Here is a 57,671-nt window from a genome sequence, read left to right on the forward strand (position 1 = left end):
AATCCCCAGTCCCCAGTCCCCAACCCCCATGCAACTCAACCTCACCGACATTCCCCTCATCGATCAACACGCGCACAATATACTGCGGCCGGAAGTAGCAGCGCGTTATCCGTTTGCGGCTGCTTTTACCGAAGGATATGACGAGGAAATAGTGAATCATCATGCGCGCCACACGTTCTTTTATCGGCGCAGTCTGAGAGAAATCGCGGCTTTATTGGAATGTGAAGCAGAAGAAAGTGCGATCGCAGCGCGGCGGGAAAGTTTAGGATTAGAAAGTCTGACGCGGCTTTATTTCCAAGCTGCGAACCTAGAAGCGATTTATTTGGATGATGGATTAGAAACTGAAAGTATCTTACCGCTGTCATGGCACGAACAATTAATTACCGTCCGCAGAATTCTGCGGTTGGAAGTGATAGCAGAACAGCTAATTCCCCAAGTTGCCAATTTCGAGGATTTTCTCGCCAGATTCCACAGCGAAATCGATCCACCGCCACCTGGAGTTATTGGTTTTAAGAGTATTGTTTGTTATCGCAGTGGCTTAGATGTCCAGCCTGTAACTTATGAAGTGGCTGCGTCTCGCTTTGATGAAATTAGACAAACACTCAATAATCAACCAGTGCGTCTGGTTGATAAAGCTTTGATTGATTTTTTACTGCAAGAAGCCTTGTTAATTGCGGCGAAATATCAGCTACCTGTGCAGTTACATACTGGTTTTGGTGACCCCGATTTAGATTTACGATTAGCTAATCCGCTAAATTTGCGATCGCTTTTAGAATTACCCCAATATCGTCAAGCGCCTTTGGTATTGTTACACGCTGCTTATCCTTTCATGCGAGAAGCGGGGTATTTAGCTGCTGTGTATCCCCAAGTCTATTTAGATTATGGTTTAGCCATCCCATCTTTAAGTGTATCGGGAATGCGTGAAGCCATCAGACAATTGTTAGAGTTAGCGCCTACTAGTAAACTCATGTATTCCTCTGATGCTCACTCAATCCCCGAATTGTATTATTTAGGGGCAAAATGGGGTCGCCAGCTATTACAAGAAGTACTTAACCAGGCTATTCAAGATACCGATATTACTCTGAAAGAAGCAGAAGCGATCGCTCTAGCAATTTTACGCGAAAATTCCTTATCTCTGTATCAGTAAGCCAGGGGGCAAGGGTCAGAGAAAAGGAATAGTAGTGATGAGTCTACAAATTAAATAATTTATGTTTACGATTTCCCCTTAAGGAAGACTTACTATCTTCCAGCCCCCAAATTTAACATCTTACTCCTAGCCTAATTACAAGTTATATCCCAAGGTGAAATACCACAACCAAGAAATGAAGAGCTATCTTTGCAGTCAACTGTCAACGGTATTTTCAAGTCATACCAAATTGGAATGCTAGGAGTTAAATTGAATTTAAGGTGTAGTATTGCCGACTAAATTACCTTTATCTTTAGATGTATGCAACTCGCTAGTGGTAACCACGATATTGTTAACAGCATTAGGATTGTTAACAGTTTTGATTTCTACAAAAGCTTCGCGATTTGTAATCAATCGAGAGCGACGGTTACGAGTGATATAGTTCCACGCCCATTGGAAGACTACTAGTAATTTAGTGTCAAATTCAATTAAGAAGTAGATGTGAACTACTAACCAAAATACCCAAGCTAAGAAACCTGTGAGTTTGAGGAAGCCTAAATCAACAATGGCTAAATTCTGCCCAATCATCGCCAAACTACCGACGTGATTGTAATGGAATGGTGGCAAATTATAACCTTGGAGTCGTAGTTGAATGAGTGTGGCTACATACTCACCTTGTTGTTTAGCTACAGGTGCAACACCAGGTAAGGGTTTACCATCTTGATGGGAGAAGTTGCCTAAATCTCCAATTACGAAAATGTTGTCATAACCCTTAATAGTCAAGTCTGGTTCAACAATCACACGTCCAGCTTTATCGCACTCTACACCTGTACGTTTGGCTAAAACTCTGCCCATTGGCGAACCTTGCACACCAGCAGCCCACAAAATTGTTTTTGAGGGAATAGCGGTGATTTCGTCGCCTTGCTTGTAAGTAACGATGTCATTTTCAATATTTGTAACTCTGGTGTTGGTTTGAATATCCACACCCAATTTGCGTAGAGATTTTGCTGCTACTACTGATAAATCTTGTGAAATGTGTGGCAGGATGTAATCGCCACCTTGTAATAAGACAATTTTCGCTTCTGAGGTGTTAATGTTGCGGAAATCTTCTTTGAGGGTTTTGTATGCCAATTCTGCGATCGCACCTGCTAATTCTACCCCTGTAGGGCCACCACCCACAATCACAAAGGTTAACAAAGCACGGCGTTTTTCTGGATCAATTTCTTTTTCTGCAGCTTCAAAGGCTGAAAATATCCGGCGACGCATTTCGATCGCATCTTCAACAGTTTTCAAGCCAGGGGCAAATTTTTGCCAGTCATCTTTACCAAAATAGGAGTGGTTAGCACCTGTCGCCACAATTAATGTATCGTAAGGTACTACTCGCTCACCCATGATTACTTGTTGTGCTTTGGGATCGATATCGCTTACTTCTCCCAGCAACACTTGTGTATTCTTACTTTTGCTGAATACAGATCGCAATGGTGAGGAAATATCAGCAGGTGAGAGAGCACCTGTGGCAACTTGATATAAAAGCGGCTGAAATAGGTGAAAGTTACGTTTATCGATGAGAGTAACGTTTACATTTGCGTTAGCAAGATGCTTTGCTGTATATAGTCCACCAAAACCGCCGCCAATGATAACCACTTGATGTGGTACTTTCTTCTCAAGTTTGCTTGTCATAAGACATATTTCCTTCTGTTAAGAAGCCGTAACTATTCTTAACAAATATGTAACAGGATTTTGATAGAAGTTGCGGTTTCTTTAAAAACAATTAAGAAAATAAGAAAAGTAGCTAAAGCTACTAAATTGTAAAATTCTGCGATCGCTTGCAGCCAGTGACCTTTATTAGCTGATTTTTGCCACAAAAACCGTAGTTTTTATGACATACATCAGCAATACCAATATCAGACTCATATTTAATTTTGAAATTAAGTAGGATGCGTTAGCGACAGCGTAACGCATCCCTAGAAATGTTAATAGTTGATTTTAAAATCCACATAGCGATCGCTAAATTTTTTATAGTACTCAAATATGGCAGACTTTATTCAAATAATTGGTATTACACCCTGCTTTAAATAACTCTAAACTTACTGGTTGACTAACTGTCTTTCACCAAACATTAAACTTTTAGCTCTGCACAATCAATAACTCTCATTGTGCCTGTACAGCTTCTTTAATACCAAAGTTAACTTCTTGCAGATGTTCCTTGATGTATGAAAGCAAAGCATATACAAAAACAACAATGCCGAACATCTCACAGAACTCTTCAACAGCTGTAATCATTGCATAAGTTAGATCTAAATGATATATCTCTTCATGTCGCCCAGCAAACATTTCTGCACCTATGGCACCGCTAACAAAGATAGCACCAGCAACAACAAATAAAAGCCTTGTCTTTTTGGGAAGATGAATCAAAAATTTGAGATAAGACAACACAAAAATAATTGTTAGGGGAATACCAACAGCAACCCAGCCGAAGTGAAGAAACCCAGTTCGGCTAATGTGTGACCCTAAAATTAAATCTGCATTCTCATGAATCATCGCTACTTCATCTATAGACATATACAAAAAAATAGCCGCTAAAACTTTCCAATGGAGGATGTAGCGAGTACGGGCCGTCTTTTGAGATTTAGCAATTAATGCTAAGAGCAGCGAACAAAATAATAGCATTATAGATGAATACCATGTGGGAATATTAGAATCCTGACCCACATCGAACAACCTGACTAATCCAAAAACTCTACCATGACCAATAACATAGGTAGAAACCTGTCCAGCAAAGCTGATAATGCTTAGAGCTATGACTACTATGGTCAGAAGTATGCCAACTCTTCGCGGAGAAATAAATAACGCTAGTCTCACTAAGTGTAATTTCCTAAAAGCGAAACATCAATATGAGTATTTTAAATTTAATTAATCAGTATTTAACTTGGATTTAACATTTAGTTGTTTGAAATTTAAATTTAAAAAAATACCATCAGAGCATAATCTTCTTAGTAAGTAAAATCAAGAAAATAATTGATAAAATTACCAATTTTATAGATATTAAGAGTTTTTATCGACTATATAACCCAAAAGTCCCGTTTTTCACTTTAAAAAGCTCAATTATTCCTAATAAATTCTGATTCATGTGAGGCGGAGAAATAATTTTTATTTCTATCCTGAGAGAGATGACTAACTATTTATATTAAGATGCAACTTTTCCGTGCAAACAATTTATCTTGCCCATTGTTGCAAGATATAAGCATAAAAAGCTTCTTTATCTACTTGATCCATTGCATAAATCTTGCGACCACCAGATACTACTTTAGTTCGTCCTTGGCTAGACCCAGTAGTAATAATTTCCGTTTCCCATTCTCGCAGTTGATAAAATTCTGGATGTCCTAGATAAGCCGTCGCCAACACATCCCAAAAATAATAATCTTGCGGAATAACTAAGGCATAACATTGCCCTGCCAAGTCAGAAATAGGATAGTGGCGTTGCTTTCCCATTTTTTGCACTAAATCTGATGTTACAGGTACATTATTAGTTAAATCCAAAGGACACATAATAATTTCAATTTGGCTTTCCCATACCCGCGCTGCAGAAACTGCGTCCCAATAAACATTCCATTCCGCAGAACCATCTTGTCCTGGTTCCCAATTTTTTTCTACATTTCCAGGGACATTTAAAGCACCCCCCATCCAAACAATCTTGTGAATTTTCTCCTCAATATCTGGTGCTTGATCTAAAGCCGTTGCTACTGTAGTCAATGGCCCTGTTACCATCAGTGTTACTGGTGCAGTTGCCTCACGCAACACCTTCACCATAAAATCTTGCCCTGTCTCCGCAACCAAGCGCGTTTTAATAGTTTCGTTTTGATTGAGAATTGGGAGATGGTCAACTACAAAAGAATCACGACGATAGAGATAAGGAAAAGCATTAATACCCCGCACCGTGCTTTCCGCCACCGGGATATGCGAAAATCCCATCAAGTCTAAAATTTTACGCGTAGCACTAACAGCAGGTTGCACATAGCAATCAGCCGGAGTCACAACCACACCCAGTAATTCCACATGATCCATCGTCAACAACAACATAGTTGCTAGATAATCATCTACACCGCCATCGTGATCCATTAATACAAGTTGTTTAGACATATAAGGAGCATTAAATATGGATGAATTTATGCAAGCTGCTATTCAAGAAGCAAAACAAGGTAGACAAGAAGGGGGAATTCCCATTGGTTCAGTTCTTGTCAAAGATGGCAAAATTCTCGGCAGAGGACACAACAAGCGCGTACAAGATGGTGATCCTGTAACCCACGCCGAAATTGATTGTCTCCGCAACGCCGGAAGAGTTGGTAACTACAGAGGTACAACACTCTATTCAACCTTAATGCCATGCTACTTATGCGCTGGCGCAGTCGTGCAATTTGGCATTAAAAAAGTCATCGCCGGAGAATCGAGAACCTTTCCAGGTGCTAAAGAATTTATGATATCTCACGGCGTAGAAGTAATTGATCTGAGTCTAAATGAATGCGAACAAATGATGAGCGAATTTATCGAAACTAATCCCGAATTGTGGAATGAGGATATTGGGAAGTAGTTATTTGTCATTTGGGTAATTGGTAATGGGTAATGGGTAATGGGTAATGGGTAATGGGTGTTTGGGGTTTGTTATTAATTATTTCTCCCCTGCTCCCTGCTCCCTGCCCCCTTGCTTGGAAATATCAGCGTGCTATATTAATGCATCGGGATGCAATGCCATTGTATCGACTGACATTGTTTATGCATCGGGATGCAATGCCATTGTATTGGCTGACATTGTTTATGCATTGGGATGCAATGCCATTGTATTGGCTGACATTGTTTATGCATCGGGATGCAATGCCATTGTATCGGTTGACATTGTTTATGTATCCGGATGCAATGTAATTTTAGGAGCCAATAGCCCATCTTTTACTCCCTCATCCCCAAACTAAACCCCCCTCTCCTTCAGAAACGCATCAAACGTCAACCTATCAGGTAAGGAAGTTTGCGCCCCTGATTTTGTCGCAGCTAAAGCACCTGCAGCCGCACCCCAAACAACCGCTTGGCGTAAAGGAAGGCCTTCATAAAGCGCAGCAGCTAAACCGCCATTAAAAGCATCACCCGCTGCAACCGTATCTACAACCTGAATGGGAAACACTGGGACAAAGAAACTTTCTTCCGCAGTGGCGCAGAAAACACCCTTAGCACCGAGTTTGACGATCGCACATTTCACTCCCCGTTGCAATAAAACTCCAGCTGCTGCTTTTGCTGACTCTTCGTTATTTACAGGAAAACCAACCAATTGCCCAGCTTCCACTTCATTGGGTGTAATGATATCTACTAGGGAGTAAAGTTCATCTGGCACATGAGATTGTGCGGGTGCAGGGTCGAGAATTACTTTGACTCCTGCTTGATGTGCTGCTTTCGCCGCAGCCACCACAGCAGCCAGCGGAATTTCAAATTGTAAAAGTATTGCGGTGCTATTTGGTAATAAATCAGACAATCGCTCTACATCTTCTTGATTGACACACCCATTCGCACCAGGAATGACAATTATTTGATTTTCACCTTTATCATCGACTGCGATCGCAGCTACTCCCGAACTGACATTTTGGTCGATAGAAACATTTTCAGTTTCTACACCAGAGTTTTGCAAATTGTATAGTAATTCTGAACCAAAACTATCTGTACCTACACGCCCAACCATCTGAGTGGGAACTCCCAAACGTGCCAGCGCGACAGCTTGATTTGCACCTTTTCCTCCAGCAACTTGCAAAAAGTTATGTCCTAATAACGTTTCTCCCGGATTTGGCAATCGGGGTACTGAGGCGACTAAATCAATATTGATGCTGCCAAAAACAATAATACTCATAATGCTGATGTGAAAAGTGATTTAGCCCCATCCTACAGGAGGCGATGTCTTGGCAACACCTCAATCATCTGAATTACGTATAACTTTAGCGGGCAAGATGTCCACACCACAAGAGTTTTATGATTAATTTTTGTAGTTAATTTATTGCCTTCTTTGTTTAACTCTTAATGAGCAATAAATAGTCTAAAAGTTAAGTAAAAATCACAAATTTTTATGTCATTTGGATGAATACTTTATCTCTCCTAGATGAGATGTGTTGTGATACAAGATTGTTTACGTTTTTAGCAATCAGTTTAATAAGCATCTGAGAAATCAGAGTTTTGAATTTAGTAAAAGATTCCCATTGAAAACCCAGATTAAACTCAACTGTCTTAATTAGGAATTATGAATTACCCATTACCAATTGGTATAACTTCATTATTGTTAACAGCCACGGTTTTTATAACTCCGTCTCTCGCCTTGAAGACAGTTAACCATCAAGGTATGCAATCCTCTACCCCAGCAACAGGATTACAAAATAACCAAGGTGAATATTTACTAGCGCAATATCCAAGCAGTTGTCGTCGAATAATGGCTAGGAATGGCCTTTACGTTTTGCAAAAGCCAACAGTAGATAGCCAAGTGGTTGCGCTTTTAGACTATGGCACAAATGTGACAATTAGCGATCGCGGCAAAAATGGCTGGGTTCCAATTACATCTCCTGTCAATGGCTACATCTTACATACTAATTTCCTTAGTTCATGCCAAGCCTCAAAAGCTGCAACACCTCCTGAGTTAAACTTTTGCCGCAAAGTAGCTGCTGATGGTGGTTTAGTGGTGCGAACAGCGCCTTCTAGTAATTCAGCAAGGGTGGGCGTTATCCCTAATGGTAGAAATGTTGTCATTGCACCGGGAAAAAATGGTTGGCTTCCGATTTCATCACCTCTAATGGGCTATGCACAGTCAAGATACCTTGCTTATTGCCCTAAAACGCAATAACCAGGACTTGATACTAATTCGTAATTCGTAATTGCGAAAGCTGTTCCGCGTCTACAAAATTAACGAAACGCTTACTCTGTCTTAATTTGAATTTTTTAGTACTCTGTGGGAAGCATAAGGTATTTTGAATTGGTATAACCTTAGTTTTCCCAGAGTTAGCTTCGCTCAGTTTTACTAATTGGCTCTCAGTTTCTCAACCGCATAAAGACTGAACCACCAAGAATTAATTAAACTCCCAGCTTGCTTGCACAACTGAAAATTTAACCATAGCCCCCTATATATACCAAAACCGCCCTAAACTATCTAGAGGGCGGCTTTGAGAGAAGAATTGTACATGGGGCTTTATAGCTTTATTGCCCCGGTTTCTGTATAAGAGGTTCTGTATGTATGTGTATACAAGATGCTTTTGACCCATTCCGGAAAAAATTTAGAACTTGTATGTTCCCATACTAGAGTCTGGGTAATGGGGAACTCACCCAGAGCGTGGGGATTAGGGGTAATGGGGGATGAGGAATATAAACACCAAATACTAAATGACAATTGAAAGTAATAATTTGCAATGTTAATATTTAGACTATAAATAATATTAATTAATCAATTTTTGACATTACATAATTAATAAAAGAAGTACATTAAATAAATTGAATAAATGAGCTTGCTCTGCCTAGAGAGTGATTTTATCGCCGGAATTAGCTAATTCCTTTTCATTCTCCAGATTGATGCGAGCTTTAATAAATCAAGATAAAAATAAATTATCGAACTTCAGATGAAGAGTTAACAACTTCAAATATCATATAACTCTTGAATAAGAATTATTATAAATGAATTTGTTATTCGAGTTATACGGAAGTTAATTTCTTCGCTAGGTTTATGAGCAAAAATCGAGATGGAAGCATTCCTAAAAAAGGTAATTTCAATTAACCGAATTTAGGTAAATCCTTCTGGGTTTAAGTACAAGTTATGCGTTTTAAGCGCTGTTATTGAGGAATACACATGAAAATTATTGCTTTGGTTTCATCCATCTTACGTCCAGTACGTTTTTTAGTTCTCGCTTTTACCTGCACACTGCTCTTTGTGTCTAATGCATTCCCTGCTTTTGCAATTGATAGCTATCAAAGCAATCCAGAAGAAGCCACTACACAACTTCTGGAAACTCAACGCAAGACTGACGAAGTAGGCAGATCTAACCCCCCAGGATTGAAAGAAGTTCAAAAGAAATCAAATGAGGGACTGAATGAAGTTCAGGGTGATGCAGATATTGACAAAATGAAACGCCCTGAAAATTCGACTAGTTCAACTTCAGTAGAAGATAATATCGAAAACTTTTTGGAAAAAGTAACAGGCAAGAAGTAAGCTCTTATTAGCCTCAGACTAATAGTCTGAGGCTAAATTATCATGCTCTCCTGTTTCTAAATCTAAGCTAGCATCGGGTTATTTTCCTAAATAATTTATAATCTCTGAATGAAAGAAGCATCTTGATAATCGTGAAGATTCAAGATGCTTCTTCCAATCTATGAACAAATATAGGAATCCGATTTGATTTGTGAAAAAATCTCAGTGCGGATGCGTTACGCTATCGCTAACGCATCCTACGCGAACTTCAAAAATCAAATATAAGTCCTTTAAATACAAACAAAATAATAATAATTACTTCAGATTGTAAAATTTAAGCATCTGCCTATAAGCAGAAAAATTAACTATTTCATTGAAATTAAAAATAATTAACATTATTTCTGTAGGCTGATGTAGTTTAAGGCTGAAATTTGGACACTTAATAAATAAGTTCGCCAAAAAGAGAGAAATTTATGCCTAAACCAAACATAGGATTAACAGAACAACAGCGTCAAGGTGTTATTGATTTGCTAAATCAAGATTTAGCAGATTCTTATGTGCTGTTAGTTAGAACTAAAAAGTATCACTGGGATGTTGTTGGCCCTCAGTTTCGGACTCTGCACCAACTATGGGAAGAACACTACGAGAAATTAACTGAAAATATTGATGCTATAGCAGAGCGGATTCGGACTTTGGGTGGTTACCCTGTGGGTACATTAGAGGGATTTTTAAAGATTGCTACCCTTAAAGAAAAGGCTGGACAAGTTCCGACAGCTACAGGAATGGTAGCTCAACTAGTAGAAGATCATGAGCAGGTAATTCGTAACCTCAGAGAACACGTAGAGCGCTCTAGCGAAGATTTCAATGATGAAGGAACTGCTGACTTCTTGACTGGATTGATGGAAGAACATGAGCAGATTGCTTGGATGCTGCGCTCCTTTATTGAAGGACAAGCATTAGAAGCAACCAGCCAACCTTCAGCCGCTGATACTCAAACTCCTGTAGGTGTATAGCTAATAAAGCAGGTTCAGGGTTAGGGATAAGCGCGACAAGTTTTCTTTTAACTGAAAAGTATTGAAAGGGTAAAGGTTGCAATTCATCCTTTACCCTTTTTAACCTTTACCTTTTCCCCACCATAAAGAAATAAAAAGTTGCAATTAAAAGATTTAAGGAGATTCAAGTGGCAGAAACCTATATAGCAGAACGTACTATTTCATCTGTATTTAAAGAACAGAAGCAAGTTGATGATGTAATTCGGCGTTTGTTAGATCGGGGTGTACCGAGAGATCATATTTCTGTTTTGGGTAGAAACTTTCAATCAGAAACTCGAATTGCTGGGTTTATTACCAAGAGAGATGTAATTTTGGGAGGTTTAAGAACAGGGGCAATTTTTGGTTCCTTGTTTGGTTCCTTTCTCAGTTTGCTTACGGGTGTAGGCGTACTCTTCATTCCCTTTGTTGGGCCAATTGTCGCCGCAGGCCCCATTAGTGCGGTGTTACTGGGGGCTGCAACGGGTGCGATCGCAGGTAGTGCTGGTGCGGGATTAGTATCAGTGCTTACGGCTTTAGGAATGCCGGAAGATAAGGCTACAGTTTACCAAACCCGCTTACAAGCTGGTGAGTTTTTATTAATGGCAGAAGTTCCAAGCGATCGCACTGGCGAATTTCAATTATTATTAGAAAGTGCTGGCGGTGAAGAAATTCACAGCAATGAGAAAATCTTAGCTCGTCCTTGTCCTGGCCCTTGTAACCGCCCAGAAGACTTATCGCCAGAAGTTCGCTCTCATTTATCGAATGAAGCACAGCGCACTTTTATTGAACGCTATAACGTCACCTTAGCTGAAACTAGCGACGAGTTCACATCTGAACAAGCTGCTTGGGATGCAGTGCGTCAGCAATTTGATGAAGATGAAAATGGTGTTTGGTCACAGTCTAAGATAAAAGCTTGATTTTGAAAATTAATTATAAATCCAGATAAAAACAGATGAATGCAGATTTATCTGTTTTTATCTGCAATTTGAGCAAAAATAATTAAGCGCTGATACATACTAAATAACGCTAAAAAATATATAAAGTTACTTTATTTTGTACATACACGATTAATCGCGTCTCTTGAAGCGCTAGGGCAATTTATAGCTAGCAACACGGATAGTTAACTTACCTTTGTTGGGGTCTTGGTTAAATACAAATGCCCCTTCTTCCGTTTCCCCGCCAGATAAGAAGTCTATCTGTTGTTCCCCGGTTTCTGTAACTTTGCCGTTAATTTCTAACTCAGCCATGATTTGCACTGATTCGGCTGTATCTCCACCTTTATTGATCACCTCAAAAGGGACATAAAACTGTCCATTAATTTGGCGCGTTCTTTGTTTGTTAATGATGGATACTATGGGTGGTTGATTTTTGTCATTTAGCCAAGTAAATCCCACCAACCCGATAATTACTGTGAGAATAAATGAAGCAGCAGTAAATGTAAGCCATTCAGCAAGCGATCGCTCTTCATGCTGGTTATCTTGATTCTTCATATCGCTAACCTGCCAGCTGCACCACCAATGGTTGCAGGTAACCCTAACATTAAAGTGTGATCTAACCACATTGTCCAGGGGTCACTCAAACTCAACTTTTGAAAGAACCACAGCATCAACGCAGCGGCTAATAATGAAACTAAGTAAGACATAATGGTTTCGCTTGATGGGCGTTGAAAAATTCCTTTTTGCTGTCTGCGCTTTTGCTGATCGGAAAAACCTGCCTGAAACACTATGCCATAGGAAATCACCAATGATGTAGCAATTATTGCTAGTAACCACGGAGGTGATACTGTGGCTGCTAGCATGGGAATTTCATCTGTGGGGGCAATGTTAAATGCAATTACGGTTGCACCAATAAGAGTGGCACCTAAATCGGAGAGGGTGGCGTGTAAGTTACTCCATTGTTTCTGAGTTGTTTGCCTTTCAGTATTGGTACTATCAGTATCCCCTAAAAATTGATTAGCTAATGCTACACCAAGAGTAAATGGTACACTTTCAAAGATGATTTTGCCTAGTGCTTCTCTCAGAGAAGTTTGCGGTGTCAGTTCTTGTAATAAAAAGAGCATAAAGCTAGAGCAAGCTAGCCCGATCGCCATTGCTTCTATAGTATCTATTATATCTTCGTAAGCTCGTCTATTATGTCTGCGTTTGCGGAAGCCTTCTGCTTGGTTAACTAAGAACACACCAATAAACATTAATGCGATCGCTAACATCATCATCGGTGGTTTTGCTAACGAGCCAATCCACCATACTTCCATTGTGTACAATAAGGGAATTCCAAACAAAAAGCCGCCACAAGTACCCCTAATGATGTCATTAATCTCACTTTTCCATATATTTTTTTGGCGATATTTTTTGGACACTACTAAATTTTCCTTTCAGTTATTACTTACTGAGTTATTGTTAGTCTAAAATAAGTAATTAATTGGTTAATAATCAGGAGCGATCGCTTACTCAATCATGGGTGTAAGCTAATTCCAAATCCTTATTTGATTGATAATTTAGGAAGATTTTTATTATTTATTATAGAAGCTGCTAATTTTGCATCTATCTTGGGTAGAGAAATTAAGAAAGTCATGTACTTTCTTGTGATAGATGCGAAGGTTTTATTTTCTAGTCTAAATTATTTCTGTTACTAATAATTCAACTTAACTAAAAAAGCAGGTAAAAACTTATGAGTATTGAAAAAAGAGTAGAAGCTACCGCCAAAAATATCGAAGGTAAAGCTCAGGAAATAATGGGAGAAGTAACTGGTAACCCAGCAGATAAAGCTGAAGGACAAGCAAAGCAAGCTGAAGCCCAAGTTACACACACCACCGAAAACATTAAAGATGAACTGAAAAAGGCGATAGATTAGTTCTCTCGGTGACAATGTTGGGTACAACCTTTGATACTAATTCGTAATTCGTAATACCCTACGGGAAGCGCAAAGCGCTACGTAATTACAGAATGTTGACAGAATTTAAGCTTCGAGCCTTACGATGTATTACTGAATTGTAGAGAATTGGTATAAATTGTAGAACTCCATTTCTGTAAAGAAATTGGAGTTCTATTGTTTTAAGAAAGGTAATAGGTTAACTCTAGCCATGAGCCTGATATTATGTGCTTAATAACTGCTACGACCAGTTAATAAGCCCCATAAGAAAATAGCAATTATTGCGCCAATGACAGCAATAATTAGACTAGGAATACTGAGAGTCGCAGCAGCAAATGTTGCCCCTGGTGGACTCAAGAAAGAAACTAAAGTTCCTCCAATCAAAGCACCAATTATACCTAAAACCATTGTCGAAAGAATTCCGCCACCTTGACGACCTGGGTAAATAGCTTTAGCTATAGCACCAGCAATAATACCAAGAACAACCCAAGCAAGAAGGTTCATAATTTTCTGTACCAAATGTAACTACTAGGTTATTGATTACAGTCTAAAGTGACTTCTGCCATAAGAGATAAGTATAAATTGTAAAAAAAAATTGCCTGATACTTCTTAAAAAAAAAATTGCGATATATACCTAGATAAAATTCTGCAAATAATCATCCAAAAAATAAATTCTAGGCTTGGTATTTGTACTATTTAAGCAACATAGATATCCAGTTTTTTTCGCAACTTAAGATTACTAAAAACTCGCAAAATATCACATACAATTACGGAACAATGGGCAGGGAACAGGTGAAGAATTATAGCAGTTTGCAATTAAATAAAGTACACAACCAGAGAATTAAAGATAAAAATTCTTGTTCTTCCTCCTGCCCTTCGGGTTCGCCACTTGCTTTATGCCGGGGAACCCGTCCACCGCAGTGGCTCACATCCTGCCTTGCCATAGCGATAATTTTTAACACCGAGCTGACTTGAAAAAGCAGGGGAGCAGGGAGCAGGGAGCAAGGGGGATTAATGAATTTTTCATGTCTTGTGGTGTATGTAGTTCATGATGGCTACTTACATTGCCGAACATTTTTTGGTAAAAAGAAGATGTACAAACCCTGATATTTCGCTACATAATCCTCAATTGACCCGTACATTTATCTCTACAGTAAGTATTAATGTTTCGTGTAAATCCAGACAATCTTGATCTCATTCTGCTTGAAGAAGCTGTATGGGTTTTGGTTGGAGAAGTCAATCTACCGAGTTACGACTTTTCTCTTTCTCAATTCTTTGCTTGTCGTCGGCCGTGGAATCGCCCTGAGCAAATTACAGCAATTGGGAGATTTGGGGCAGTAACTAATTACGATGAGCTATATCAACAATTAGCAGCAGATGGTATATTCTTAGTTCACTCACCGGAACAACATCTTCTTGCTAGCGAGTTACCGCGTTGGTATCCTCTGCTGGAAGGACTAACACCCAAAAGTTTCTGGTTTTCGGAACCACCAGATATTGCAATTTTAGAACAGACAATTGGACTACCGCTTTTTCTCAAAGGTAGTCGTCAAACCAGCCGTCACAAAGCCGCACTTTCAATCATTCGTTCGTCTGAGGATTACTACCGAGCAATCAAGGCTTACAAAGAAGATCCGATTTTGCATTACCAAGACCTTGTTTGCAGAGAATTTGTCCAACTAAGACCTGTACCATCAGAGTTGACTGAGAAAATCCCTGCATCTTTCGAGTTCCGTTCATTTTGGTGGCAGGGGCAATGTGTGGGAGCAGCACAATACTGGTCAACCTCTTATGATTGGAATCAACAAGAACAGAAAGCAGCTCTCTTGGTTGCTAGTGAGGCTGCAATGCGCCTCAATCTACCATTTGTGGTAATTGATGTTGCACAAACAATCACTGGTGAGTGGATTGTGATTGAGTGTAATGATGGACAAGAGAGTGGATATGCAGCTATTTCTCCGTTTACATTGTGGCAAAATTTGATTGCTCAGGAGAAAGGATTATTTGGTAACAAAAAATTGGGGTAACTCTGAGACTCCAGAATTACCCCGAATTTAAATTTTTAATTTATAGAAGCGATCGCTTATGCAAAAGCGGCAGTTTTGACATCGTTGTTTGCCAGAATTTCTTGCAATTCATCAGCATCTACTGTTTCTTTGTCAACCAGCATATCCGCGATTTGGTCGAGGATGTGGCGGTTATTGACTAATACTTCTTTGGCGCGAGCATAAGCTACATCTACCAATTTGCGGACTTCTTCATCAATAGCGGCTGCTGTTTCTTCCGAGAAGTCACGCTCTGACATGATATCGCGACCGAGGAACATATTACCTTGTTGGCGACCAAGAGCTACAGGCCCTAGTTTGTCACTCATCCCAAAGCGGGTGATCATTTGACGGGCAACACGGGCAACTTGTTGCAGGTCATTAGAAGCACCAGTGGTAACTTCTTCTTCACCAAAGATTAATTCTTCGGCAATTCGACCACCTAAAGCTACTGCCATTTGGTTTTCCAAATAAGCGCGGCTGTATAAGCCAGTATCCATCCGGTCTTCGCTAGGAGTAAACCAAGTTAAACCACCAGCACGACCACGAGGAATGATGCTAATCTTTTGTACTGGGTCATAGTCTGGCATTAACGCACCAACTAAGGCGTGACCGGCTTCGTGATATGCAACCAAAGTCTTGCGCTTTTCGCTCATAACGCGGTCTTTCTTCTCTGGGCCAGCTAACACGCGGTCAATTGCGTCGTTGATTTCATCCATCGAAATTTCAGTTAAATTCCGCCGTGCTGCTAAAATAGCGGCTTCGTTTAACAAGTTGGATAAATCTGCACCAGTGAAACCAGGGGTACGGCGCGCAATTCTATCTAAGTCCACATCCTTAGCTAAGGTCTTACCACGAGCGTGAACTTTGAGGATTTCGCTACGTCCAGCATAGTCGGGACGGTCTACCACTACCTGACGGTCAAAACGACCGGGACGCAACAGCGCTGCATCTAGTACATCAGGACGGTTGGTAGCAGCGATAATGATGATACCGGTGTTACCTTCAAAGCCGTCCATTTCGGTGAGTAGCTGGTTGAGGGTTTGTTCCCGTTCATCGTTACCACCGCCTAAACCAGCACCCCGTTGACGACCTACCGCGTCAATTTCATCGATGAAGACGATACAGGGAGCATTGGATTTAGCTTGCTCGAACAAGTCACGGACGCGGGAAGCACCCACACCCACGAACATTTCTACAAACTCAGAACCAGAGATAGAGAAAAATGGTACACCAGCTTCCCCAGCAACCGCACGAGCTAGGAGGGTTTTACCTGTCCCTGGAGGGCCTACTAGTAATACGCCTTTAGGAATTTTGGCACCAACAGCAGTAAAGCGATCGGCGTTCTTCAAAAAGTCTACGACTTCATTTAATTCCAGCTTGGCTTGGTCAATACCAGCGACATCACCAAAGGTAACCTGAGTTTGGGGTTCCATTTGCACTCTGGCTTTAGACTTACCAAAGTTCATGGCTTGGCTACCAGGGCCACTTTGAGCGCGACGTAGTAAGAAAAATAAGCCTACTAGAAGCAATACTGGGAAAAATAAGCTACTTAACGCCTTAAACCAAAATCCTTCGTCGGTTTGAGGCAAAACAGAAATATCAACGCCTTTGGCAGTAAGAGTATTAATTAAGTCAGGGTCATTGACTAATGTGACTACTTTTTTATTACCGTCTCTAGATGTAACCAGGGCTGTAGAACGGTCTGCACTTAAACTGACTTTATCTATTCTGCCTTTTTCAACTTCTTGAATAAATTGGCTGTAACGTAATGGTTCTCGGCTTTGGGGTTGCTTATCAAAAAACGCTGTCCCTAAAGCAATTACAACTATAAAAAGCAGTGCGTACAGCCCCGCGTTTCTCCATCTTTTATTCACTGAGGTAAATCCTCCTAATATTTTTCGTGCGATTGCTTCCATGTGTCATTTGTTATTTGTCCCTTGTCATTTGTTTTATGAATGACTCTGAGTAAATAACTCATGACTGTGGCGAAGCAGGGGTTTCCCCTTGAGGTAACTTTACGTCCCATTCTCAGCAGAACTGGGCTGTTTTGCCACCTTTTGGTAACGTCTCTAAAAGAGAGGGTGTTTTTAAGAATTATGTTAACTTATCTTAACGTATACCAAAATGGTGACGTTGTCATGCTAAAAAAAACTCCTGAGCAATTGAAAACTAGAATGGTGAGGATTATATTGTAGCGACCCAACAGGCTGGTGAACGGTATGGATAGGGAGGATTTCCACTACAGAGTTAGTGTAGGCGATCGCTGTAAATTCCTTGACTAACTCCATTGTCCAGGGTTCCTCTTTTACCTGTTGCTGCTGGGATTGCAGCCATTTTACAAGCTGCGATCGCACAATTCCTGGCAAAATTCCTCCAGTTAAAGGCGGTGTCCACCAAAAACCATCACGCCAACCCCAAAGGTTCCCAGTGCTAGTTTCTAGCCAATTTCCCGCTTGATCGACTAAAATCGCTTCTTGAGCAGCTAAATTGAGGCTGATATTTCTGGCTAACCAAGGGCTTAAGTAATTACCAGTTTTATGAGAAGCCAGAGTGCGATCGTATTCTGCACTGACAACGGTGCAAACGACTCCATTTGCTTGTTTTTCGCTTAAATCCTCTGGTAATAACCTACCCGTTATCCACTCCCGTCCATCAGGAAACAGGGTAATTCTGAGAATCGGAAAATGTTGCAGTAGGATTTCCGCACCTTGACGTACCCGATTCCAGTCTGGTTGCTGCCAACTAAAAGCTTTGAGCGAAAATAGTAAGCGATCGCAGTGTAAAGTCCAGTGAGTTAACCTGCTATCGAGCGAATTCTCATAAACCCGCATCGTAGTAAAAATCGTCGCCCCATAAAGTAACCCTGGATCGTTAATGCTTAATTCTAGGGTTTGGGATTCAATTAATTGACCGTTGTACCAGTAAATGAAATAAATTCGTCTTTCCTCAGTAACTATTGCGGCTGATTCTAGTACTTCTTCCATCCCAAGGGAAGAAATGAAAGTATGTTCATCAGTAAATTGAATTTTCTGCTAATACCAATAGGCAAAGAATCTCATCGGTAGAGAAGGGAAAAAGTATGGTGCTGACGACGAACTGAAGACCAGAGTATAATAATTGGCTTCTCCTTGTGCCTTCTGTCTCCGTAATAATAACAACGAGATGTATCAGAGGACAAGAAAAGCGAAATTCCATGAAACAGCAAAAAAACCTATTCAGCCATCTCACCGCGATAGAAAGAACTAGCTTGTCATTTCCAGCACAATATTTATTAAATCAAAACCTGCTACAAGGCAAAATATTAGATTTTGGTTGTGGCTTGGGTAATGATGTGAAAATCTTGCGGGAAAAAGGCTGTGATATTACAGGTTATGACCCTTATTATTTTTCCCAATATCCTCAAGGACAATTTGACACAATAATTTGCTTTTATGTTTTAAATGTGTTGTTTTCTGAAGAACAAGCTAGTGTACTCATGGAAGTAGCACATTTATTGAAACCAGGGGGTAAAGCTTATTATGCAGTGAGGAGAGATATCAAAAAAGAAGGTTTTAGAGAACATTATGTTCATAAAAAACCTACCTATCAATGTATTGTTAAACTACCGTTTCATTCTATTTATTTAGATGACAGTCGGGAGTTTTATGAATATCGGCATTACAACCACCAACGCAATTCATCTAATAATTGTCTATTCTGTAATCCCTATACACATTTAAAACTATTAACAGAATCTGCAACTGCTTACGCAATTTTCGATGGCTATCCCCTCAGCAAAGGACATATTTTAGTTATTCCCAAACGCCATGCGAGCAATTATTTTGACCTACCTTTTAAAGAACAATCTGCTTGCTGGTTTATGGTGAACAAAGTCCAAAAAATGCTCAAAGCAGAATTTAATCCTGATGGCTTTAATGTAGGAATCAACATTAATCGAGTCGCCGGACAAAATATGATGCACGCCAGTATCCATATAATCCCGCGTTACAAAGGTGATGCTGTAGGTGCTAAAAGTGGAATGAGAAATGTGATTCCTAAAAAGATATCTATTTGATTTGGTAATTGGTAATAGTTATTGCTCATCAGGGTCTATACCCAGCGCTCTTAACCTTTCTGCTAATTGTTGAGCGCGTTGCTCTGCTTGTTGAGCACGTTGCTCTGCTTGTTGAGCCATTTGTTCCGCTTGTTGAGCACGTTGTACTTCTTGTTGAATCTGTTCTTTTGGTGTGGGGTAACGCTTTCCTTGCTCGTCGTACCAATACATCCATTCCCGCGTTACACCAGAATAGTTTCCTCGTTCGCAACCAATTCCTAAACCAATTTCTGGTAGCCAAATTGGGTTTCCTGTTTGCAATTCATAAGTACCATTAACTAACTTATATACTTCTAAACGTGCTTTACGACGACGGCGAGGAGCATAAATTACGTAGTAAAGTACGCCTAATTCTGCATATTGTTGTAACTTAGCAGTGTATTCTTTGCGATAAGTTTGGGAAACTACCTCTAGCACTAAAATAGGTAGAATATTTTCTTCCCACAACACATAACTGGGACGTAATTCTTCGTCATAAAAACGCTCTACTCCTAAGCTCAGAAAGCCATCGGGTACAATGGGCGGTTCATCTGGGTGATAATAAATACCCATATCTACGCCAAAGAACCAGTCCATGCGTTCTGACCAAAGAATCAGCAGTATTGCTTTTAATAAGCCTGGTATTAATTCTTGCAGTTCATTATCCACAGATGTATCGTCAGAGTCGGGCAATTCTTCAGCAGAAGGCAAGTACCTCGGCAGGTTGTAGTTTAACATGGCTGATTTTCCCAAAACTCACAAAAATTATAGCGATTTGTAGGGGTTAGGGAGTAGGGACTTCCAATGAAAAAAATAACCAATCGCTATGCAGGCAAAGGAGCAGGAGGCAATCCAAAATCTAAAATCTAAAATCTAAAATTCTCAATCCCCAATGCGTAAGCGATAATTACTCCATGTGTCCTTAAACTTACGTGTATGATATGTTGCCTCAATTCTTCTTGCCATAACCCCCCAAACCCGGATGGTACAGAGTTTTGTTCAAACTGTGGCGTTCCTTTGGTTATATTGCGACACTATCGTCCTATCCGTGTAATTGGTAGCGGAGGATTCGGTAAAACTTACCTGGCTGAAGACGTTGAAAAGTTTAATGAACTCTGTGTAATTAAGCAGTTTGCACCGCAGATACAGGGAACTGGCGCACTACAAAAGGCAACAGAATTATTTGAGCAAGAAGCGAGGCGTTTACAACAATTGGGAGAACATCCCCAAATACCAACGCTATTGGCATATTTTGAACAAGAGCAGCGTTTGTATTTGGTGCAGCAGTTTATTGATGGGGAGAATTTACTGGATGAATTACAACAGCAAGGTACTTTTAATGAGCAGAAAATTCGAGAATTATTGCTTGAGTTATTAAATATTCTGACAACAGTTCACCAACAAAAAGTAATTCACCGAGATATCAAGCCACAAAATATTCTTCGGCGTAAATCATCAGCTACGAAGGGAAATATCATTCTGATAGATTTCGGTGCTTCTAAACAGTTGAGTGAAACTGTCATGACTCAACAAGGAACAACCATCGGTTCTTTTGGTTATGCTCCCTTAGAACAAATGCAAGATGGACAAGTATATCCAGCTAGTGATTTATATAGTTTAGGTGCTACTTGTTTTCATCTTTTAACTGGTGTTGCACCTTGGGAATTATGGAAGCAACAAGGCTATAGTTGGGTTGCTAATTGGCGACAGCATTCGCAGCAATTAGTCAGTCCACAATTGGCAATGATGTTAGATAAGTTACTGCAACCAAACTATGAGGAAAGATATCAATCGGCAGAAGCAGTATTACAAGATATTAATGATGTAAATTTCCTTTTAGAAATGCCCGCTACAGTGGCTCATCCTCGGCCAGTCTCTACACCACCGGAACTTCCGCCGACAGCAGCTTATCAACCCCTAATATCAATAAAGAGGCAGGAGGAAATAATTTCTCCAACAGTAGTAGATTTAGCTAAACCAAAACAGTATTTCAAAATACCATTGTTACTTAGTGGCGCTATTTTGTTACTAAGTTTGGGAGGATATGGAGTTTGGCAAATTCGTAAACCTCTAGTAGATCATACAGTTGCTTACGAAAAACTCGCATTAGCTAATAGTTTAACTGCTCATACTGAGTGGGTTAATTCTCTAGCTATTAGTGCCGATGGCGAAACTTTAGTTAGTGGCAGTGCCGATAAAAGTATTAAGAGTTGGAACCTAAAAAATGGTGCTTTAAAAACAACTCTTAGTCTACATTCTGATGTAGTTAATTCGGTTGCTATTAGCCCTGATGGTAAAACTGTAGTTAGTGGTAGCAAAGATGGCAATATCAAAATGTGGAATTTGCCCACAGGGACATTGAAAGCAACTCTTCCTAGAAGTGAAGCAAGGGTTAATGCTGTTGTTATTAGTCCAGATGGACAAACTCTAGTAAGTGCTGGTGGAGATAATAAAATCAAGATTTGGAATTTGCAAACTGGAGAGTTGAAACATACTCTCAACGGACACAATAATTCAGTGATGGCTCTTACGATTAGCTCAGATGGGCAAACTCTAGCAAGTGGAAGTGCAGACAGCACTATCAAGATTTGGAATCTGCAAACTGGGGATTTAAAAAATACTCTGATAGGTCATAAAGATGTCATCTTTGCTGTTGCAATTAGCCCAGATGGGAAGACTTTAGCTAGTGGAAGTTACGACAGAACAATAAAGATTTGGAATCTACCAACTGGGGAGTTAAAAAATACTCTTACTGAACATCGCTATGCAGTGAGTTCTGTAGCAATTACCCCGGATGGACAGACTCTTGCTAGTGGCAGTTGGGATAATACTATTAAAATTTGGAACTTACAAACTGGATCTCTAAAAACTACTCTCACGGGGCATAGTGATTTAGTTTATACCGTAGCTATTAGCTCAGACGGTAAGACTCTAGTGAGTGGGAGTAAGGATAAGACAGTTAAAATTTGGCGAATTACGGAATAGCAGCAGACTTCAGCAAACGTTGCTGTCCAGATCCCCGACTTTTTGAAAAAGTCAGGGCTCATAAGTCCCGCTAAAGACAGTCAACTTCATCCCTAGATATGGCTACGTCTACGCACTACCCCTGACAGTGATAAAGTGATACTCAGCAGTACTGTGTTGCTGGGGATGAATTCAACCGCAAGTGGTATTCCTTAGCCATTGTGTAGCCCGAAAGAAATACAGATAACTCTTAACGATTAATAAATATATCTATACTGTCCCCTATTCATGGTTTATATTTACCCAAAGGTGACACGAACAGTCACTGATATTCAAATATAGGAGGCAGTAACAATCAATTCAAATTCTGAAACTCAGCACCTAGCATCAACAAGGGACAAGGTGAGAAAACAGAAGCAGAGGTGTAGGTAGAAGAGTATATTCTGACTTGCAACTCAGCACTCAGCACATTTGGCAGCAGCGCCATATCACCCTTGTAACTGATACATACCCTCAGTGCGAGGTGTCAGTGTAAGGATAAGTTGATATTACAATAAAGAATTTTTGCTGAATTGCAACGGATAAAGACTAAACTAAAAAGTCTTGTGCAGCAAAACTTGTAGCTTTAAACAAAGTAATCATGTCCAAGGTTCTTGTCTCCGATCCTATTGACCAGGCTGGAATTGACATTCTCTCGCAAGTAGCAACAGTTGATGTCAAAACAGGTTTAAAACCAGCAGAACTGATAGAAATTATTGGTGAGTATGACGCGCTGATGATTCGTTCGGGTACACGCGTCACCCAAGAAATTATTGAAGCCGGCACGCAGTTAAAGATTATCGGTCGTGCAGGTGTGGGTGTGGATAACGTGGATGTCCCTGCTGCCACACGCCACGGGATTGTGGTTGTAAATTCTCCTGAAGGTAACACGATCGCAGCAGCCGAACACGCGATCGCGATGATGTTGGCTTTGTCTCGTCACATCCCCGATGCAAATGTCTCGGTGAAAAAAGGTGAGTGGGATCGCAAAACTTTTGTCGGCGCGGAAGTTTACAAAAAAACTCTCGGTATTGTTGGGTTGGGTAAAATTGGTTCCCACGTCGCGGCTGTAGCTAAGGCGATGGGAATGAAATTGCTAGGTTACGATCCCTTTATTTCCACAGAACGAGCTGAACAAATTGGCTGTCAATTAGTTGATTTAGATTTGCTCATCCAGCAAGCAGACTACATCACCTTACACATCCCCAAAACTTCAGAAACAGCGCATTTAATCAATGCCAAAACCCTGGCAAAGATGAAACCTACTGCCCGGATTATTAACTGCGCCCGTGGTGGGATCATTGATGAAGCAGCTTTAGCGGCGGCAATCAAAGAAGGTAAAATAGCTGGTGCAGCCTTAGATGTATTCGAGTCTGAACCATTAGCCGAATCGGATTTGCGATCGATTGGTAAAGACATCATCCTCACCCCTCACTTGGGAGCATCAACTGCAGAAGCGCAAGTGAATGTGGCGATTGATGTGGCTGAACAAATCCGCGATGTCCTCTTAGGACTCCCCGCACGTTCGGCTGTGAACATTCCCGGACTCGGCCCCGATGTCCTGGAAGAACTCAAACCCTATATGCAGCTAGCAGAAACCTTGGGGAACCTCGTAGGACAGCTAGCAGGTGGACGGGTGGAATTACTCAACATCAGACTGCAAGGCGAACTAGCAACTAACAAAAGTCAGCCTTTAGTGGTAGCATCCCTAAAAGGACTGCTATACCAAGCATTGCGGGAACGAGTAAATTACGTCAATGCCAGCATTGAAGCTAAAGAACGGGGAATTCGGGTAATTGAAACCAGAGATGCCTCTGTACGTGACTATGCAGGTTCCTTGCATTTAGAAGCTACAGGCACTTTAGGAACACATTGCGTTACCGGTGCTTTATTAGGTGACAAAGAAATCCACCTAACTGACGTTGATGGTTTCCCCATTAATGTCCCCCCCAGCAAATATATGCTGTTTACCCTGCACCGCGATATGCCGGGTATCATTGGTAAACTCGGTTCTCTACTTGGCAGTTTTAATGTCAACATTGCCAGTATGCAGGTAGGTCGCAAAATCGTCCGTGGTGATGCGGTCATGGCTCTCAGCATCGATGATCCCTTACCAGAGGGCATTTTAGATGAGATTACCAAAGTACCAGGCATTCGGGACGCGTATACAGTAACACTATAAAGTGCTGAGTGCTGAGTAGCGAGTTCTGAGTAGAAAAAGAATCAGCTCAGAACTTTCTCATCACTCAGCACTCAGAACGGGCTAAACGCCCCGCTACCGCTAACAGCACTGAAAAGATGGCAAACACCTGGTGGGAATTACAGATATTATGTGAACCAGACCTAGAAGATACAATCTTTTGGCGACTGGAAAATTTTGGCTGTCGTGGTACAGCAATTGAAGGTAAAGGCAATTCTTCACTCGTAAAGGCTTATTTACCAGAATTTCAGGTAGATTTGTTAGATTTGGCAGCACTATCGTTGTGGCTACGACAAGATGCGCTATGTGTAGGGTTATCAGCGCCAAATTTAAACTGGCAATTAATTGATGAAGAAGATTGGGCCACTAGCTGGAAACAATATTGGCAACCAGAGAAAATAGGCGATCGCTTTTTAATTAATCCGGCTTGGCTACCATTCCCAGAATCCACAGAGCGCTTAGTAATTCGCCTCGACCCTGGTGTAGCATTTGGAACAGGCAACCATGCCACAACTCAGTTATGCTTAGAATCTCTGGAAATGCGGCTGAGTCAATTACCTAAATCATTTGTAAATTCGGAAACTCAGAAAGAGCCAATAGTAATTGCCGATATTGGTTGTGGTTCTGGCATCCTTTCTATTGGCGCAGTCTTACTAGGGGCAGAAAAAGTTTATGCAGTGGATAATGACCCGTTAGCAGTTCAATCCACCTTCAGCAATCGCGCCCTCAACGACATTAGCCCAAAACGCTTGATCCCAGCAGAAGGTAGCGTAGACATCCTCAAAAAACTGATTGAAGCACCAGTAGATGGCATCGTCTGCAACATTTTAGCTGATGTAATTATCGAATTAGTCCCGGAAATCACCGCGATTAGCAAACCTAGCACTTGGGCAATCTTCAGCGGCATTTTACTTGAGCAATCGAAAGCCGTAGCTGATGCATTAGAACAACACGGCTGGGTGATTGCTACTTTGTGGAAGAAGAAAGAATGGTGTTGTTTGAATGTGAGACGGTCGTAGGGATTGGGGATTGGGGATTGGGGACTGGGGACTGGGGACTGGGAAAAAGCAGGGAGCAGGGAGCAGGGGGAAAAATAACAAACACCAATTACCCATTACCAATTACCAATTACCTATTACCAATTACCAATTACCCAATGCCCCATGCCCCATGCCCCATGCCCTAAAGCTTAGTTTGCAGATGTTGGACTAATTGCGGTGCTTGCATTACACCTTCAATTTTGTCTACTGGTTGACCTTGCTTAAACAACATTAGGGTGGGTAGGGCGTAAATTTGATACTTGGTTGCTAACTCTGCATATTTTTCTGTGTCTATCTTCACAATCCGTAGACGGTCTTTTAATTGGGCATTCACTTGTTCCAAAATTGGTACCATCATCTGACAAGGGCCACACCAGTCCGCATAAAAATCTACCAAAACAGGTACATCAGAATCACTCAGCATTTCTTCAAAGCTGTTGAATTGTTTTTTAGTAGCCATGTGACACACCGATTTTCTCTTGTTTGATTTCAATATTAATGCGTACTTTCAAGAAAAGGTGTAACATCATTATTTTGTTTTAAAGTAATTCATCTACATAAAATATCAAACCTATGTAGGATGCTTTAACTTGACTTTTACTGCAGCAAATTTGTGAAAATGTTGCATTCCAGTAAACGCCTCACAACAGAAAATTTAAGGTTTATTTTATAACTTAATATTCTTAATATTTAATAATTCATATTCATAATTCATATTATTTTTGGCTGTTTAGTTATCAATACTCCATCTTTGCAACAACCTAAAAAACTCTTTCTCCCCCGTCCTCTTGTACAGACGCGATTAATCGCGTCTCTGCAACTCAGCACTACTAAAAGCACGCCGTCTTAAAACTTCTAGCAGAGTTAGAAAGCTTTGGGGTGGGGGGGCTGTTACCTCAATTAAATCCCCAGATAAGGGATGTTGTAACTTCAACCGCCAAGCGTGTAATGCTTGACCAGGCAAATTTACCCCAATGGAACGACCAGAACCATAAACTGGGTCGCCAACAATGGGATGCCCAATTTTGGCGCTGTGGACGCGAATTTGATGGGTGCGTCCTGTTTCTAGTTGAAAGTGAATTAATGTGTAATTACCAAGCCGTTCTCGGACTTGCCAATGGGTAATTGCATTGCGTCCGCCTTCTTCGATGGGAACCACTGCCATTTTTTTGCGGTCTTGGCGGTGGCGACCTATAGGGAAATCTATGACACCATTTTCGGCTTTTGGCGCACCGTAAACAATACCCAAGTACTCACGTCTTGCAGTTTTAGCTTGGAGTTGTGCTTGTAGGTGTTTATAGGCGATATCTGTTTTAGCGATCGCGATCGCACCAGTTGTATCCTTATCTAAGCGGTGGACAATCCCTGGACGTTGCACACCTCCAATTCCCGGAAGATTGGGACAATGTGCTAATAAAGCATTAACGAGAGTTCCATCAGGATGACCGGGTGCAGGATGGACAACTAAACCTGCGGGTTTATTGAGAATAAGTAGCTGGTCATCTTCATAGAGAATATCTAAAGCAATATCTTCTGCTTGCAGTTTTAGGGGTCGAGCTTCTGGTATTTCCAGAAAAATGCGATCGCCTGTTTTCACATTGATTTTTTTCGATGTGCAAACTTTACCATTCAGCTGCACATTACCCTGTTCGATTAACTGTTGAATGCGCGAACGGGATAAATCTGGTAACTCTTGGCTAAGGTAGCGATCGAGGCGTTCGCTGCTGTCTTGGACTTGTAAATTAAATTCGGTCACCCTATCTGGAAGTGCTGCTAATTAAGTTGATGCTAGTTAATTTTAACGAACCAAAGCACCAAGGGTATCAATACTACAAGGGATAGCGTTTTGAACTCAAAATTGGTTTTGGGGAAAAGGTTAAGGGTTAAAGGTTTTTATAACCTCTTCATAACCTATCTTTTATTGACAATCCGGTAGTCTAAAATTCCTGACTCAAATGCTATGGGCAAAAGCTAATTGCCTAAAATGCATCTGCGGATTCAAAAATAGTTGAGGATATCATGAAAAAGCTGGGTTACTCAATGCTTCAACGCATTGTTACTACAGGTTTACTGCGGAATATTTGTGTACTAGGTTTGACTTTACCTTTCCTTGCATCTGCTACGAGTTTGGTAATTGCTGGAGAGAATGAGAATTCAAATTCGCCATATACAATCGGACTCTGGGGCGATCTACCTTACTCCGAAGCACAGGAGGTTGGCGTAACCAGACTAATCGAAGATATGAATTCGCAAAAACTTAGTTTTACTGTTCATGATGGCGATCTCAAAGCCGGTTCTAACAGCCTTTGCGATAATGCTCTGTATGCCAAAGCTCTTAGCTATTTCAATTCTCTAGAAGCACCAGCAGCTTTCACACCAGGTGATAACGATTGGACTGATTGCGATCGCCCTTCCAATGGTGCATATAATTCTCTCGAACGCCTTGATTATGAGCGTCTGTTATTCTTCAGCACGAATTCTTCCTTAGGACAGCGTCAGCTAACGCAAGAAGTTCAGAGAGAGCCTCTATGCCTTGGTTTCAAAGGTGCAATGCCCTGTGTGGAGAATCGTCGTTGGACGGTTGGTAGGGTTACCTATGCAACACTTAATATCCAGGGTTCCTGCAATAACCTATGCGATACCGCACCCGATCCAGAGGAATACAAGGCAAGAAACACAGCCAATATTGCATGGATGAAAGAGACCTTTAAAATAGCAAAAGAACGTGGCTCGGTAGCAGTTATGTTGATTTCTCAAGGAAATCCAGGGTGGGATAAGAGTGACCCAACTAGAGCACCTTTGCGCGATCCTAAGACACTTGTGCAAACTGATGGACAGCCTGATGGTTTTAAGGACTTTTTATTAGCGTTACGCGATGAGGTAATCTCGTTCCGTAAGCCAGTTGCCTATGTTCATGGTGATTCACACTATTACCGAATTGATAAGCCATTTTTAGATGCTCAAGGTAGAAGGCTTGAGAACTTTACTCGCGTTGAAACATTTGGTGACAATCAGGCGAATGGCACCAACGATGTACAGTGGATAAAAGTTACTGTCGATCCTCGTAGTCGAGAAGTATTTTCTTATCAGCCACAGATTGTTCCCAGCAATCGAGTAGCGGTTCCAGCTCCGTAATAAAGCTAGTTTGAAAGTAATTAATATAATTGTTGCTAGCGGAGGATCGCCAGATGTAAGTCAATCCCCGCCTAGCTAATGCCAAAATGTAATTTGGCTCAATTGTTAAAGCTTGGTTGCAATATCCTATGGCTTCTTGATATTGTTCAAGTCGATAGCAAGCTAAACCCAACCCATGTAATACTTGTGGATTTTGCGGTTTTAGTGCAAGCGCTTGGTAAAAAGTATCTAAAGCTTAGTGGTAATTTCCCCATCCAGTTGGTCATTTCCTTGCTGGAGCAACTCTGATAGGTTAGGGCTTACAGTCATTTCCTACTCTTGAGATGCATTGTTTCTATTATTACCTATACATAGAACCACTAAAGAATTCCTGCGCCATTGGTAAAATCTACGTAGGTAAGCCAGCGCCATGTGCGGGGTTAAACTCACTCCAAGGGGTGAAATTGCCCTTTAGTGGCTCAATTATTCTTCAATATATGATGCCTGTACAGGTATTAAAAATCAACTAAAAAATGATATCCTCTGTACATTTTTTAGTTAACCGGATAAACCAAATAAATATTTATTTTTGAATAACATTTTTAATGTAGATAGCTCTATTTCATAATTCCTTCATTCACTTTTCATAAAATTCACATATTTCTTTTCCCTTTTTATGATTTTTGCAGTAACCTAAGTTTTAGTAGGGAAGTTACTGAATATTTACTATTGATCTGAAAAATTGCGAAGCGTTGCGATCACAGGCTAATCCTTCGTCGAAGCCACAACATAGCAATTTCAAATCTAGTTGAGTAAATGTTCTTGCATCGGGCCTTTTGACCCTTCAAATTGTGCAGATTGGCTATTTTTCCCTTATCAAAGCAAAATGTGTTGCTATTGCTGATGAAAAGCTTGCCTGCTGCGAAATTGGTTGCCGTTGCATCTTACCATACACAATCTGCGTATCTCATACAAACTGATTATTCCTCGGTGCTAAGTTACCATAGTTGTGAAACAAGTGATAATTTTATCCAAGTTTCTAGAGAGAACCACTACGATCTCCAATTTGGTAAAATATTAGGGTAAATATTTACTTAGTTACAATAAATACAGTTTCACAAATTGGAGACATCCTCAAGGTTAACTAGTTACGTAATGTCAAATGTCGCTAAACAAGCTCATTAGCAATGATTTCATGCAATTAATGCATGAGCAATGCGCTCCTTGTAACGCTGGCGTTACTGTGAGATGAGCTAGATTAGCGAAAGATACAGAAAGTAAAGCTGATTTTTGGAATACTGTTTCCTGGCAGTAAGTATAGCCATTTTGCTATTTGGCAAGAAATAGTATGGCTGTTCTACTAAGCAATAGTGCAGTTCAATGCACTATCGCCTAACAGGGAGTGGGGAGTTGGGAGTTAGCAAGATTTACTTCTACTCGCTTAGAGGCAAAGCGCTATGTCTATCTGAAAGCACTTCTAACTTGATCCCTGTAATGCTCAGAAAGGGTTTCCAAAAATTTCGATTAAAAATATTGCTTTTATCTTAGAGCCGTCCCAATGAAGACACTTCCTATTAGTAGATACAGGTTTTTTCAAAAGCTACAGCCATTATCTCTCTTAAAAAAAATCACAAATAAATCTGTAACTGGGTGTTTGCAAGTATTCAGCCCATCAGGGTCTTGGTCAATATATATAGAAGAAGGTAAACTGATTTACGCTTGCTACTCAGAAAAAATGTTTGAGTCGCTTTACAAAAATTTGCAGCGTTTAAGTCAGCAAATTTCCACTCTTCCCAAAGGAATCGATCAGCAACTGCGGGCAATTTTTGAAACAGGAATCGAAAATCAAGCAATACCAAATCCAGATTATCTAGCTATTTGTTGGTTAGTCAATCAAAAATATCTTAGTTCTTCGCAAGCCGGAATCATTATTGAACAATTGGCGTTAGAAGTGCTTGACTCATTTTTGAAGTTGGAAGAAGGTAGTTACGAATTTATTCCCGAAAGCTTTTTAGATGATTTGCCAAAGTTTTGTTATCTCAATTTACGCCTACTAGTTGAACAGTGTCAAAAATATAGAGGAGCAGCTACTTTTGGGGATAAATCATCACTATCTAAAGGTCATCTTAAGCCGCAATTTTCCCAAAAGCCAGGTTCACAATTTGCACGTCAAACACCATCGCCATCTTTAGGTACAACTCCACCAGTTTTCCCAAAACAAGGTAGTCATCAAGTTGCAGAAACCTCCGATAATTTAACTGCGAACCTGCAGCAGACAGATAATCAGTTTCATCAACTTGAGCCTGCAACTACAGACCAGAGACTATACACTATCTTCTGCATTGATGATAGCCCCAGCGTATTAAATGCGATTAAAAGTTTTCTAGATGAGCAGATGTTTTCTGTGATTGGAGTCACAGATTCATTAAAAGCTTTAATGGAAATTCTTCGCACTAAACCTGACTTAATTTTATTAGACATTAACATGCCACATCTTGATGGGTATGAATTATGTTCTTTATTGCGTAAACATTCCCAATTTAAAAATACGCCTGTAATTATGGTTACAGCTAAAACAGGGTTGATTGATAGAGCTAAAGCCAAGATAGTTAAGGCTTCTGGCTATTTGACTAAACCTTTTACGCAAGGAGACTTGTTGAAAATTATCTTTCAACACATGGTGTAATTTCGCAATCAGAAGTATAACAATACCAAACCTACTTATTTTTTTGGGAGGTTGAGGGTTGGGTATTACTTGGGCTGGCAAGATTCTCATTGTCAAAGACTCTCTGCGAGAATGGGAACTGATGAGTTATTATCTCGGAGACTGGGGTTACAAAATAGTTAAAGCTTCTGCTGCTAAAGAGGCTTTAGAAATAGCATTAGAGGAAAGACCAGATGCAATTGTTACTAATGTGGTAATGCCAGGAATGAGTGGATTTGAATTATGCCGCTTCCTGAAAATAAATTTAACTAGTCAAAAAATGCCAATTGTGATCTGTAGTAATAAAAATCAGGCAGTTCATCATGCATGGGCTAGAAAACAAGGTGCTGATGTTTATTTAACTAAGCCTTATACTCCCGAAGATCTACTAAGTGCAATTAAAGTCGTGACTGATTGGAACTACATTATATCATGAATCGTAAAAAAATAACAAGCGCTGAAATTTATAGTAAAAGGAATAACAGTAAATAAAGAATAAAAATATACCTGAGTTGGCAACAATTAAATATGAGTTCTATCTGGTGCTAGTAAATTAAGTACATAAGTAAGGACGCACAACTATACGTCCTTACAATAATCTGTAACTCATCGAACTATAGATGTTAAATTATTCTGGGAATTAAGTAGTAAATTATCATCCCAATTCAACAGTTTAGCGATTTCTACAGGTAGCGTCACTGGATTGAATGGCTTAAGTATAATACCTGAAATTTTATACTGTTGCAGAAATTTTGGATCTAGCCATTTCGCATTTGCACTCAGCAGCACAACAGGAATTGCTTGAGTTTTGCGAGTGCTTCTAAGTTGTTGTAGAAACATAAAGCTACCACGCATCCCAATATCCAAGACAATTGCATCAGGCCGCTCTGTTTCTGCTTGTTCTAATCCTGATAATGGAGAATCGGCTGTGAGAATGTCCCAATTAGCTAAATCTTGCAAGCAAAGTTCCAAAACCTCCCTGACAATCAATTCATGATCGATGAGTAAGATTTTTCTAGTATTGATAGCGATTTTCTCCACAGTCTTCATTGAATTAGGCTCCAAAAAGGTAAAATTCATCATCTAAAAGAAATTTAGTGATGCAAGATATATAGTTGGTTAAAAATGTGCTAATTTTTACATATTTTCTTGAATAAATCGGCACTATAAATGCTGGTGCTGGCATTTTGCTAGTAGTGCGACTTAGAAGCGAAACAAAGTTATACCAATTCAAAACCAAGCCAGAAATAATAATAGTTACGGAATGTATCTCTGCCACATTGTTTTTTCAAATCGGTAGCACGCTGAAATATTTTTTACAAGTTTCTGACCAACACTCATAGCTTTATCCTGTAAGTTGAGAAACTTTGATGCACTCACAAGAAAGATAAAGGATAAAAATAAAGAACTAATAAAGAAATTAATATTCTGAGAAATAATACCAATTAAAATAATTTTCCAGCACTTTCAATTCAATCCCAGCCGAGAATATCTGCAACTTGCTGGGAAATAGTAATGGGTTCAAAAGGTTTGGAAATGACTCCAGCAATTCCCATGCGTGCAAAGCGATCGCGATCGCTGGGTAAAACTCTCGCTGTCAATAAAATCACTGGTATCGATTGGCTGACATTATGTTGTTGAAGCTTCTCAAACACCACAAAGCCGTCCATATCAGGCATAGATACATCCAACAAAATCGCATCAATGGGTGCTGTTTGAGCAATTTTTAACGCTTCCTTCCCTGATGGAGCTGTCAGTGTTTTCCATCCCCCTAAGTCTTCTAAACAAGCTTGTACTAGTTCTCGGAGGTGATCGTCATCATCAACAATTAATACTTGTTTGGTCATTTGTTATTTGTCATTTGTTATTTGTCATTTGGTAATGGGTAATGGGTAATTGGTGTTTGTTATTTTTCTCCCCTGCTCCCTGCTCCCTGCTCCCCTGCTTTTTCCCAGTCCCAATCCCTATTCCCTAGTCCCCAGTCCCTAGTCCCTAGCCAATGGTAGAGTGAAGAAAAAGGTGCTGCCTATACGCAAAGTACTTTCGGCCCAGATGTTGCCACCGTGTTGATCAATGATACTACGGCAAATTGCTAGGCCTAAGCCTGTGCCGCCTTTATCGCGGGAGTCTGAGGCATCTACTTGCTGAAATCTACCGAATATGACTTCTAATTTGTCTTGGGGGATACCACGCCCGCGATCGCTAACTTTAAATAGTACCCAATTTATTTGCTGTTCTACACTCAGGGTAATAGTAGAATCGGCAGGTGAAAATTTAATGGCATTACTTAACAAATTGGTGAGTGTTTGAATAATTGCATCTGCGGCTGCCAAAACTTTAGTGTCGGTGGAGTGTACTTCTAGGGTAATATTTTGCTGTTTGGCGATCGCCTGTACTCCTTCTACTGCTTGTTGAATTAAATCAGCTGCATTGTAAGTTCTTTTATCTAAAACTGCACGACCTGATTCTAGGCGTTCTAAATCAAGAATATCGTTAACCAAGCGTACTAAGCGATCGCTGTCGATGGCAGCAATCTCGATCATGCGTTTGAATTTTTCTGGTTTGTTGTCGTAGACACCACTATTTAACAAGCCTAAAGCAGCGCGAATTGCAGTTAAGGGGGTGCGGAGTTCGTGGCTGACAATACTAATAAACTCACTTTTTATCTGCTCAATTTTGTGCTGTTCGGTGATGTCCTCCGCAATTCCCGTCATGCGAATTATCTCCCCAAGTTCATTTCTAATGGGGAAAGCGCGATCATGAATCCAGCGGATGGAACCATCAGGCCGAATAATCCGATACTCTATGTCGTATTTTCCTGTTGTTATTTGTTCCCCAAAGGCAATTTCTACAAGTGGGCGATCGTCTGGGTGAATAGGATCTAACCAAGTTAAGGGGTTTTCATATAAACTTTGGCAGTTTCTTTGCCAAATCCTTTCATAACCTTTGCTCACGTATAGAACTTGCCCAACTTTCAGATCTGAGATCCAAAACACTGCTTGAATGTTGTCTGCAAGTTGGCGAAACTTTTCTTCGCTTTGGCGCAAAGCTTCTTCCATAGCTTTGCGATCGGTGATGTCTTGATGAACCGCAACTAGAACATCGCCATATTGGGGATGAGTGAATACACAACAAGTTGCACTACACCAAAATGGAGTCCCATCTTTTTTCACATTATGGACTTCATAGGTGGCTTCACCCTTTGATAAAACAGCAGTGCGAATGGCTTGATTGACATCTTCAGCAGTTACCGATTCAGTGGCATAGTTGACAATGGAAACGTGCTGACCGTTAAGTTCGCCAGAGTTATAGCCAAACATCTGCTCAAATTTAGGGTTAGCGTAGACAATAATGGCATCAGTAGCGCGGATCAAGCATACTCCTTCAGCCATATTGCGGGTAATTACAGCCTGAAACTCCAGTAGTTGAGCCTGTTCTAAAAGAGCGAGTTGGGTTTTTTGCTGCTGTATTATCGTTTCTAGCAAGCGCTCATTTGTTTGGGTAAGTTGCGCTGTTCGCTCTGCTACTCGTTGCTCAAGTTCGGTATTCAGTTGTTCTAGGGCAATTTGTGCCTGTTTACGTTGTGTAATATCATCACCAAAAATGATAATGCCACCAATTTCACCAGTAGCATTATGCCAAGGCCGAATTTCCCAGCGTATCCACTGTTGGCTTCCATCTAGGCGGACAAACAATTCTTCATCACATCTTTCAATCGCCCCAGCCATACACCTTTGATGAATTTGTCGCCATCTTTCTGGAATTTCCGGAAAAATTTCATAGTGCGATCGCCCAATGAGCGATTCTATTGAATCGAGCCTGTAGTCATCTACCCATCTTTGGCTGGCTATGATGTAGCGCATATCGCGATCAAACATGGCAATCCCAGCAGGTACATACTGGAAAAATAAGCGTAAGCTTGCTTCCCTTTCTCGCAATGCTATTTCTGTTTGTTTGCGCTGAGTAATTTCTTCGCACACGGTACTGATACCAATGATGCGTTTGCCATCTTTTAACGGCCAAAAGCTTTCTAACCAAGTTCGCTGTACACCTGGTTGAGCTGGAGTGGTACCAGTTAGTTCGACATTGAGAACAGGTGTACCTGTTGCCAAAATGGGAAGTAACAGTTGTTCAGCTGCGTCTGCCAATTCAGGTAGCAACTCTCGTATGGTACGGCCAATATGCGCTTCTACCGGAAACCCATTGATTTCTGCGAGTCGCTGATTAATCCGGACAAAGCCCAGATCAGTATCTAAGACGCTCAACCCAATTGGTGCTGATTGGTAGATGGTTTCGATTTCAGCCAATTGGCGCTGTAGCTGAATTTGATTTTCCCTTAAGGCCGCTTCTGCTTGTTTACGCTCTGTAATATCTGTACAAGTACCGATCCACTCCTGCAGATTGCCATTAGCATCAACCATTGGCACACCCCGAACAGCAAAATCGCGGTAGTTGCCATTTTTCATGCGGATGCGAGATTCAATTGCATATACAGTGCGATTGATGGAAGATGCTTGCCAGGCTTGAGCAGTGCGATCGCGATCGTCTGGATGAATTACCTCCAGCCAACCCCATCCTAAGCATTCCTCTGGAGATTGTCCGGTGATTTCTTGCCAATTGTCCGGGACTGCTATTGTTCCCCCCTCAGTATCGGTGCGCCAGACAATCTGCGCTGAGGCATGAACTAATGCACGATATCGCTGTTCGCTTTGCTGCAATGCGTCTTGGGCTTGTTTGCGCTCATCTATCGCCATCACAGTTCCAGTAATCCGCACAGGTTGATTTGCTGCGTCATAAAATGCGTGTCCCCTGGATTCAACCCAGTGGATGCTACCATCTGGCCAAAGAATGCGATACTCATTCTGGTAGTTACTATGACTTTGTAGTGCCTGTTGTATTTTCTGGTCAACTGTTGGGCGATCTTCAGGATGCAAGCAAGCCTCAAAAGTTTCATATCTACCATCAAAAGCCCCAATCGCCAAGCCAAATAACTGTTCTTGTTCTGGCGACCAAATAATTTCTCCCGTTACCAGATTCCAGTCCCACATCCCCATTTGTGCCGCAGATAGCGCCATCCGTAGCTGATGAGCATTTTCCTGCGCTAATTCCTGGTTTAGTTTTTGAATCTTCTGTTTACTTTTGAGAAAGTTGCTAGTCAGCAGGTGAATAATCAAGGCAACCAGTAGGAAAAGTATCACCCGCAATATATCTGGCCATAATGACTTCATCCCCATCTGGTATTTAGGAGGAATTAAGAAATAATCAATTGCCAGTGTGGAAAGAACAACTGTGACAATTCCTGAACGAGAGCCACCATACCAAGTACTGACAATTACAGCTATATAGAAAAACGCACTGATGGGCTGAAACAACAGCGACTCCACCCAAAGCGACAACAAAAGTGCGATCGCTGTTGAGCCAATAGCTACCCCATAAGATAATAATTTAGAATGAATTTTCATAACTTTTTCTTATGGCTTATAGGGTGTGGGTAATGGGTAATGGGTAATGGAGTGTATCATTATTATTTCTCCCCTGCTCCCTGCCCCCCTACCTTACTCAGTCTCCCTCATCTCCTTAAAGAACGTAGTCGTTCAATGCGACTCAGTACCCTGGTTACCAATTCTGGCCCTAATACTGGCTTGGTAATAAAATCATCGGCTCCAGCAGCAAATGCTTGTTGAAGAAATTCTGCTTCGGTATGAACTGTGACCACCAAAATTGGTAAATCGCCCCATTTAGCATCCTGCCGCACAATTTGACACAATTCTAAACCACTAATTTCAGGCATTTCTACATCTAGCACCACTATATCTGGTGATGTTGTAATTAACACTTGCCAAAAATGCTGAGGTTCGTTCAATGTTGTTACCTCTAGCCCCCAAGGAGTCAGTAAGGCGGCTAATGTGGCTAGCATCACAAGGTCATCATCGACAATTAAAACCTTGGCTTCTGTGATTTTGGGCTGAGTTAAAACACGGGCGATCGCTTGAAAAATTTGCTCAGTAGTAGCAGGTTTGTGTAAAAATTGCCTTGCGCCTAAGCGTGATACGGCTAATCGATCAGCAAGACTATCTCGCGCCGTAAAAACCACAATGGGTAAATTTGGCGATTTTGCTGCCATTTCCCGCAGTAGTGTTAAGCCGTCTTCTTCTGTATCTGGAAAAGATAAATCTAGTAAAACAGCGTCAGGAGTTTCAAAGACTAGGAGGGAGCGCGCTGTAGTTAAATTACCAGCGATTTTTATTTGCATTCCCCAAGCCTGGGCTTCTATCCATAAACGCTCAGTCAGCAGAGTATCATCATCAATCACCAACACAACATGAGTTTGACGCGGTGGAGTTGGTAGTGCGATCGCCGGCATTGGCGGTTTAGTTAACTCTTGTTGCAACGCCTTTACTAATTGACAAAATTGTGTAATTTCATCATCTGTAAGAATGCGATCGCTACTGAGTAAATTTTCTAATGTTCGCGCCAGTTGAGAACCGTGGGAATAACCAACAGACCCCATTGAGCCAGCTAACTTGTGAGCCTCATGCTTTGCTTGTTGCTGTAAATCTTGGTGTAAATTTCCCTTTAATAGTGCAGTTTTCGCTTCCTCCAGCACCACCATCCGATGACTCAAGGAATTAATTAATCGTTCTAATACTCGATTAATAGCCGTTAAATCTTGAGTAGGGGATTGTTTTTCACTATCTTGATGTTCTGCAATAGAAGCAGGAGTGGGCGGAGATTGTAAGCGATAGCCAATACCATATACTGTTTCTAAAATATCCTCCATCATCCCTGCGGCTTTGAGTTTTTTCCGCAAATCTTTAATATGCGTCGTTACAGCGTTCTCAATTGGTGCATCATCAAAGCCCCAAAGCCTATCTAAAATTACCCTCCGGCTAAAAATGCGATTCGGGTTTAGTAAAAACAATTCCAGCAGCTTGTGTTCTGTAACCGTCAGGGAAATTACCTGAGTATTGTAAGTAACTTTACCTGAGATTTGGTCTAAACACAGATGACCCCAAGTTAACTTGGAAGATGAAAATGCCCCACTGCGCCGCAATAAAGACCGAATTCTCGCCAGTAATGCTTCTGGTTCCCAAGGCTTGATGACATAATCATCAGCCCCAGCATCGAAACCTGCCACAATATCTGCATTAGAATTATTCGCTGTGAGTAACAAAATAGGTTTACTATAGCCAAGCGATCGCAGCTGGCGACACAAACTAATGCCATCTACTTGGGGAATATGCCAATCTAGCAAAATTAAGTCATATTCCCCCGACATGGCTAACTCTAGCCCAGTTTGCCCATTATTTACCAAGTCGATATTGTAATGATTTGCACTCAGAAACTCTGCCAATACCTGACTGAGTAACAAATCATCCTCTATCAGCAAAATTTTCGTCCGATGCATTCTTGGTTGGCTTTTTACAGCAATTATTTAGGTTGCTGAGTCCAGTTCAGCAAGATTTATCACAGATTGCAAGTCCTAAAAAAATAAAAATTTATCATATTAAAAGGGAACAGGGTAGTTTAGGATGGGGATTTAGGGACTTCCAAACTATTAATACCAATTTAAAAAAGAATACGAAAGATTATAGGGGCACGGCAATGCCCATACGTGTCAACTTAAGCTAAAAGCTATATACGGCGCGTGTTGTACAAAAACCCTCGCCCTCATCCCCTCACCCCTTGTCCCCCAGGAGAAGGGGAATGAAATCTCTTGCTCCCCTCTCCTGGTGCTATCCATTACCCGGATCTTTCTCAACAAAACTACAATTTACTTAAAAATAGCTAGAAAGCTGAGTAGGTATAGTTTTGTCATGGGAAGTAAAAACGGGTAATGGAAGATGGAAAAGTGGGCATCAGAAGAATTGAGACAAGCAGACTTAGGAGATGCAAGAAGAAATAAACGTTTAATAAGGATAGTGGAAGATTTAGCAGCACAACCTAGTGCGAGCATACCGCAAGCTTGTGGAAATGTAGCAGCAACCACAGCAGCGTATGATTTTTGGAATTCACCATACTTTGAAGCAGATGATATTAGGAATGCCCATATCAAAAGTACAGTCTCTAGAATCAAAGAACATGAGACAGTGTTGATGATTCAGGATACAACAAATATAGATTTGACAAAACATCCAGCGACAAGAGGAATTGGTTATCTAGATCATAGAAAAAGCTTGGGATTAAAAGTACATACAGCGTTTGCAGCCAGTACAAACGGAGTACCACTGGGAATCATTAATCAACAAGTTTGGACAAGAGATATAGAAGATTTAGGAATAGCGAAAAAACGCCGTCAACGACAAATACAAGAAAAAGAAAGTCAAAGATGGTTAGATGGATTAGAGAGAACACAAGAGTTTGTGCCCACAGAAACAACAGTTGTCACTATGGGAGATTCCGAAGCTGATATATTTGACTTATTTCGGAAACAACGCCCGAGAAATTCACATTTACTCATCCGGGGAACCCACAATAGAAAAGTCAATCACACAGCCAAGTATTTACATCAAGCAATCCGTGCTACCTCAGTAGGGGGAACATTATTAGTAGAAGTAAAACGTAATCCAGAAGCGGCAGCTAGAACTGCAAAACTAATCATTAAATATGCAACATTTGAAGTAGATGTACCACGGCATCACATAGCACGTTCACAACTTAAACCAGTAAAATTACAGGTGATTTTAGCAGAAGAAGAAAATCCACCAGTAGGTGTTAGCCCGATTAGTTGGCTATTATTAACGACCCTAGAAATTAAGAATTTTTCCGCCGCCATACGTTGCGTCAAATGGTATACCTATCGTTGGTTAATTGAACGCTACCACTATGCTTTAAAAAGCGGTTGTCAAATCGAAGAATTACAACTCGAAACTGCAAAGCGAATCAATATGGCATTAGCTACATATTCAATTGTCGCTTGGCGTTTATTATGGCTCACTTACGAAGCCAGACATAATCCAGATATTAGTTGTGAAACTGTTTTAGAGATATTTGAATGGCAGTCGTTATGCGTACATTTTACTAAAAATCCGATTCCACCTCAAAAGCCACCAACTCTTAGAGAAGCTGTACGTATGATTGCCACTCTCGGTGGTTTTTTAGGGCGCAAAAGCGATGGCGAACCTGGAGTTAAGACTATTTGGCGTGGATTGCGACGATTACATGATATCGCTGCTACTTGGAAATTAGCCCGGCTAACCCACTAGCCAAATCAACAAAATCCGCAAGGGTATGTCAACAACAATCCATATGGATACATATTTTTCTCACTCTGTCAACCACAGCTAAGAATCCTCAACGTGAAATTACTCCTATAAATGGCTTTCAGCTTTGTTAAGAAAGATGTGACTAATGGATAGCTCCTGGTGGGAGAGGGGCTGGGGGTGAGGGCAGAACGTTGTCGCCAAGCGGGTTTCACGTTAAGTTGACACCAATAGGCATTAGCGTACTTTCTAGAATATATTGATGTGTCTCAAAAATTATTTGAATTAGTATAACTACTTACGCTTTGGTGCAGTTCCCCAAACCTTAATTTGTTTATCAAAACCTCCACTGGCGAGCATTTGACCATTAGGGCTAAAAGCGATCGCACTTACCCAATCGGTATGGCTACTAAGTGTATTAATTAACTCGCCTGTAGTTAAATCCCACAATTTAATACCATCTTTCCCAGCACTGGCGAGAGTTTTGCCATCGGGGTTCACAGCAATGGCGTTTACCCAGTTGTTATGTCCGGTTAAAGTTTGGATGAGTTTGCCAGTCTGAATATGCCAAATTTTAACTGTGCGATCGTGGCTAGCTGTAACTAGGGTGTTGCTATCGGGTGTAAAAGCTACAGCACTAACTAAATCGTAATGTCCAACAAATGCACGAATTAATTTTCCTGTACTTAAGTTCCACAGTTTGACCACGCCCTTATAGTCACCACTCACTAAGGTTGTACCATCAGGGCTAATTGCTAAGGCATAAATTAAGTTATCAAAGTTGACTAAAGTACCTAAAGGACGTTGTTGAGGCAAATCCCAGAGGCGAATTCCATCTATCCCACCACTGACAAGAAGTTTACTATCAGGGGATACTGCTAGGGATAGTACATTTGTGCTGTGCCCGACAAAAGAGCGTTTAAATTGCTGATTTTTGAGATTCCAAAGATTAATCGTGTAGTCACTGCTACAACTGGCTAAGGTTTGTCCGTCGGGTGAAATCACCAAAGATTCGACGGCTGTTTTATGTGCTTTGCGGATAGTCCCCACCCGTGCGCCTGTTGTCAGATTCCACAAGCGAATTACACCTTCATTTTCGGCACCGCCACTAGCAAGAGTTTTGCTATCTGGACTGAAAGCTAAGGATTTAACAGTTCCCCCATGCCCTTGCAGGGTGTAAATTAACTGGGGATTGGCAAAGTTGGTTTTAGCTTGTGAGTTTGTTGCTGTTTCTGTAGCAGCATAAGCAGTATGAATGAAGACTTCTTTCCAGATTGCCACTGGAAGGATTATAGAAGCCATAAACGCCAGAACTATATACGGGCGCAGCACAAAATAGCCCCTAAATTTTCCCTCACTGCTCACAGTTTTTCTCACTTTCTAACGCCTGTTGCTACCCTACTCTACTCTTGAGTCAGGTGCCCTCCGAGGGTCTACTAGTTATTCTGTGAGATTCAAGAAGTTATTCAGGAACACAAGATATTACCCACCCCCAAAAATTTTAGGGTAAGCACTCAGCACTGTTTACTGGGGCGGTTTTTTCTTCGTCACCGTCAACATCGGTAAAGTTGGGCTAGATGAGCGTGAAGGTAAGTAATGTTGTACTACAGGCTCTTCAGGCATAGGAGGGCGGCTTTGGTACATACGCCACAGTTTCCAACCGATGCTAACTCCAGCTATCCCTAAGCCAAAAGTAAATAATGACCAGCTATCATCTAAGCCACCAATCAGGGCATCAACTACGCCCATCGTAATAAAAACACTTATTAGCGGTTCTTTACGGTAGGATGACTTCAAAAAACGAGGTAAGAGAACGTTCATCACAGCTTGGTTTAATCCAGTTTAGCTTTATATGTAAATATATCGAAAATCCCTAACTTGCTATCAGGCCTTGATTGGCCCTGCTGATGTCAAGGCGTTGAAAGTATTATAATTTTATTAAGTAGGAGAGGAAGTGTAGTAATTTACCCTCTTGCATATAGTAATTGCCAGTCTAAGTTGAAAGAGCTGAGTTGGAGAGACGCGATTAATCGCGTCTGTACAAGAGTGCTGAGTTCTGAGTAAAAAGAATAATTCCCAGTCCCCAGTCCCCAATCCCCAGTCCCTTTGTAGACGTTAAGTCTTCGGAGGTAGTTTCGCTATTAATTACTTAAGTTAAAACCAGCTGGTTGTTCCAGCTGGTCAAAACTCTCTAATTACTAGCTTAAAACTTGAAAATCTGTGCTTCTACAGCAGTACTATTTCAGACCGAGCCATGATAACACACCTTGATTGGTGATGTATTCAATTACCACCATCAAAATAAAGCCAATCATGGCAGCTCGACCGTTCAAACGTTCGGCATATTCATTAAAGCCTAACTTTGGCTCTTCGAGTTTGGGGGTAACGGTGGGCTTGGGTTGTGTCATCATCAACAATTCCTCTCTTATTTGTCGGCAAACTAAATTTGATTGTTAGATGTCTATAGACACTGCGGCTGGAAACAGGGTATAGACATCAGCACTTCTGTGGGTGTGGAACTGAGTTGCTATGCTTGAATCGCCAGCAAGACAGCTTCAGAAGTCCAGCAGTAGCTGCTTGAATCGAACCTTTGTAAACCGTTGTTTACAATTATTTATTATTCTTTATATATTTTAGGCAGACAAGGGTAATAGTCAAGGGTACAGTTTGGCAACACTGTCACAGAAGGTAAGGAACTCAGAGCAATTATTAGCTATCCCTAATACGGAAGTAGCCACTCTGAGACTGGCAGGCTAAAGTTAAACAAAAATTAATTAGAGGCTGTAAATGGAAATCGGCGTTCCTAAAGAAACTAAGGATCAAGAGTTTCGTGTAGGGTTGAGTCCTTCGAGTGTGCGGGTGTTGCGCGAAAATGGTCATCAGATTTTCGTCCAAACCCAAGCTGGTACTGGTGCTGGTTTTACCGATGAAGAGTACATGAGTGCTGGGGCGGAGATTGTCCCCACACCAGAAGCGGTTTGGAATCGGGAACTAGTTGTTAAAGTCAAAGAACCTCTAGAAGCTGAGTATAAATTTTTGCAGAAAGGGCAGATATTATTTACTTATCTGCATCTAGCAGCCGATCGCAAATTAACTGAGAGTTTAATTGATTGTGGCACTTGTGCGATCGCTTATGAAACTGTAGAACAGCCTGGTGCAAATAAATTACCTTTGCTCTCTCCTATGAGCATTATTGCCGGTCGGCTATCAGTACAATTTGGCGCAAGGTATTTGGAACGTCAGCAAGGTGGACGAGGTGTGCTTTTGGGTGGTGTGCCGGGGGTAAAACCGGGCAAAGTTGTGATTTTAGGCGGCGGCGTAGTTGGGACAGAAGCAGCTAGAATGGCTGTAGGTATGGGTGCGATCGTGCAAATTTTGGATGTGAATGTCGAACGCTTATCCTACTTAGAAACTCTATTTGGCTCTAGAGTTGAATTGCTTTATAGCAACTCTGCCCATATCGAAGCCGCCGTTAAAGAAGCTGACTTGTTAATCGGTGCGGTTTTGGTGCCTGGACGTAGAGCACCAATATTAGTATCTCGTGAATTGGTACAAAAAATGCGTCCCGGTTCTGTAATTGTGGATGTGGCTGTTGACCAAGGCGGTTGTGTAGAAACTTTACGCACTACCTCCCACACTAACCCCATTTACATTGAAGAGGGTGTGGTACATTATGGCGTTCCTAATATGCCTGGTGCAGTACCTTGGACTGCTACCCAAGCGCTGAATAACAGTACCTTACCTTACGTTGTGCAGTTAGCAAATCTTGGCATTAAGGCGCTGGATGTTAACCCTGCATTAGCTAAGGGTGTAAATGTCCAAAATCATCGCTTAGTACATCCTGCTGTACAGGAAGTATTCCCCGATTTGGTAAGTTAAGGCGCGACGCGTGGAAATTGGCTATTAACTCGTTAGGGTAGTCAAGAGTCAAATGTCAAAGATAGGGCACAGCAATGCTCATTGGTGTCAACTTAACTTGAAACCCGCTTGGTTGCAAGGTTTCGCCCTCACCCCCAGCCCCTCTCCCTGTGGGAGAGGGGAGCCAGAGATTTAGTTCCCCTTCTCCTGCGGGAGAAGGGGTTAGGGGATGAGGGCGCGAGGTATTTGTACAACGCCCGCCCTATATCGCTTTTAGCTTAAGTTGACACCTCTGAGTAATGCTGTGCCCCTACAATGATTGTGAAATATTATTTCTGGGGATTATATCTGACTATAATCCTTTAGATTTTCGGAATTCGCGGACAACATCTTTAATATCCTGTAGTTCACCTTCAACTAGGTAATTTAATTGCCGCATTTCGTCTGCGGAAATTTTACCAGCTAGTTGAGCGATCGCCTTTTTTAACTGCGGATATTTTTCGAGGATGTCTTTGCGGACAATGGGCGTAGCTTCATAAGGTGGAAAATACTGCTTATCATCTTTTAGCACCACTAAACCCAAGCGGGCAATTTGCCCATCAGTGGAATTTCCCGCTACCATATCTACTTGTTTTTGAATTAATGCGCGATAAATTAAGCCTAAATCCATAATTTGCGGTGGTTTCGCAAAACGTAAATTATAGGTTTTCGCTAAACCCGCAAACCCATCTTCCCGTTCTAAAAATTCATAGCCAAAACCGCCACGCCATTGGGGAGTATATTTAGTAGCTTCCGAGAGAGTTTGTAAATTGTAGCGCCGCGCATCTTCCCCGCGAATAGTCATGGCAAAAGTGTTTTCAAAACCCAAACTGGGCATTACTTCTAAATTAAATTGTTGGGCGTAGGCTTGCTTGAGTTTTGCGTAAACTATTTTGGGGTCGTTGACTACTTGTTGTTTTAAAATACCTGTAAAAGCTGTACCAGTATATTCAATATAAGCATCAATTTTCCCTGCTGTAATTGCACTATGGCAGACAAAAGAACCACCTAAGCGGGGGCGACGCGCTACTTTTAAATTAGTTGTGGCTTCGATTTGTTGGGCTAAAAGCTCACCTAAAATATCTTGTTCGGTAAAATCTTTAGAAGCGACAATAATATCGCCACTACTAGTTGTATTAGTATTAGGGCTACAACTAGCTATCGCAATTACTAAAGCAAGCGTTAATAGGCATAAACTCAGAAATTTTTTCATCTTTAAAACATTGCTTTTAGCCTTTAACTTTTAACTTTCCTTCAATCCAACCAATTGCTAAATCAGCAATTAACGCAATTAATGCAGCAGGAACCGCACCAGCTAAAATTAACTGATTATTGACTACTGCAATCCCCCGAAAAATAAATACACCTAAACCACCAGCACCAATAGCAGCAGCAATGGTTGCAATCCCAATAGCAATGACAGTGGCGACTCTTACCCCAGCTAAAATTACTCCCATTGCTAAAGGAATTTCCACTTGTAATAACAATTCTTTATCTGTCATTCCCATGCCTTTTCCAGCTTCTCTAATTGCTGGATCTACACCAATAATGCCAGTATAAGTATTGCGAATTATCGGTAATAAAGAATATAAAGTTAAAGCCACAATTGCAGGTACTACGCCAATACCACCAATTATAGGCACAGGAATTAATAACCCAAATAAAGCCAAACTGGGAATCGTTTGTAAAATATTAGCAATACCTAAAATTGGTTGGCGGAGTTGGGTTTGACGGGTAATTAAAATACCTAAAGGAATACCGATTAATATAGCAATTCCAATCGCAATGCCCACCATAAATAAATGTTCCAGCGTATGCTGCAAAATTTCCGGGGCGTACTTAATCAAAAAGAAATCTTTCATAAATTGTCTTGCAGAGAATGCAGACATTCGAGGAAGGCTAGGCTTTCGGGATGTTGCGATCGCATAAATTCATCCTTTGTCCCTAATACTACCAATTCTCCCCCATACATTAAACCAATTCGTGATGCCAACACAAATGCTTCTTGAATGTCGTGGGTGACAAACACAACGGTTTTGCCTAAGTCTTGTTGTAAGCGGCGAAACTCTTGCTGAATTTCCAGCCTGGTAATTGGGTCGAGTGCGCCAAATGGTTCATCCATTAATAATACAGGCGGATCGGCTGCTAGCGCCCTAGCTACGCCCACCCTTTGCCTTTGTCCCCCCGAAAGTTCGTGGGGATAACGCCCAGCAAATTGTTCTGGTGCTAAACCTACCAGGTGCAATAACTCATAAACCCTTGTTTTAATTTGTTTTGGTTTCCAACCTTCCAAAGTCGGAACTAAACCTACATTGCGTTCCACTGTGAAATGGGGGAATAAACCAGTCTCTTGAATCACATAACCAATCCTGCGCCGCAGTTTAATTTCGTCCCATTGCGTTGTCGGGATACCATCAAATAACACTTCCCCGGTGGTAGGCGTAAACAGGTGATTAATTAATTTCATCGTTGTCGTTTTACCGCTACCACTGCGCCCCAGCAATACTAGTGCTTCTCCTTGGCGAATCGAGAAATTGAGATGGGATACCAAAGGGCGATGGTTGCGGCTAAAGGTGACATCACGGAATTCAACAGCGATTTGGTGATTTTCTGGCATGATTTACCTGGTATTTTCTTGAGCATCCTATGAGTGTCAAAAATTCTAGTAGTTTTCCGGAATCGTCAAAGCTACCGTTGTAATCATTATCAGACAAGCAACTATACCGAAGTCCTATACCGAAAAGTGCGGGGACATACCCCAATAAAAACCCAGTTGTGACGACTGGGTTTTTGTTTGAGAGTAACTTAATACCGGATTTCCCGCAATCTAGCCATGCAATCTCAGTGGATTTAAGGACACAAAATTGCTGGGGTGAGGAAGTTCAGTAGTTATGCGGAAGCGGATAGGGCATTGTTTAAATCATTATTAAACCAACATATAGAAAAGTCTTATACAGAAAGTACGGGGATTAACCCCAACAAGAACCCAGTGAAAACCACTGGGTTTTTGTTTGAGAGTGAATTACTGCAAGGGTTTTCCGCAATCATGGCAATTGATTATCCGTAGATTTAAGCACAAAAAATTGAGGCTGTTAATAAATTCAGTAGTTATGCGGAAGCGGATAGGGCATTGTTTAAATCATTATTAAGCCAGCAACTAATAAAAAAGTTTTATACAGTAAAGTGCGGGGATTAACCCCAACAAGAACCCAGTGAAAACCACTGGGTTTTTGTTTTATATGACATTGCCTGCATCGTCATTGATTATCAGTAGAATTAACCACTAAAAAGTAATGGCTTGAATAAGTTCAGTATTTCTGCGGAAGCGCTTAAAGCAGATTATTGTAATTATTAGTCCAACAACTTATATATAAGCTTTATAGAGTAAAGTTTAGGGATTAACCCTAACAAAAACCCAGTGGTTTTCACTGGGTTTTTGTTTTAGATATTTTTCCTCATCTGCTTATTAGACCTCTTGCAAAAGTGCTTTTTCTAAGAGATGGGTCAAGGTAAAATACAAAACCTTTCCCCCTTCCCCATTGACCTTTTCCCAAACTTCTTGCAGAAGTCCATTTTACTTGGTAGTTACTTAATTACTAGCCATTAACGCCTTAGTAGCAGACTCACCAGCTTTGACTAGCTTTCGCTTGAGTTGGAATATCAATAATCCCACAGCACTCCAATAACCCAGAATTGACAGCAATGCGGTGATGGGCGATATTGAGTTTGTGCCAGGCGCGATCGCAAAAATCGGCCCAATCACTGAAAGTAAGTAGAAATAATTGTTGTCTCTGACGTAAGGGGAGAATATAGCTAAAACTATCACTGGTACTACAATGAGAGCAGCAACAGTAGCCGCAGCCCAAAAGATTCTATGCTGATTTTTGGTGAGTAAGAATAGTTGAGCTATTGATGCATAAAGCATAGCTAAACTACTAGATAACACTAGAGCGAAAATTGCTCTGATTTTTTCATCAAGTTGGACGTGGGAGAGGATAATTAACCCACAGATAGCAATAATTGCAATCATGGCATTAATAGCGATCGCTAACAAGCCGGGGCTTTTTTCACCCCAGATCAAATCCTGCACTAGCTTTCTACCTACTACTCCTTGAGAATTGGATGTGCGACGATAACGCGCCCAATCTTGGAGGGGTTGACGATGAGGATTGAGTGCAGCAATTAAATAGAGAAACAGCCAAAAATCTAAGAACAATAAGCACATGAGATTTTCAGCTAAGAGATATTTGCTGGTACTTCCCTCCAAAACTAATTTTTGCCAATTTGCACATCCCAAAGTCAGCAATGCAAAGCTAGCAGTTAATAAATAACTCTGCCGCTTACTCAACATTGTGGTATTGGGGTCACGAAAGCAACGTTGTAAGGAGTGCCAAATAAAATAGGTTCCTAAACCGTAAATCAATAAAGCAAAGCCAAGTGTTGTGATTAGGTTCTCTCCCAAAGGTAAAGCAAACCAATGAAAATTGTTCAGCCTTGTATCGGAATACCGAAAAACAGCACTAATTGCCGTAGTGGGAATTAAGGAAGTAGGATTAATTAGCCTAGCAAAAACTAATGGATATTCATTTGGTATTGCGGTAACTGCCATTGGTGTAGTCACTAAAAGAAAACCTAAAGCAACACCACCACCTAACCAAGCTTGAAACCCTCCCAACCAGGAACCAACTAAGGCAAATAGCAAGGCGCTGCTATAGTATAAAATCCCCGCAGCAACCACTACTGCATAAAAGCTGAAAATCTCAGGAAACGAAATTTGCCCAGCTAAACCTAAGCATATATGCAAAGGAAGCGCTAAGATTACTCCAAGATAAAGTAAAATCGGCACGCCTAACATTTTGCCCAATAAAATACTTTGAGGCGTTTGGGGACTCAGGCGAATAAAATTGAGAGTTTCACGCCGTTCTTCAGCAGCTAAATCATTAATAATTAGGTAAGTACCAGCAACTAAAAGTGAAATAGAGCCAATAATCCCTAGCCAGGTAAATACATCTAAATACCACAATTGCCAGTTGATAAGGAGATTACCAAATCCATCTACAAGGCATTCTCGTGAATTATATTCGAGTTTACCTGTGCAATATCGGTCAAAGGAATTGTATACAAGTTCGAGTTTTGTAGGTAGCTGGGTTTGAAAATACATAAATATGATAAATTGACCCAGCAATGAAATACCACCAGCAAGTATTAAATTGCGCGGCTTTAGTCTTCCTTTCAGTTCGCGCAACAGTTGCGGATTCCAATCTCCTACTTGATTCATCCAATTTAGATTCATATGAAAAGCTCTCTTTTGGTGTTGGGTGTTGGATGTTTGGCTTTTGTTATTCCTTTGTCTCTCCTTCCTTTTAACGTTTTGCTAACAAGGCTTTTGTAGCAGATTCTCCTGCTAATTTCATCTGCTTTGCTAATTTGATATTTAACAAAATTAGGACAGTTAATTCAGCTATAAATGCCTTAAAAACTGTGCTTGTGGCAGCATATTCTAAACCAGCCCAAGGAAAAGTAGAGAATAGCCATGCTACTGGATAAGCTGCGGGTTTAATATTTAGGATTCCGAGAAACAATGGTGGTAGGAAGACAGCCGCAACTATAGTCCCCACTGCCCACATTGAACGATTAGAAGTTTTCATCATTAGCATTAATTGGGCTAAAGTTGCATAAATCATCATTAAGCTAATGAAGAAAGCCACAGCCAAAATTGCCTTCAATCTGCCAATCTCATTTACCCAGTTTATGGCATTGTTATGATGAGTATTCAACATAGGTGCAAGTACAATCCAAACTAATAATGGAGTAGTTGCGATCGCTAAATTAATCAACATTGCCAATAGTGCTGGACTTTTTTCATCTACCAGCCAATCTGTGAGCGCAAATTTCCGCCAAAATCCTTGAAAATTAGCAACTTTTTCATGTCGATATCTTGCCCAATCTTGGATAGTTTGTCTGTGAGGTGACAAAATTACCAGTAAGGAAAGTAATAGCATGATATTAAAAAATGCTATTAATCCCCAATTTTGACCTATTTGATAGTTCAAATCATAATAACAAGGAATAGATTGACTACCTCTGTAATCTGGGCAGTAATTGTCAGAGTATTGCAGCGTAAATCCCCAAAAAATTACTTGATAACTCGTCACCAACAAATAACTCTGAACTTTATTCAAAATTGCGCCATCAGGATTACGAAAGCGGCGTTTCATTCCTTCCCAAGCCCAGTAAATGCCTACACCATAATTAAATAAATGTAAGGCAAGTAGACCAATCAGATTTTTACCAAGTGGTAAGTAAAAAAACTGTATTTCTTGTATTGCTGGTTCCTGATATCGGGGTGTGAGATATCCCAGCATACTCGCAGGGTTTAATAAACTTAACCAAGCGAGTAGATTGCGAAAATCTGCACTATAAAATAAAGTCTGCAAAGTTACGCATACGAAGAGGAGAACTAAACCACTTCCTAACCAAGGTTGAAACCCACTAAACCAACGACTAATTAAGCCAAATAGTAATGCATTACTGTAGAAGAAAACACAACTAGCAGCCAGCACTATATAAAAAGCTAGAATCGAAGTAAAGGGAATTTGCGCCGCAATACCTGACAATAAATGTAAAGGTATTGCTGCTAAAACTATGAGATAGACCAGAATCGGCACACCTAACATTTTGCCAGTTAAAATACTGGTTTCTGACTGCGGACTAAGACGTAAAAAATTCAATGTGCCGCGACGTTCTTCTTGCCCTAAATTATTTATCAGCAAATAAGTCCCAGCAACTAAAAGTGTGAATATAAACATCACACTCAGCGTCATAAATATATATTTCCAGTGGTCTTGCCACCACATTTGCATATTTATTTGCTCGGCTGGGCAAGAACTTTGATATAAGATTTTATCAAGATTGTCGATTTGCTGTTTCAGGGATTTTTGTTCTAACTTTAAATCCGGGATTTTCGCTAATAAATCTGAGTTTAGACTCCCACTATAACTATTGATTTTGGAGTTAACCTGCTCAAGACTTTGATTGAGAAAGGTGCGATTTTGTTGATAACCATCAGCAAGATTGCAGTATATGCCTGACATAGCATATGTTTTGCTAGGCAACTCGCTGATTTGATATATATAAGTCCCTAGTTGAGTTACTAGGGATATTGCCAAGGCAATTAAAATATTGACAGGTTTCAGGCGGCCTTTCAGTTCGCGCAACAACTGCGGATTCCAATCACCGATTTTGTCTAACCACTTGAGCATCATAGATAAAAGCTCCAAACAGAGGAATTAAGAATTATTGCGGAATTTAAGATGCTTGCTTGTGCCCTAACTTTAAGAAAATGGTTTCTAAATCTTCTTGGGTGCAGTGAAAATCAGTAATCGGAATGCCAACATGAATTAGCGATCGCAATAACTCAGCGCTATCTTCCTGCTTACCTGAAAAGTTAATTCTGACGCTGTTTTTACCAGATATTACTTCCCATTCTTCCACCAAAGGATGATGTTTTACTTCCCGCAGTAATGTTTCTAAATCTCCCAATGTAGACAACACTATTTGTTGACGGGATAGTCGCTGGTAAAGTTGTTGCAGAGAAGCACTTTCTACTAAAAAGCCTAGTTCCATAATTCCCACAGAAGTACAGAGTTCTGCTAAATCGCTGAGAACATGGGAAGAAATCAAGATTGTCATTCCCGCTTCTTGCAAAGCCTTAATGATTTCCCGGAACTGCATCCTAGCGATGGGGTCAAGACCAGAAACAGGCTCATCTAACAGCAGTAAAATCGGTTCATGAATAATCGTTCGCGCTAAACTTAAGCGCTGCTTCATCCCCCGCGACAGGGTAGAAATTAAGCTATTACGCTTATTACCAAGTTGTATCAGTTCTAATACTTCATGCAGACGTTGCGTACGACGTGGTTCCCGCAAACGATATAGCCGCGCAAAATAATCTAGGTAATCCCAGACTGTTAAATCCTCATACAGTGGGTAGTCATCAGGTAAATAGCCTAGACGACGCTTGAGAGTGGGATTACTTTTGTCACGCAGCAAGCGATCGCCATTAATATAAATCTCACCCGTTGTTGGCTCCTCTGCGGCTGCTAACATCCGGATGAGAGTTGTTTTACCTGCGCCATTCGGCCCAATAAGTCCGTATACTTCACCTGCTTGGATCTCTAAATCAACATCATTGACCGCAACATGGCGATCAAATTGCTTCGTCAGTCCAGAGGTACGAATTGCTAATTCTTTTACCATACCTGCTTTGGTGCGGCTTGTGATTATAAGTTAACCTAACCTGTCTCTACAGTATTTGCCAGGTTCGTTTCAGAAATGGAAACCAGGTTTACACAAACTTAATGTTATTAAGTACTAATACTTCGCTCAATCAATACTGTTTTTATTCAATATTCAGTATATTTTCTACTGGAACCGGATGAATAATATTAGGAATCCGATTTTATTTCTGAAAAAATCTCAGTACCATGTATTGTAGTCAGCGCTTTGCGTTAGGGATTAGGTTTAACACACCAAAAGAATTGAAAGATAGGCATAAATATTTATGTCTCCACAAATGATTGATATGTCAAATAATATTGAAATAAGTCTAATACCATTTTGAAAAAAGAACGCGACAAATAGGTAGGGGCACGGCACTAGTATGATATTTGATATGCCAAAAGATTGCGGATGCCGTGCCCTTACAAAGGATTTATCTGTCGCAAACATTATTTGGATTGGTATGATTTTTGTCTACATTGTTTGCATAAAACACAAAAAATTTGTATTCGCCGACATTATCCACGAATACAACTAGTAATTACTATTGTTATATTTTTGGTAAATATTAATCGAGTAAATTTTACATATCTTTGTTTGGTTGATGGAATTTTGCCATTCTCACCAACGGTTTTTGTGCTTGTATTGCTAACAATTCAGGTACGGTTACAAAACTATATCCACGCTTTTTCAGAGTATCAATAATTTCTGGTAAAGCTTTAACTGTATTTGAGCGATTCCCACCACCATCATGCATTAATATCATACCGCCTGGTTTTGCGCCTTTGATAACATTATTAACTAGCCTGGATACGGGAGGACGACGATAATCTTGAGAATCATCCGACCACATTAATATGGCATAATTATTTTTTTTAGCGTAGTCAGCTACACCATTGTTCAGGATGCCAAAAGGCGGACGAAATAGAGATGTTTTAACTCCTGTAGTTTCGTATATCTGTGTAGCAGTAGATTCAATCTCACGCTGTGCAATAGTTGGGTTCATCTTGCGATACCAATGATGCCATGTGTGATTGCCAATTGCATTACCAGCCGCCACTTCCTCTTTAACAATTTGAGGAAAATAATGCACCATTTCTCCTACACAGAAGAAAGTCGCTTTAATATTTTCTTTCTTCAGAATTCCTAAAATTTGTTCTGTGTATTTAGGTGCAGGGCCATCATCAAAAGTCAGCGCAATAACTTTATTTTTATCGGTTACTGGTAACTGCTCAACTACTTTTCCTTGAAATGCTTTTGGTACTTCAAATATGTGGCTGTCTGTGGAAGCAACAGCGTCTCCATTGAATGCCAAATCTTGCTGATTAATTAACGCTTTGGCTGTTAGTGACTTTGACTTATGAATGTGCATTTGATGGTCTGTTCGACCCATCAGCCAATACAATCCCGCACCAAAAGTACAAACTCCGGCAATTAATGGGATAAATATAATTCCTCGTCTAACCGAAGATTTCTTATCTGCCACTCTAATTCTCCTTCAACCACTGTGGATGTCTAAGGTAAGGTAGACATACTTTTAAGGGCCAATTACGTACTAAGTAAGAGATTGTAAACAAAAATTGCTTTGATAGCTAATAACTTTGCTCACATCAGATAGCTTTTCATACGTTTACCTTTCACAGAAAGTATAACTACATTATTCTGATTTACTGATTTAGCAGAGTTGTCTATATCTGTATACTTACAATAACGCACGAAAAGCATGGCTACAGGTGCCGCACTCTCGTCGTTAACACATCCTACATCACATTATTTATTTACATTTGTATAACTAAGATACTGAAAAAATTTTTGTTTTATATATAACATTACATGAAAATAATAAAGTAGGTAGGACAGATGCCTACCTACTGTTACATTTGTATGATTTAGGTTTGTGTCACTATCAGCTCATCATTGATGCAGGGACTACAGGATCAATTCCATTAGGTGATGAACCACTGATTGAGTAACGATGTTCGGGAACCGGATAACCAGCCTCGCCAAAGGTTTCACGTATAACTTTATTAGTGTCGAAGTAAACTTGCCAGTAATGGTCATTATTGCAATAAGGACGTACTGCTAGTACGGGGCCTGCCATATTGAAATCAATAATTTCTACATCAGGTGCAGGACTTTGCAGAACATTGGGGATTTGGCTAATTTTGGCTTTTAAGCGTGCGATCGCATCGTGATGATCTACAGCATGATGCAGTTGGGCTAGTAGGTCAACCCGACGGTAGGGATTAGCAGAGTAATTCTGGATATTGTCAGAAAAGATTTTATTATTGGCGACAATTGTCATCACATTATCAGGCGTATTGATATTAGTTGTGAACAGCCCAATTTCTGTGACAGTTCCTGTAACGCCTGCTGCAGTGATGAAATCACCAATTTTAAATGGGCGAAAAATCACTAAAAATGCACCAGCTGCAAAGTTCGCCAAAAGTCCACCCCATGCGGCACCAATTGCAATACCAGCTGCTGCTAACAAAGCTGCAAAGGAAGTGGTTTCAATACCAAAGAATCCGAGAATTGCCACAACTAGAACAATTCTCAGGGTGACAGAAATGATATTGATAATGTAGGTAATCAGTGTTGGATCGACGTGTTGAACTTTGAAAGCACGACGTAATAGCTTCAATCCAAAGTCAATCAAGCGTTGAGCTACAACCCACAACAGGATAGCGCCTACAAGCTTCAAGCCGAACTGCGTTAGCAACGCCAAAGCAACCTGACCAATTTCCTTAAAATTCATAATTTCTTGTAGTTTATGCCTTCTTAAACACAACAAACATACAGTTTTTTATCTCAAAAATGTCTATAAATACTTTTTTTTTAATTTTCTTGCGGGACTGTATACCCAAATAGAAAATCGTTTTATAAAAATTGTTAGATTTACTGAAAATAAAAGTGTTGTAGATGTAATCTTTAATCCCCAAATATTACTTGCAAATTCCAGATAATTGAATAATTCTGAGTCACAAATCCTGTTAACAGAATATGAATACTCTTTTATAGGCTGCGGCTGAAGTATAAAGTATCAAATGATTCAGCTTCTATTTCTGGTTATTATTGCAAAATAAAGCCGTAACGCTCAACAAAGAGGACAAGAGGCAGGGCGCAGAGAGTAGAGGAAGAAAAATTATTACTCAATGCCCAATGCCCCTTGTAATAAATTGATAGCTCCATTAGTGCAGATTGCTCGCTATGATATTTAATCTGTGAGCATTTTTGCACAACTCAACATCTACTTAGTAAACAGCAGCTATGACCCAAAACTACCGCATTACCCTACTTCCCGGCGATGGCATTGGCCCTGAAATTATGGCCGTAGCGGTAGATGTGCTCAAAATTATAGGGCAGAAATTCGATTTAAAGTTTGATTTCCAAGAAGCCCTCATTGGTGGTGCAGCAATTGACGCTACCGGGGAACCTTTACCAGCAGCTACTTTAGATACTTGCCGCAATAGCGATGCTGTATTGCTTGCGGCTATTGGGGGTTATAAGTGGGATACCTTACCATCCAATCTCCGCCCAGAAGCAGGTTTGTTAGGATTGCGCGCGGGTTTGGGATTATTTGCGAATTTACGCCCAGCGAAAATTTTGCCCCAATTAATAGATGCCTCCACTTTGAAAAAGGAAGTTGTAGAAGGCGTTGATATTATGGTGGTGCGCGAACTCACAGGGGGGATTTACTTCGGTAAACCCAAAGGAATTTTTGAAACTGAGACTGGAGAAAAGCGCGGTGTAAATACAATGGTTTACACCGAATCAGAAATCGATCGCATTGGCAAAGTCGCCTTTGAAGCCGCACGCAAACGTGGCAAGAAACTTTGCTCGGTAGATAAAGCCAACGTTTTAGAAGTATCGCAACTGTGGCGCGATCGCATTACTCAACTTTCCCAAGAATACCCTGATATCGAACTATCTCACCTCTATGTGGATAATGCCGCCATGCAGCTAGTCCGCGCACCTAAGCAGTTCGATACCATTGTTACGGGTAATTTATTTGGCGATATTCTCTCAGATGCTGCTGCTATGCTCACAGGTAGTATTGGGATGTTACCCTCAGCGAGTTTAGGTGCTTCTGGCCCTGGTGTATTTGAACCAGTACATGGTTCAGCCCCGGATATTGCTGGACAGGATAAAGCCAATCCCCTAGCGCAGGTATTGAGTGCCGCCATGATGTTGCGTTATGCTTTAGACCAACCAGCCGCAGCAGATGCCATTGAAAATGCCGTCTTCCAAGTTTTAGAACAAGGCGATCGCACTGGTGATATTCTCTCACCTGGTACCAAGCTTTTAGGTTGTCGTGCAATGGGCGAATCATTAATTAAGGCAATTGGGTAGGGCATGGGGCATGGGGCATGGGGCATTGGGCATTGGTAATAGGTAATAGGTAATTGGCATAATTATTTCCCCTTTTTCCCCTTCCCCTTTTCCCCTTCTCCGTTTCCCCCTCATCTCCCAGTCCCCAGTCCCCAGTCCCCAAACTGCAACAAAACTTGACCATTTTGGCAACCGTTACGGAAACTTTCATATAAACTAGAGACAAATCTAGAAAGCAAATAACTGAATAGTGTACGCTTTACGTCAAGGATACGAAAACTATACTGCTCCCAAAAACCAGCATTCCCAGCCTCCTTTGGTTGATCCGGCTGTCATCCGGGCTGCTGGTCAGATTTACTATACTCTTTGTGAAGCGCATCCTGAAGTAACAGGACAAGCCACAGGAGTAGCGATTAATCGCACTACCCATCGTGGCAAAGTGGTTTTTACTAACACTCCAGTGCTGTTACCACAAGAATGTTTTGTACCACTAAATCAAATTGAATCTCATATGTATTAGTCAATAGTCAACAGTCAACAGTCAAAAGTTGCAGAGACG

Annotated in this window: 50 protein-coding genes; 20 read left to right on the forward strand and 30 right to left on the reverse strand. The window is 40.7% G+C overall.

Annotation, left to right across the window (positions count from 1 at the left end):
* Positions 1-1,147 (forward strand): amidohydrolase family protein (locus AACU25_RS15230; protein WP_339382034.1); only part of this gene is annotated, 1,147 nt, incomplete at its 5' end.
* A gap of 255 nt (positions 1,148-1,402) precedes the next feature.
* On the opposite strand, the gene AACU25_RS15235 is transcribed toward AACU25_RS15230, so the two are convergent.
* From AACU25_RS15235 to AACU25_RS15250, 4 genes are all read right to left on the reverse strand, one after another.
* Positions 1,403-2,806, reverse strand: coding sequence for an NAD(P)/FAD-dependent oxidoreductase (locus tag AACU25_RS15235; RefSeq protein WP_096576944.1), 1,404 nt, complete (start codon positions 2,804-2,806; stop codon positions 1,403-1,405).
* A 38-nt stretch (positions 2,807-2,844) separates the two neighbouring features.
* Positions 2,845-2,991: a hypothetical protein gene (locus tag AACU25_RS15240; RefSeq protein ID WP_190446000.1), complete on the reverse strand. Its 147-nt coding sequence runs from the start codon at positions 2,989-2,991 to the stop codon at positions 2,845-2,847.
* Positions 2,992-3,277: 286 nt separating this feature from the next.
* Complete coding sequence (locus AACU25_RS15245) at positions 3,278-3,988, reverse strand: hypothetical protein (RefSeq protein ID WP_321206871.1); 711 nt, start codon at positions 3,986-3,988, stop codon at positions 3,278-3,280.
* A 354-nt stretch (positions 3,989-4,342) separates the two neighbouring features.
* Positions 4,343-5,266, reverse strand: a complete 924-nt coding sequence (locus AACU25_RS15250; protein ID WP_096576946.1) for a nucleoside hydrolase — start codon at positions 5,264-5,266, stop codon at positions 4,343-4,345.
* Positions 5,267-5,282: 16 nt separating this feature from the next.
* Between AACU25_RS15250 and AACU25_RS15255 the strand changes: the two genes are divergently transcribed.
* Positions 5,283-5,714, forward strand: a complete 432-nt coding sequence (locus AACU25_RS15255; RefSeq protein ID WP_096576948.1) for a nucleoside deaminase — start codon at positions 5,283-5,285, stop codon at positions 5,712-5,714.
* A gap of 155 nt (positions 5,715-5,869) precedes the next feature.
* The gene (locus AACU25_RS15260) at positions 5,870-6,043 is read left to right on the forward strand and encodes a hypothetical protein (protein ID WP_190445999.1); all 174 of its coding nucleotides are present in this window, start codon (positions 5,870-5,872) and stop codon (positions 6,041-6,043) included.
* 43 nt (positions 6,044-6,086) lie between these two features.
* Here AACU25_RS15260 and rbsK read toward each other — a convergent pair whose 3' ends face one another.
* Positions 6,087-7,010 carry a ribokinase gene (gene rbsK, locus AACU25_RS15265; RefSeq protein ID WP_096576952.1) on the reverse strand — a complete coding sequence of 308 codons (924 nt, stop codon included), beginning with the start codon at positions 7,008-7,010 and terminating at the stop codon, positions 6,087-6,089.
* A 384-nt stretch (positions 7,011-7,394) separates the two neighbouring features.
* On the opposite strand from rbsK, the gene AACU25_RS15270 reads away from it, so the two are divergent.
* From AACU25_RS15270 to AACU25_RS15285, 4 genes are all read left to right on the forward strand, one after another.
* On the forward strand, positions 7,395-7,988 hold the full coding sequence (locus tag AACU25_RS15270; protein WP_096576954.1) for an SH3 domain-containing protein: 594 nt from the start codon (positions 7,395-7,397) through the stop codon (positions 7,986-7,988).
* A gap of 993 nt (positions 7,989-8,981) precedes the next feature.
* Positions 8,982-9,341, forward strand: a complete 360-nt coding sequence (locus AACU25_RS15275; RefSeq protein WP_096576956.1) for a hypothetical protein — start codon at positions 8,982-8,984, stop codon at positions 9,339-9,341.
* A gap of 452 nt (positions 9,342-9,793) precedes the next feature.
* The gene (locus tag AACU25_RS15280; RefSeq protein WP_096576958.1) at positions 9,794-10,333 is read left to right on the forward strand and encodes a Dps family protein; all 540 of its coding nucleotides are present in this window, start codon (positions 9,794-9,796) and stop codon (positions 10,331-10,333) included.
* 167 nt (positions 10,334-10,500) lie between these two features.
* Complete coding sequence (locus AACU25_RS15285; RefSeq protein WP_096576960.1) at positions 10,501-11,268, forward strand: ChaB family protein; 768 nt, start codon at positions 10,501-10,503, stop codon at positions 11,266-11,268.
* Between the two features lie 171 nt (positions 11,269-11,439).
* On the opposite strand, the gene AACU25_RS15290 is transcribed toward AACU25_RS15285, so the two are convergent.
* Positions 11,440-11,841: a TIGR02588 family protein gene (locus tag AACU25_RS15290; RefSeq protein WP_096576962.1), complete on the reverse strand. Its 402-nt coding sequence runs from the start codon at positions 11,839-11,841 to the stop codon at positions 11,440-11,442.
* On the reverse strand, positions 11,838-12,707 hold the full coding sequence (locus AACU25_RS15295) for a TIGR02587 family membrane protein (RefSeq protein ID WP_096576964.1): 870 nt from the start codon (positions 12,705-12,707) through the stop codon (positions 11,838-11,840). The genes AACU25_RS15290 and AACU25_RS15295 overlap by 4 nt, the downstream gene beginning before the upstream one ends.
* Positions 12,708-13,018: 311 nt before the next feature.
* On the opposite strand from AACU25_RS15295, the gene AACU25_RS15300 reads away from it, so the two are divergent.
* Positions 13,019-13,201 (forward strand): CsbD family protein, encoded by a 183-nt coding sequence (locus AACU25_RS15300; protein WP_096576966.1) that lies wholly within the window; start codon positions 13,019-13,021, stop codon positions 13,199-13,201.
* Positions 13,202-13,450: 249 nt separating this feature from the next.
* On the opposite strand, the gene AACU25_RS15305 is transcribed toward AACU25_RS15300, so the two are convergent.
* Entirely contained in the window at positions 13,451-13,723 is a 273-nt protein-coding gene (locus AACU25_RS15305; RefSeq protein WP_096576968.1) for a GlsB/YeaQ/YmgE family stress response membrane protein, read from the reverse strand.
* 296 nt (positions 13,724-14,019) lie between these two features.
* Positions 14,020-14,163, reverse strand: a complete 144-nt coding sequence (locus tag AACU25_RS15310; RefSeq protein ID WP_206758958.1) for a hypothetical protein — start codon at positions 14,161-14,163, stop codon at positions 14,020-14,022.
* Positions 14,164-14,382: 219 nt separating this feature from the next.
* Between AACU25_RS15310 and AACU25_RS15315 the strand changes: the two genes are divergently transcribed.
* Positions 14,383-15,246 (forward strand): ATP-grasp domain-containing protein, encoded by an 864-nt coding sequence (locus AACU25_RS15315; RefSeq protein WP_096576970.1) that lies wholly within the window; start codon positions 14,383-14,385, stop codon positions 15,244-15,246.
* Between the two features lie 56 nt (positions 15,247-15,302).
* Here AACU25_RS15315 and ftsH3 read toward each other — a convergent pair whose 3' ends face one another.
* Together ftsH3 and AACU25_RS15325 are read right to left on the reverse strand one after the other, a co-directional pair.
* Entirely contained in the window at positions 15,303-17,141 is a 1,839-nt protein-coding gene (gene ftsH3, locus AACU25_RS15320; protein ID WP_045871676.1) for an ATP-dependent zinc metalloprotease FtsH3, read from the reverse strand.
* A 267-nt stretch (positions 17,142-17,408) separates the two neighbouring features.
* Positions 17,409-18,251 carry an aminotransferase class IV gene (locus tag AACU25_RS15325; protein ID WP_190445996.1) on the reverse strand — a complete coding sequence of 281 codons (843 nt, stop codon included), beginning with the start codon at positions 18,249-18,251 and terminating at the stop codon, positions 17,409-17,411.
* Positions 18,252-18,460: 209 nt separating this feature from the next.
* On the opposite strand from AACU25_RS15325, the gene AACU25_RS15330 reads away from it, so the two are divergent.
* Positions 18,461-19,321 (forward strand): HIT family protein, encoded by an 861-nt coding sequence (locus tag AACU25_RS15330; RefSeq protein WP_096576972.1) that lies wholly within the window; start codon positions 18,461-18,463, stop codon positions 19,319-19,321.
* Between the two features lie 18 nt (positions 19,322-19,339).
* On the opposite strand, the gene AACU25_RS15335 is transcribed toward AACU25_RS15330, so the two are convergent.
* Positions 19,340-20,077: a Uma2 family endonuclease gene (locus AACU25_RS15335; protein WP_096576974.1), complete on the reverse strand. Its 738-nt coding sequence runs from the start codon at positions 20,075-20,077 to the stop codon at positions 19,340-19,342.
* Positions 20,078-20,275: 198 nt separating this feature from the next.
* Here AACU25_RS15335 and AACU25_RS15340 point away from each other — a divergent pair, with 198 nt between their 5' ends.
* The 3 genes from AACU25_RS15340 (at position 20,276) to prmA (ending at position 25,561) form a co-directional block, all read left to right on the forward strand.
* Complete coding sequence (locus AACU25_RS15340; protein WP_096576976.1) at positions 20,276-22,324, forward strand: serine/threonine-protein kinase; 2,049 nt, start codon at positions 20,276-20,278, stop codon at positions 22,322-22,324.
* 619 nt (positions 22,325-22,943) lie between these two features.
* Complete coding sequence (gene serA / locus AACU25_RS15345; RefSeq protein WP_045871402.1) at positions 22,944-24,524, forward strand: phosphoglycerate dehydrogenase; 1,581 nt, start codon at positions 22,944-22,946, stop codon at positions 24,522-24,524.
* Positions 24,525-24,640: 116 nt separating this feature from the next.
* Entirely contained in the window at positions 24,641-25,561 is a 921-nt protein-coding gene (prmA, locus tag AACU25_RS15350; protein WP_096576978.1) for a 50S ribosomal protein L11 methyltransferase, read from the forward strand.
* Between the two features lie 163 nt (positions 25,562-25,724).
* Here the strand turns inward: prmA and trxA are convergent, their stop codons facing one another.
* Both trxA and AACU25_RS15360 read right to left on the reverse strand, forming a co-directional pair.
* On the reverse strand, positions 25,725-26,042 hold the full coding sequence (gene trxA, locus AACU25_RS15355) for a thioredoxin (protein ID WP_045871400.1): 318 nt from the start codon (positions 26,040-26,042) through the stop codon (positions 25,725-25,727).
* Positions 26,043-26,384: 342 nt separating this feature from the next.
* Positions 26,385-27,338, reverse strand: a complete 954-nt coding sequence (locus tag AACU25_RS15360) for an RluA family pseudouridine synthase (RefSeq protein WP_096576980.1) — start codon at positions 27,336-27,338, stop codon at positions 26,385-26,387.
* A gap of 284 nt (positions 27,339-27,622) precedes the next feature.
* Between AACU25_RS15360 and AACU25_RS15365 the strand changes: the two genes are divergently transcribed.
* Positions 27,623-28,717 carry a hypothetical protein gene (locus AACU25_RS15365; RefSeq protein ID WP_339382036.1) on the forward strand — a complete coding sequence of 365 codons (1,095 nt, stop codon included), beginning with the start codon at positions 27,623-27,625 and terminating at the stop codon, positions 28,715-28,717.
* Here AACU25_RS15365 and AACU25_RS36945 read toward each other — a convergent pair.
* Positions 28,632-28,889, reverse strand: a complete 258-nt coding sequence (locus tag AACU25_RS36945) for a tetratricopeptide repeat protein (RefSeq protein ID WP_096576982.1) — start codon at positions 28,887-28,889, stop codon at positions 28,632-28,634. The two genes, AACU25_RS15365 and AACU25_RS36945, sit on opposite strands and share 86 nt — an antisense overlap.
* 1,365 nt (positions 28,890-30,254) lie before the next feature.
* On the opposite strand from AACU25_RS36945, the gene AACU25_RS15370 reads away from it, so the two are divergent.
* Both AACU25_RS15370 and AACU25_RS15375 read left to right on the forward strand, forming a co-directional pair.
* Positions 30,255-31,382, forward strand: coding sequence for a response regulator (locus tag AACU25_RS15370; protein WP_096576983.1), 1,128 nt, complete (start codon positions 30,255-30,257; stop codon positions 31,380-31,382).
* Positions 31,383-31,440: 58 nt separating this feature from the next.
* Positions 31,441-31,836, forward strand: coding sequence for a response regulator (locus AACU25_RS15375; protein WP_096576985.1), 396 nt, complete (start codon positions 31,441-31,443; stop codon positions 31,834-31,836).
* A 170-nt stretch (positions 31,837-32,006) separates the two neighbouring features.
* Here AACU25_RS15375 and AACU25_RS15380 read toward each other — a convergent pair whose 3' ends face one another.
* From AACU25_RS15380 to AACU25_RS15395, 4 genes are all read right to left on the reverse strand, one after another.
* Positions 32,007-32,450, reverse strand: a complete 444-nt coding sequence (locus tag AACU25_RS15380; protein ID WP_096576987.1) for a response regulator — start codon at positions 32,448-32,450, stop codon at positions 32,007-32,009.
* Between the two features lie 422 nt (positions 32,451-32,872).
* Positions 32,873-33,247: a response regulator gene (locus AACU25_RS15385; protein WP_096576989.1), complete on the reverse strand. Its 375-nt coding sequence runs from the start codon at positions 33,245-33,247 to the stop codon at positions 32,873-32,875.
* 138 nt (positions 33,248-33,385) lie between these two features.
* Positions 33,386-36,862 carry a PAS domain S-box protein gene (locus AACU25_RS15390; protein WP_096576991.1) on the reverse strand — a complete coding sequence of 1,159 codons (3,477 nt, stop codon included), beginning with the start codon at positions 36,860-36,862 and terminating at the stop codon, positions 33,386-33,388.
* 107 nt (positions 36,863-36,969) lie between these two features.
* The gene (locus AACU25_RS15395) at positions 36,970-38,808 is read right to left on the reverse strand and encodes a response regulator (protein ID WP_096576993.1); all 1,839 of its coding nucleotides are present in this window, start codon (positions 38,806-38,808) and stop codon (positions 36,970-36,972) included.
* Between the two features lie 436 nt (positions 38,809-39,244).
* On the opposite strand from AACU25_RS15395, the gene AACU25_RS15400 reads away from it, so the two are divergent.
* On the forward strand, positions 39,245-40,606 hold the full coding sequence (locus tag AACU25_RS15400; RefSeq protein ID WP_096573981.1) for an IS4 family transposase: 1,362 nt from the start codon (positions 39,245-39,247) through the stop codon (positions 40,604-40,606).
* A 291-nt stretch (positions 40,607-40,897) separates the two neighbouring features.
* Here the strand turns inward: AACU25_RS15400 and AACU25_RS15405 are convergent, their stop codons facing one another.
* The 3 genes from AACU25_RS15405 to AACU25_RS15415 all read right to left on the reverse strand — a co-directional run bounded on the left by AACU25_RS15405 (position 40,898) and on the right by AACU25_RS15415 (position 43,011).
* Positions 40,898-41,905, reverse strand: coding sequence for a WD40 repeat domain-containing protein (locus tag AACU25_RS15405; RefSeq protein WP_096576997.1), 1,008 nt, complete (start codon positions 41,903-41,905; stop codon positions 40,898-40,900).
* Between the two features lie 222 nt (positions 41,906-42,127).
* Positions 42,128-42,424 (reverse strand): hypothetical protein, encoded by a 297-nt coding sequence (locus AACU25_RS15410; RefSeq protein WP_096576999.1) that lies wholly within the window; start codon positions 42,422-42,424, stop codon positions 42,128-42,130.
* Between the two features lie 416 nt (positions 42,425-42,840).
* Entirely contained in the window at positions 42,841-43,011 is a 171-nt protein-coding gene (locus tag AACU25_RS15415) for a chlorophyll a/b-binding protein (RefSeq protein ID WP_096577001.1), read from the reverse strand.
* Between the two features lie 379 nt (positions 43,012-43,390).
* Here AACU25_RS15415 and ald point away from each other — a divergent pair, with 379 nt between their 5' ends.
* A complete protein-coding gene (gene ald, locus AACU25_RS15420) occupies positions 43,391-44,482 on the forward strand; it encodes an alanine dehydrogenase (protein ID WP_096577003.1) in 1,092 nt (363 codons plus the stop codon).
* 331 nt (positions 44,483-44,813) lie between these two features.
* Here ald and AACU25_RS15425 read toward each other — a convergent pair whose 3' ends face one another.
* The 8 genes from AACU25_RS15425 to AACU25_RS15460 form a co-directional block, all read right to left on the reverse strand.
* A complete protein-coding gene (locus tag AACU25_RS15425) occupies positions 44,814-45,713 on the reverse strand; it encodes a glycine betaine ABC transporter substrate-binding protein (protein WP_096577005.1) in 900 nt (299 codons plus the stop codon).
* 16 nt (positions 45,714-45,729) lie between these two features.
* Positions 45,730-46,362, reverse strand: coding sequence for an ABC transporter permease (locus AACU25_RS15430; RefSeq protein ID WP_096577007.1), 633 nt, complete (start codon positions 46,360-46,362; stop codon positions 45,730-45,732).
* Complete coding sequence (locus AACU25_RS15435) at positions 46,359-47,117, reverse strand: ATP-binding cassette domain-containing protein (RefSeq protein ID WP_096577009.1); 759 nt, start codon at positions 47,115-47,117, stop codon at positions 46,359-46,361. The genes AACU25_RS15430 and AACU25_RS15435 overlap by 4 nt, the downstream gene beginning before the upstream one ends.
* A 972-nt stretch (positions 47,118-48,089) precedes the next feature.
* Positions 48,090-49,793: a hypothetical protein gene (locus AACU25_RS15440; RefSeq protein ID WP_096577011.1), complete on the reverse strand. Its 1,704-nt coding sequence runs from the start codon at positions 49,791-49,793 to the stop codon at positions 48,090-48,092.
* A 70-nt stretch (positions 49,794-49,863) separates the two neighbouring features.
* A complete protein-coding gene (locus tag AACU25_RS15445) occupies positions 49,864-51,765 on the reverse strand; it encodes an ABC transporter permease (RefSeq protein WP_096577013.1) in 1,902 nt (633 codons plus the stop codon).
* Positions 51,766-51,808: 43 nt separating this feature from the next.
* Entirely contained in the window at positions 51,809-52,759 is a 951-nt protein-coding gene (locus tag AACU25_RS15450; protein WP_096577015.1) for an ABC transporter ATP-binding protein, read from the reverse strand.
* Positions 52,760-53,363: 604 nt separating this feature from the next.
* On the reverse strand, positions 53,364-54,266 hold the full coding sequence (locus tag AACU25_RS15455; RefSeq protein WP_321206630.1) for a polysaccharide deacetylase family protein: 903 nt from the start codon (positions 54,264-54,266) through the stop codon (positions 53,364-53,366).
* Between the two features lie 420 nt (positions 54,267-54,686).
* Positions 54,687-55,538 carry a mechanosensitive ion channel family protein gene (locus tag AACU25_RS15460; protein ID WP_096577017.1) on the reverse strand — a complete coding sequence of 284 codons (852 nt, stop codon included), beginning with the start codon at positions 55,536-55,538 and terminating at the stop codon, positions 54,687-54,689.
* Positions 55,539-56,050: 512 nt separating this feature from the next.
* Between AACU25_RS15460 and leuB the strand changes: the two genes are divergently transcribed.
* Both leuB and AACU25_RS15470 read left to right on the forward strand, forming a co-directional pair.
* A complete protein-coding gene (gene leuB / locus AACU25_RS15465; protein ID WP_096577019.1) occupies positions 56,051-57,133 on the forward strand; it encodes a 3-isopropylmalate dehydrogenase in 1,083 nt (360 codons plus the stop codon).
* 229 nt (positions 57,134-57,362) lie between these two features.
* Positions 57,363-57,632 carry a hypothetical protein gene (locus AACU25_RS15470; protein WP_096577023.1) on the forward strand — a complete coding sequence of 90 codons (270 nt, stop codon included), beginning with the start codon at positions 57,363-57,365 and terminating at the stop codon, positions 57,630-57,632.
* The last annotated feature ends 39 nt before the right edge of the window (positions 57,633-57,671 follow it).

It is taken from the genome of Tolypothrix tenuis PCC 7101, assembly GCF_963874875.1.
Classification (GTDB): domain Bacteria; phylum Cyanobacteriota; class Cyanobacteriia; order Cyanobacteriales; family Nostocaceae; genus Aulosira; species Aulosira tenue.

Bases quoted from the DNA above. Each gene is read 5' to 3' on its own strand.
- AACU25_RS15315 (WP_096576970.1), top strand. From the start codon at position 14,383: ATGTTTCGTGTAAATCCAGACAATCTTGATCTCATTCTGCTTGAAGAA.
- AACU25_RS15405 (WP_096576997.1), bottom strand. From the start codon at position 41,905: ATGGCTTCTATAATCCTTCCAGTGGCAATCTGGAAAGAAGTCTTCATT.
- AACU25_RS15430 (WP_096577007.1), bottom strand. From the start codon at position 46,362: ATGAAAGATTTCTTTTTGATTAAGTACGCCCCGGAAATTTTGCAGCAT.
- serA (WP_045871402.1), top strand. From the start codon at position 22,944: ATGTCCAAGGTTCTTGTCTCCGATCCTATTGACCAGGCTGGAATTGAC.
- AACU25_RS15425 (WP_096577005.1), bottom strand. From the start codon at position 45,713: ATGAAAAAATTTCTGAGTTTATGCCTATTAACGCTTGCTTTAGTAATT.
- AACU25_RS15395 (WP_096576993.1), bottom strand. From the start codon at position 38,808: ATGCATCGGACGAAAATTTTGCTGATAGAGGATGATTTGTTACTCAGT.
- AACU25_RS15385 (WP_096576989.1), bottom strand. From the start codon at position 33,247: ATGACCAAACAAGTATTAATTGTTGATGATGACGATCACCTCCGAGAA.
- AACU25_RS15260 (WP_190445999.1), top strand. From the start codon at position 5,870: ATGCCATTGTATCGACTGACATTGTTTATGCATCGGGATGCAATGCCA.
- AACU25_RS15235 (WP_096576944.1), bottom strand. From the start codon at position 2,806: ATGACAAGCAAACTTGAGAAGAAAGTACCACATCAAGTGGTTATCATT.
- AACU25_RS15335 (WP_096576974.1), bottom strand. From the start codon at position 20,077: ATGTTAAACTACAACCTGCCGAGGTACTTGCCTTCTGCTGAAGAATTG.
- rbsK (WP_096576952.1), bottom strand. From the start codon at position 7,010: ATGAGTATTATTGTTTTTGGCAGCATCAATATTGATTTAGTCGCCTCA.
- AACU25_RS15380 (WP_096576987.1), bottom strand. From the start codon at position 32,450: ATGAAGACTGTGGAGAAAATCGCTATCAATACTAGAAAAATCTTACTC.
- AACU25_RS15460 (WP_096577017.1), bottom strand. From the start codon at position 55,538: ATGAATTTTAAGGAAATTGGTCAGGTTGCTTTGGCGTTGCTAACGCAG.
- AACU25_RS15310 (WP_206758958.1), bottom strand. From the start codon at position 14,163: ATGGCAAGGCAGGATGTGAGCCACTGCGGTGGACGGGTTCCCCGGCAT.
- AACU25_RS15445 (WP_096577013.1), bottom strand. From the start codon at position 51,765: ATGATGCTCAAGTGGTTAGACAAAATCGGTGATTGGAATCCGCAGTTG.
- prmA (WP_096576978.1), top strand. From the start codon at position 24,641: ATGGCAAACACCTGGTGGGAATTACAGATATTATGTGAACCAGACCTA.
- AACU25_RS15370 (WP_096576983.1), top strand. From the start codon at position 30,255: ATGAAGACACTTCCTATTAGTAGATACAGGTTTTTTCAAAAGCTACAG.
- AACU25_RS15270 (WP_096576954.1), top strand. From the start codon at position 7,395: ATGAATTACCCATTACCAATTGGTATAACTTCATTATTGTTAACAGCC.
- AACU25_RS15440 (WP_096577011.1), bottom strand. From the start codon at position 49,793: ATGAATCTAAATTGGATGAATCAAGTAGGAGATTGGAATCCGCAACTG.
- AACU25_RS15450 (WP_096577015.1), bottom strand. From the start codon at position 52,759: ATGGTAAAAGAATTAGCAATTCGTACCTCTGGACTGACGAAGCAATTT.
- leuB (WP_096577019.1), top strand. From the start codon at position 56,051: ATGACCCAAAACTACCGCATTACCCTACTTCCCGGCGATGGCATTGGC.
- AACU25_RS15400 (WP_096573981.1), top strand. From the start codon at position 39,245: ATGGAAAAGTGGGCATCAGAAGAATTGAGACAAGCAGACTTAGGAGAT.
- AACU25_RS15305 (WP_096576968.1), bottom strand. From the start codon at position 13,723: ATGAACCTTCTTGCTTGGGTTGTTCTTGGTATTATTGCTGGTGCTATA.
- ald (WP_096577003.1), top strand. From the start codon at position 43,391: ATGGAAATCGGCGTTCCTAAAGAAACTAAGGATCAAGAGTTTCGTGTA.
- trxA (WP_045871400.1), bottom strand. From the start codon at position 26,042: ATGGCTACTAAAAAACAATTCAACAGCTTTGAAGAAATGCTGAGTGAT.
- AACU25_RS15255 (WP_096576948.1), top strand. From the start codon at position 5,283: ATGGATGAATTTATGCAAGCTGCTATTCAAGAAGCAAAACAAGGTAGA.
- AACU25_RS15325 (WP_190445996.1), bottom strand. From the start codon at position 18,251: ATGGAAGAAGTACTAGAATCAGCCGCAATAGTTACTGAGGAAAGACGA.
- AACU25_RS15415 (WP_096577001.1), bottom strand. From the start codon at position 43,011: ATGACACAACCCAAGCCCACCGTTACCCCCAAACTCGAAGAGCCAAAG.
- AACU25_RS15340 (WP_096576976.1), top strand. From the start codon at position 20,276: ATGATATGTTGCCTCAATTCTTCTTGCCATAACCCCCCAAACCCGGAT.
- AACU25_RS15290 (WP_096576962.1), bottom strand. From the start codon at position 11,841: ATGAAGAATCAAGATAACCAGCATGAAGAGCGATCGCTTGCTGAATGG.
- AACU25_RS15250 (WP_096576946.1), bottom strand. From the start codon at position 5,266: ATGTCTAAACAACTTGTATTAATGGATCACGATGGCGGTGTAGATGAT.
- AACU25_RS15435 (WP_096577009.1), bottom strand. From the start codon at position 47,117: ATGCCAGAAAATCACCAAATCGCTGTTGAATTCCGTGATGTCACCTTT.
- AACU25_RS15280 (WP_096576958.1), top strand. From the start codon at position 9,794: ATGCCTAAACCAAACATAGGATTAACAGAACAACAGCGTCAAGGTGTT.
- AACU25_RS15410 (WP_096576999.1), bottom strand. From the start codon at position 42,424: ATGAACGTTCTCTTACCTCGTTTTTTGAAGTCATCCTACCGTAAAGAA.
- AACU25_RS15275 (WP_096576956.1), top strand. From the start codon at position 8,982: ATGAAAATTATTGCTTTGGTTTCATCCATCTTACGTCCAGTACGTTTT.
- AACU25_RS15390 (WP_096576991.1), bottom strand. From the start codon at position 36,862: ATGAAAATTCATTCTAAATTATTATCTTATGGGGTAGCTATTGGCTCA.
- AACU25_RS15300 (WP_096576966.1), top strand. From the start codon at position 13,019: ATGAGTATTGAAAAAAGAGTAGAAGCTACCGCCAAAAATATCGAAGGT.
- AACU25_RS15330 (WP_096576972.1), top strand. From the start codon at position 18,461: ATGAAACAGCAAAAAAACCTATTCAGCCATCTCACCGCGATAGAAAGA.
- AACU25_RS15365 (WP_339382036.1), top strand. From the start codon at position 27,623: ATGCTTCAACGCATTGTTACTACAGGTTTACTGCGGAATATTTGTGTA.